This window comes from Kitasatospora sp. NPDC127121 (assembly GCF_042677305.1).
Taxonomy (GTDB): Bacteria; Actinomycetota; Actinomycetes; order Streptomycetales; family Streptomycetaceae; genus Kitasatospora.
Genome location: NZ_JBHXTQ010000022.1, coordinates 1 through 57,327 on the forward strand (window position 1 = coordinate 1; position 57,327 = coordinate 57,327).

43 protein-coding genes and 1 pseudogene (1 of these 44 only partly in view) are annotated in these 57,327 nt (G+C 74.4%); 32 read left to right on the forward strand and 12 right to left on the reverse strand.

Annotated elements, in window-relative coordinates; genetic code table 11:
- Window positions 1-124 precede the first annotated feature (124 nt).
- Entirely contained in the window at window positions 125-1,120 is a 996-nt protein-coding gene (locus ACFVHI_RS13990; RefSeq protein WP_063348996.1) for a LysR family transcriptional regulator, read from the forward strand.
- A gap of 89 nt (window positions 1,121-1,209) precedes the next feature.
- Here the strand turns inward: ACFVHI_RS13990 and ACFVHI_RS13995 are convergent, their stop codons facing one another.
- The gene (locus ACFVHI_RS13995) at window positions 1,210-1,536 is read right to left on the reverse strand and encodes a WhiB family transcriptional regulator (RefSeq protein WP_063348997.1); all 327 of its coding nucleotides are present in this window, start codon (window positions 1,534-1,536) and stop codon (window positions 1,210-1,212) included.
- A gap of 560 nt (window positions 1,537-2,096) precedes the next feature.
- On the opposite strand from ACFVHI_RS13995, the gene ACFVHI_RS14000 reads away from it, so the two are divergent.
- The 4 genes from ACFVHI_RS14000 (at window position 2,097) to ACFVHI_RS14015 (ending at window position 6,868) form a co-directional block, all read left to right on the forward strand.
- Window positions 2,097-2,708 carry a response regulator transcription factor gene (locus ACFVHI_RS14000; RefSeq protein WP_014136228.1) on the forward strand — a complete coding sequence of 204 codons (612 nt, stop codon included), beginning with the start codon at window positions 2,097-2,099 and terminating at the stop codon, window positions 2,706-2,708.
- Window positions 2,709-3,046: 338 nt separating this feature from the next.
- The gene (gene shbA / locus ACFVHI_RS14005) at window positions 3,047-3,763 is read left to right on the forward strand and encodes an RNA polymerase sigma factor ShbA (protein WP_079135824.1); all 717 of its coding nucleotides are present in this window, start codon (window positions 3,047-3,049) and stop codon (window positions 3,761-3,763) included.
- Between the two features lie 285 nt (window positions 3,764-4,048).
- Entirely contained in the window at window positions 4,049-5,551 is a 1,503-nt protein-coding gene (gene guaB, locus ACFVHI_RS14010; RefSeq protein ID WP_063348998.1) for an IMP dehydrogenase, read from the forward strand.
- Between the two features lie 189 nt (window positions 5,552-5,740).
- Entirely contained in the window at window positions 5,741-6,868 is a 1,128-nt protein-coding gene (locus ACFVHI_RS14015; RefSeq protein ID WP_063348999.1) for a GuaB3 family IMP dehydrogenase-related protein, read from the forward strand.
- Between the two features lie 65 nt (window positions 6,869-6,933).
- Here ACFVHI_RS14015 and ACFVHI_RS14020 read toward each other — a convergent pair whose 3' ends face one another.
- Window positions 6,934-7,497, reverse strand: a complete 564-nt coding sequence (locus ACFVHI_RS14020; protein ID WP_380338887.1) for a hypothetical protein — start codon at window positions 7,495-7,497, stop codon at window positions 6,934-6,936.
- 254 nt (window positions 7,498-7,751) lie between these two features.
- Here ACFVHI_RS14020 and ACFVHI_RS14025 point away from each other — a divergent pair, with 254 nt between their 5' ends.
- A complete protein-coding gene (locus ACFVHI_RS14025) occupies window positions 7,752-9,719 on the forward strand; it encodes a protein kinase (protein ID WP_380338890.1) in 1,968 nt (655 codons plus the stop codon).
- Window positions 9,720-9,729: 10 nt separating this feature from the next.
- On the opposite strand, the gene ACFVHI_RS14030 is transcribed toward ACFVHI_RS14025, so the two are convergent.
- Complete coding sequence (locus ACFVHI_RS14030; protein ID WP_380338892.1) at window positions 9,730-10,272, reverse strand: SHOCT domain-containing protein; 543 nt, start codon at window positions 10,270-10,272, stop codon at window positions 9,730-9,732.
- Window positions 10,273-10,329: 57 nt separating this feature from the next.
- Here ACFVHI_RS14030 and ACFVHI_RS14035 point away from each other — a divergent pair, with 57 nt between their 5' ends.
- The 8 genes and pseudogenes from ACFVHI_RS14035 (at window position 10,330) to ACFVHI_RS14070 (ending at window position 22,928) form a co-directional block, all read left to right on the forward strand.
- Window positions 10,330-11,454 carry a protein kinase gene (locus ACFVHI_RS14035; RefSeq protein ID WP_380338895.1) on the forward strand — a complete coding sequence of 375 codons (1,125 nt, stop codon included), beginning with the start codon at window positions 10,330-10,332 and terminating at the stop codon, window positions 11,452-11,454.
- A gap of 160 nt (window positions 11,455-11,614) precedes the next feature.
- Window positions 11,615-13,366 (forward strand): serine/threonine-protein kinase, encoded by a 1,752-nt coding sequence (locus tag ACFVHI_RS14040; protein ID WP_063349004.1) that lies wholly within the window; start codon window positions 11,615-11,617, stop codon window positions 13,364-13,366.
- Between the two features lie 86 nt (window positions 13,367-13,452).
- On the forward strand, window positions 13,453-15,084 hold the full coding sequence (locus ACFVHI_RS14045) for a succinic semialdehyde dehydrogenase (protein ID WP_063349005.1): 1,632 nt from the start codon (window positions 13,453-13,455) through the stop codon (window positions 15,082-15,084).
- Between the two features lie 142 nt (window positions 15,085-15,226).
- Entirely contained in the window at window positions 15,227-17,032 is a 1,806-nt protein-coding gene (locus ACFVHI_RS14050) for a GMC oxidoreductase (protein WP_380338898.1), read from the forward strand.
- A gap of 491 nt (window positions 17,033-17,523) precedes the next feature.
- A complete protein-coding gene (locus ACFVHI_RS14055; protein ID WP_380338900.1) occupies window positions 17,524-19,011 on the forward strand; it encodes a hypothetical protein in 1,488 nt (495 codons plus the stop codon).
- Between the two features lie 1,093 nt (window positions 19,012-20,104).
- Window positions 20,105-21,700: a glutamine-hydrolyzing GMP synthase gene (gene guaA, locus ACFVHI_RS14060; RefSeq protein WP_063349008.1), complete on the forward strand. Its 1,596-nt coding sequence runs from the start codon at window positions 20,105-20,107 to the stop codon at window positions 21,698-21,700.
- Window positions 21,701-21,890: 190 nt separating this feature from the next.
- Window positions 21,891-22,439: pseudogene (locus ACFVHI_RS14065) on the forward strand (DoxX family membrane protein); the annotation flags it as partial.
- 204 nt (window positions 22,440-22,643) lie between these two features.
- Complete coding sequence (locus ACFVHI_RS14070) at window positions 22,644-22,928, forward strand: Rieske (2Fe-2S) protein (protein WP_279634955.1); 285 nt, start codon at window positions 22,644-22,646, stop codon at window positions 22,926-22,928.
- Window positions 22,929-22,944: 16 nt separating this feature from the next.
- Here the strand turns inward: ACFVHI_RS14070 and ACFVHI_RS14075 are convergent, their stop codons facing one another.
- Both ACFVHI_RS14075 and ACFVHI_RS14080 read right to left on the reverse strand, forming a co-directional pair.
- Window positions 22,945-23,154, reverse strand: coding sequence for a hypothetical protein (locus tag ACFVHI_RS14075; RefSeq protein WP_380338903.1), 210 nt, complete (start codon window positions 23,152-23,154; stop codon window positions 22,945-22,947).
- The gene (locus ACFVHI_RS14080; protein ID WP_380338906.1) at window positions 23,151-24,587 is read right to left on the reverse strand and encodes a PspC domain-containing protein; all 1,437 of its coding nucleotides are present in this window, start codon (window positions 24,585-24,587) and stop codon (window positions 23,151-23,153) included. Before ACFVHI_RS14080 ends, ACFVHI_RS14075 begins: the two co-directional genes overlap by 4 nt.
- 179 nt (window positions 24,588-24,766) lie before the next feature.
- Between ACFVHI_RS14080 and ACFVHI_RS14085 the strand changes: the two genes are divergently transcribed.
- The 3 genes from ACFVHI_RS14085 (at window position 24,767) to pcrA (ending at window position 29,594) form a co-directional block, all read left to right on the forward strand.
- Window positions 24,767-26,179 carry an ATP-binding protein gene (locus ACFVHI_RS14085; RefSeq protein WP_063351338.1) on the forward strand — a complete coding sequence of 471 codons (1,413 nt, stop codon included), beginning with the start codon at window positions 24,767-24,769 and terminating at the stop codon, window positions 26,177-26,179.
- Complete coding sequence (locus ACFVHI_RS14090) at window positions 26,172-26,849, forward strand: response regulator transcription factor (protein WP_063349012.1); 678 nt, start codon at window positions 26,172-26,174, stop codon at window positions 26,847-26,849. Before ACFVHI_RS14085 ends, ACFVHI_RS14090 begins: the two co-directional genes overlap by 8 nt.
- Window positions 26,850-26,966: 117 nt before the next feature.
- Complete coding sequence (gene pcrA / locus ACFVHI_RS14095; protein ID WP_380338909.1) at window positions 26,967-29,594, forward strand: DNA helicase PcrA; 2,628 nt, start codon at window positions 26,967-26,969, stop codon at window positions 29,592-29,594.
- Between the two features lie 25 nt (window positions 29,595-29,619).
- Here pcrA and ACFVHI_RS14100 read toward each other — a convergent pair whose 3' ends face one another.
- Window positions 29,620-30,459, reverse strand: a complete 840-nt coding sequence (locus ACFVHI_RS14100; protein ID WP_380338911.1) for a M23 family metallopeptidase — start codon at window positions 30,457-30,459, stop codon at window positions 29,620-29,622.
- A 368-nt stretch (window positions 30,460-30,827) separates the two neighbouring features.
- Here ACFVHI_RS14100 and ACFVHI_RS14105 point away from each other — a divergent pair, with 368 nt between their 5' ends.
- Window positions 30,828-31,235 carry a cobalamin B12-binding domain-containing protein gene (locus ACFVHI_RS14105; protein WP_063351339.1) on the forward strand — a complete coding sequence of 136 codons (408 nt, stop codon included), beginning with the start codon at window positions 30,828-30,830 and terminating at the stop codon, window positions 31,233-31,235.
- An 81-nt stretch (window positions 31,236-31,316) separates the two neighbouring features.
- Here the strand turns inward: ACFVHI_RS14105 and ACFVHI_RS14110 are convergent, their stop codons facing one another.
- Both ACFVHI_RS14110 and ACFVHI_RS14115 read right to left on the reverse strand, forming a co-directional pair.
- On the reverse strand, window positions 31,317-32,918 hold the full coding sequence (locus ACFVHI_RS14110) for a DUF5691 domain-containing protein (protein WP_380338914.1): 1,602 nt from the start codon (window positions 32,916-32,918) through the stop codon (window positions 31,317-31,319).
- A gap of 52 nt (window positions 32,919-32,970) precedes the next feature.
- Window positions 32,971-34,269 carry an SWIM zinc finger family protein gene (locus tag ACFVHI_RS14115; protein WP_380338917.1) on the reverse strand — a complete coding sequence of 433 codons (1,299 nt, stop codon included), beginning with the start codon at window positions 34,267-34,269 and terminating at the stop codon, window positions 32,971-32,973.
- Between the two features lie 150 nt (window positions 34,270-34,419).
- Between ACFVHI_RS14115 and ACFVHI_RS14120 the strand changes: the two genes are divergently transcribed.
- From ACFVHI_RS14120 to sucD, 5 genes are all read left to right on the forward strand, one after another.
- Window positions 34,420-35,532 carry an AAA family ATPase gene (locus tag ACFVHI_RS14120; protein WP_063349017.1) on the forward strand — a complete coding sequence of 371 codons (1,113 nt, stop codon included), beginning with the start codon at window positions 34,420-34,422 and terminating at the stop codon, window positions 35,530-35,532.
- Window positions 35,529-37,937, forward strand: coding sequence for a DUF5682 family protein (locus ACFVHI_RS14125; RefSeq protein ID WP_380338921.1), 2,409 nt, complete (start codon window positions 35,529-35,531; stop codon window positions 37,935-37,937). Before ACFVHI_RS14120 ends, ACFVHI_RS14125 begins: the two co-directional genes overlap by 4 nt.
- A gap of 20 nt (window positions 37,938-37,957) precedes the next feature.
- Window positions 37,958-39,121, forward strand: coding sequence for a VWA domain-containing protein (locus ACFVHI_RS14130; RefSeq protein WP_063349019.1), 1,164 nt, complete (start codon window positions 37,958-37,960; stop codon window positions 39,119-39,121).
- Window positions 39,122-39,423: 302 nt separating this feature from the next.
- On the forward strand, window positions 39,424-40,596 hold the full coding sequence (gene sucC / locus ACFVHI_RS14135; RefSeq protein WP_063349020.1) for an ADP-forming succinate--CoA ligase subunit beta: 1,173 nt from the start codon (window positions 39,424-39,426) through the stop codon (window positions 40,594-40,596).
- A gap of 19 nt (window positions 40,597-40,615) precedes the next feature.
- On the forward strand, window positions 40,616-41,500 hold the full coding sequence (gene sucD, locus ACFVHI_RS14140) for a succinate--CoA ligase subunit alpha (RefSeq protein WP_063349021.1): 885 nt from the start codon (window positions 40,616-40,618) through the stop codon (window positions 41,498-41,500).
- A 70-nt stretch (window positions 41,501-41,570) separates the two neighbouring features.
- Here the strand turns inward: sucD and ACFVHI_RS14145 are convergent, their stop codons facing one another.
- Window positions 41,571-43,289 carry a LuxR C-terminal-related transcriptional regulator gene (locus ACFVHI_RS14145; protein WP_380338926.1) on the reverse strand — a complete coding sequence of 573 codons (1,719 nt, stop codon included), beginning with the start codon at window positions 43,287-43,289 and terminating at the stop codon, window positions 41,571-41,573.
- 132 nt (window positions 43,290-43,421) lie between these two features.
- Between ACFVHI_RS14145 and ACFVHI_RS14150 the strand changes: the two genes are divergently transcribed.
- Window positions 43,422-44,921: a DUF6350 family protein gene (locus tag ACFVHI_RS14150; RefSeq protein WP_380338928.1), complete on the forward strand. Its 1,500-nt coding sequence runs from the start codon at window positions 43,422-43,424 to the stop codon at window positions 44,919-44,921.
- A gap of 31 nt (window positions 44,922-44,952) precedes the next feature.
- On the opposite strand, the gene ACFVHI_RS14155 is transcribed toward ACFVHI_RS14150, so the two are convergent.
- Window positions 44,953-45,600 (reverse strand): hypothetical protein, encoded by a 648-nt coding sequence (locus ACFVHI_RS14155; RefSeq protein WP_380338931.1) that lies wholly within the window; start codon window positions 45,598-45,600, stop codon window positions 44,953-44,955.
- Between the two features lie 368 nt (window positions 45,601-45,968).
- On the opposite strand from ACFVHI_RS14155, the gene purN reads away from it, so the two are divergent.
- Both purN and purH read left to right on the forward strand, forming a co-directional pair.
- The gene (gene purN / locus ACFVHI_RS14160) at window positions 45,969-46,628 is read left to right on the forward strand and encodes a phosphoribosylglycinamide formyltransferase (protein ID WP_371518479.1); all 660 of its coding nucleotides are present in this window, start codon (window positions 45,969-45,971) and stop codon (window positions 46,626-46,628) included.
- The gene (gene purH / locus ACFVHI_RS14165; RefSeq protein WP_063349027.1) at window positions 46,625-48,202 is read left to right on the forward strand and encodes a bifunctional phosphoribosylaminoimidazolecarboxamide formyltransferase/IMP cyclohydrolase; all 1,578 of its coding nucleotides are present in this window, start codon (window positions 46,625-46,627) and stop codon (window positions 48,200-48,202) included. Before purN ends, purH begins: the two co-directional genes overlap by 4 nt.
- Before the next feature lie 131 nt (window positions 48,203-48,333).
- On the opposite strand, the gene ACFVHI_RS14170 is transcribed toward purH, so the two are convergent.
- Window positions 48,334-48,960: a hypothetical protein gene (locus tag ACFVHI_RS14170; RefSeq protein ID WP_063349028.1), complete on the reverse strand. Its 627-nt coding sequence runs from the start codon at window positions 48,958-48,960 to the stop codon at window positions 48,334-48,336.
- Between the two features lie 549 nt (window positions 48,961-49,509).
- Between ACFVHI_RS14170 and ACFVHI_RS14175 the strand changes: the two genes are divergently transcribed.
- From ACFVHI_RS14175 to ACFVHI_RS14200, 6 genes are all read left to right on the forward strand, one after another.
- Complete coding sequence (locus ACFVHI_RS14175; protein ID WP_063349029.1) at window positions 49,510-50,364, forward strand: bifunctional methylenetetrahydrofolate dehydrogenase/methenyltetrahydrofolate cyclohydrolase; 855 nt, start codon at window positions 49,510-49,512, stop codon at window positions 50,362-50,364.
- A 35-nt stretch (window positions 50,365-50,399) separates the two neighbouring features.
- Entirely contained in the window at window positions 50,400-50,825 is a 426-nt protein-coding gene (locus tag ACFVHI_RS14180; protein WP_063349030.1) for a DUF3017 domain-containing protein, read from the forward strand.
- Between the two features lie 204 nt (window positions 50,826-51,029).
- Window positions 51,030-52,022, forward strand: a complete 993-nt coding sequence (locus ACFVHI_RS14185; protein WP_063349031.1) for a malate dehydrogenase — start codon at window positions 51,030-51,032, stop codon at window positions 52,020-52,022.
- Between the two features lie 125 nt (window positions 52,023-52,147).
- Entirely contained in the window at window positions 52,148-53,473 is a 1,326-nt protein-coding gene (locus tag ACFVHI_RS14190) for a hemolysin family protein (RefSeq protein ID WP_063349032.1), read from the forward strand.
- 30 nt (window positions 53,474-53,503) lie between these two features.
- Window positions 53,504-54,544, forward strand: a complete 1,041-nt coding sequence (gene trpS / locus ACFVHI_RS14195) for a tryptophan--tRNA ligase (RefSeq protein WP_063351340.1) — start codon at window positions 53,504-53,506, stop codon at window positions 54,542-54,544.
- 62 nt (window positions 54,545-54,606) lie between these two features.
- Window positions 54,607-55,095 (forward strand): 2'-5' RNA ligase family protein, encoded by a 489-nt coding sequence (locus ACFVHI_RS14200; protein WP_347878545.1) that lies wholly within the window; start codon window positions 54,607-54,609, stop codon window positions 55,093-55,095.
- 20 nt (window positions 55,096-55,115) lie between these two features.
- Here ACFVHI_RS14200 and ACFVHI_RS14205 read toward each other — a convergent pair whose 3' ends face one another.
- Window positions 55,116-57,327, reverse strand: partial view of a CDP-glycerol glycerophosphotransferase family protein gene (locus ACFVHI_RS14205; protein WP_380338939.1) — the 3' portion only. 299 nt of this gene lie beyond the right edge of the window; 2,212 of the gene's 2,511 nt are visible here — the last part of the coding sequence; its start codon lies off the right edge, out of view — the gene reads right to left on this strand; the stop codon is at window positions 55,116-55,118.

A 57,327-nucleotide genomic window follows, 5' to 3' on the forward strand; every position in this document is an offset into this window, starting at 1 on the left:
CCGGTCGCCGGGTTGCCCGCCCGCCCCCCTCGGGGTGGGCCCGGGCCTCCGGCGTGTCCGGCGTTTGAGGCTTCAATCATCAGTGGAATTTTGCCATTGGCAAAGATTGCCTTATAACTAAGGCATGATCGAGGCCCGTCACCTGCGCGTCCTGCGTGCTGTCGCCCGCACCGGCTCCTTCTCCGCCGCCGCTCGCGAGCTGGGCTGTACGCAGCCCGCCATCAGCCAGCAGATGAAGGCCCTGGAGAAGTCGGTGGACACCCCGCTGGTGGTCCGCTGCGGCCGGGGCATGCAGCTCAGCGAGGCGGGGCGGGTGCTGCTCAAGCACGCCACCGGGATCCTGGCCGGGCTCTCCGCCGCCGAGGAGGAGATCGCCGCGATCGCCGGGCTGCGGGCCGGCCGGGTGCGACTGGTCTCCTTCCCGACCGCGAGCTCCACCCTGGTGCCGCCCGCGGTCGCCCGGCTGCGGGACAGCCATCCGGGGGTGCGCGTGTCGCTGGTCGAGGCGGAGCCGCCGGAGTCGCTGGCGATGCTGCGCGGCGGCGAGTGCGAGATCGCGCTGGCCTTCCGCTACCCGCAGTCCGACGGCGGCGCCGCGCTGCCGGCGCCCGCGCACGGGACGCCGCGCGAGGCGCGGGCCGAGGCCAACCTGGAGGCGCAGCAGCTGAGTGCCGGCTCCGACTGGTCCGATCTGGTGGTCACCCCGCTGCTGGACGACCCGCTGGTGGGCCTGCTGCCCGCCGCGCACCGGCTGGCGGGGCGCGGCAGGCCGGTGGAGCTGGCCGAGCTGGCGGGGGAGCAGTGGATCGCGGGCTGCCCGCAGTGCCGGGGGCACCTGGTGGAGCTGTGCGCGGCGGCGGGCTTCGAGCCCCGGATCGACTTCGCGACCGACGACTATCCGGCGGTGGTCGGCCTGGTGGCGGCCGGACTGGGGGTGGCGGTGCTGCCCCGGCTGGCGCTGCAGTCGGTGCGCCCGGACGGGGTGTCGACGGTGCCGGTGCGGACGGCCGCGGGGGCGCCGGCGGTGCGGCAGGTGGTCGCGCTGACCCTGCCGGATCTGGCCGAGGTGCCGGCCGTGGCGCTGATGCTGGAGCGGCTGGCGGGGTCGGCCGGGCGCTGACCTCTGGGGCCTGAGCGTTCTGGACCGGGCTTGAACAGCCCGAAACGCCGCGAGGAAACGTTTCTTCACGGCGCGCCGTGGAGGCGGGGTTAGCGCCGCGCGATCGCCGGCGGGGTCAGCGGGACCTCCACCAGCCGGTGCCGCGAACGCCCCAGCATCTCCTCGCGCTCGTCCTCGGTCATCCCGCCCCAGACGCCGTACGGCTCGCGGACCGCCAGCGCGTGCGCCGCGCACTCGGTGATCACCGGGCAGCGCATGCAGACCTCCTTGGCACTGGCCTCGCGCGAACTCCGCGCGGCCCCGCGTTCGCCCTCGGGGTGGAAGAAGAGCGAACTGTCCACGCCACGGCAGGCTGCGGAGAGCTGCCAGTCCCAGAGGTCCGCGTTGGGACCTGGGAGGCGGGAGAAATCTGCCATGGCTCATTCCCTTCAGAGGCTCGTCGGCCGTGGGCCGGCGCTCAGCGGGCTGCTGCTGGGCGGCGCGGCGGGCGTCGATGCACTGGTGTGGACACCTGGAAATATGACTTACGGCAACTCCATGGACAAGTCACCCACAGAGTGGCACAACAGTCAATGACCATACGAAAGCTATAAAAACGGGCAAAGTGGGCAAGGGGTTCGGCGGGCGCGGGCGTGGCATTCGGGTGGCCGACGGGCGCGCGACACTCCGCACCGGTGTGCGGGTCGTGCGCCCACCGCGCGCGAGCTGGGCAAAAGTGCGGCGTGTGCACCGCGATGCGGCTGATCGGTAATGGGTTGGCCACGTACAGTGGTGGAGATGGCCCCGAAGGCCGTAACTCATTCGAGTGACGGTCGTTGGAAGTGCGGAGGCGGTTAGCGGGCGCCGGACGTCGGGAACGATCGCGGGGAATTTGAGGCGATCAGCACGGACTCTGTCGCCGATCGGCCGTGTCGGAGAGGTTCGTACCAGCCAGGAGGCTCAACGTGACGCGGATCAGCTGCGGAGGACGACGGTCATGACTTCCGTTCTCGTTTGCGACGATTCCCCGCTCGCCCGCGAGGCGCTTCGCCGCGCGGTCGCGACCGTACCCGGTGTGGACCGGGTCACCACCGCGACGAACGGGGAGGAGGTCCTCCGCCGCTGGGTGGCCGACCGCTCCGATCTCGTTCTGATGGACGTCCGGATGCCCGGCCTCGGCGGGGTCGAGACGGTCCGGCGGCTGCTGTCCGCCGATCCGGGCGCGCGGATCATCATGCTCACCGTCGCCGAGGACCTCGACGGGGTCGCGCTCGCGGTGGCCGCGGGCGCCCGCGGGTACCTGCACAAGGACGCCTCGCGCGCCGAACTGCGGGCCACCGTCACCCAGGCCCTCGCCGACCCGACCTGGCGGCTCGCCCCGCGCCGGCTGCGCAGCCCCGACATGGGCGCGGCGCCCACGTTGACGGCGCGTGAGATCCAGGTGCTGGAGGGCATGAGCCACGGCCGCAGCAACGCCGAGATCGGCCGCGAGCTGTTCCTGTCCGAGGACACCGTCAAGACCCACGCCCGACGGCTGTTCAAGAAGCTCGGGGCCTCCGACCGCGCGCACGCGGTGGCGCTGGGTTTCCGCTGGGGCCTGGTCCGCTGACCGCCGGTGGCGCCGCCGGCTGCGGCGCGCCGCCGGCGGTTCCCGGGACGGACGCCGTCCGGGCGTGTGACGTTACGGTCCCGAGGTTGCACCATGGAGTAGTGGAGCACCTCGGGGACCAGCGGACAGGCACTGCGGCGAACCACACGGCCGCAGCACATTCGGCGGACGGCGCGAAGGACGGGACCACCGACGGCGGCGGGGCGGGAGGCGGCACGGTGCAGGAGGGGCCGGTGGTGCGCGGCGGCACGCCGTACGGCACCGCAGCGCATAACGTTCCGGTGCACAACTCCGGACGCGGTGCCGCGTTTTCCCGCGCGACCAGGCACCATGGACCGATGCGTGACGACGTCGCCGGTGCGGCCGGCCAGGCGGACCCGGTGGAGGCCGAGCCCTCCGGCCCGGGTGGCGATCCGTCGTACGCCGACCCCGGCGGCCCCGGCGCGGTGCCCGGCCCCGGTCGACCGCCGGTGCTCGGCGCGGGCGGCTCCCCGCTGGTGGGCGAGCTCGTCGCGGCCGCCGTCCGCGGTGAGGGCCCGGCCATCGACGCCCTGCTCGCCTACGTCCATCCGCTGGCGCTGCGCTACTGCCGCGGCCGGCTCGTGCGGCTGCCCGGCGGCGCCCGGCACCACGTGGACGACGTCGCGCAGGAGGTCTGCGTCGCGGTGCTGTGCGCGCTGCCCCGGTACAAGGACCAGGGGCGGCCGTTCGAGGCCTTCGTCTACGGCATCGCCGCACACAAGATCGCCGATCTGCAGCGGGCCGCGATGCGCGGGCCCGGCTCGACGGTCGTCCCGCAGGACGACCTGCCGGAGGTGCCGGACGAGGCGCTCGGCCCGGAGGAGCAGGCGCTGCTGAGCAGCGACGCGGCCTGGGCCAAGGAACTGCTCTCCAACCTGCCGGCCCGTCAGCGCGAACTGGTGCTGCTGCGGGTGGCCGCCGGGCTCTCGGCGGAGGAGACCGGCGAGGTGCTGGGGATGTCCCCGGGCGCCGTCCGGGTGGCGCAGCACCGGGCGCTCAGCCGGCTGCGGGCGCTCGCGGAGGAGTCCTCCTAGGTCCTGTCCGGCAAGATCCGCCGGTCAGGACCTGAGTCCTGACCGGCCGGAATGAGCCACGGGGGGCCGGTGTTGTCAAGGGCACACGAGGACACATTCGCCGTGCCAGTACCATGGGGTATCGGCGCCTGGGCGGGTTGCCAAAGTTTCGCGGGTGCGCGCGGGGTTCCCCTGGAGGTTCCTCCAAAACCACCCGGCTTCGGCGGTCTGCTGCGAGTGAGCGATGAACGCGCCCCACCCTCAGGGCGTGAGCGGAATAGGCCGGCCACGGAAGGTACCCCCCAAATGTCTTACAACGCCGCAGGCGTACCCGAGAAGTTCGCCATGCTCGGGCTCACGTTCGATGACGTCCTGCTGCTGCCCGGGGCTTCCGCGGTGCTGCCGAACCAGGTCGACACCTCCTCGCGGGTCTCCCGGAACGTGCGCGTCAACATCCCGCTGCTCTCCGCCGCGATGGACAAGGTCACCGAGGCGCGGATGGCGATCTCGATGGCCCGCCAGGGCGGCGTCGGCGTGCTGCACCGCAACCTGTCGGTCGAGGACCAGGCCAACCAGGTCGACCTGGTGAAGCGCTCCGAGTCCGGCATGGTCACCGACCCGATCACGGTCGGCCCGAACACCACGCTGGCCGAGGCCGACGCGCTGTGCGCCAAGTTCCGCATCTCCGGCGTGCCGATCGCGGACGAGGCCGGCAAGCTGCTCGGCATCGTCACCAACCGTGACATGGCCTTCGAGTCGGACCGCAGCCGCCAGGTCCGCGAGATCATGACCCCGATGCCGCTGATCACCGGCAAGGTCGGCATCTCCGGGGTGGACGCGATGGCGCTGCTGCGCCGCCACAAGATCGAGAAGCTGCCGCTGGTCGACGACGAGGGCCGGATCAAGGGCCTGATCACCGTCAAGGACTTCGTCAAGGCCGAGCAGTACCCGAACGCCGCCAAGGACGCCGAGGGTCGTCTGCTGGTCGGTGCCGCCGTCGGTGCCAGCGCCGAGGCGTTCGACCGGGCCCAGGCCCTGGTCGAGGCCGGTGCGGACTTCCTGGTCGTGGACACCTCGCACGGCCACAGCCACAACGCGCTGGCCTGGATCGGGAAGATCAAGTCGGCCGTCGGGATCGACGTGGTCGGCGGCAACGTGGCCACCCGTGACGGCGCCCAGGCGCTGATCGACGCCGGCGTGGACGGCGTCAAGGTCGGCGTCGGCCCCGGCTCCATCTGCACCACCCGCGTGGTCGCCGGCATCGGCGTCCCGCAGATCACCGCCATCTACGAGGCCGCGGTGGCCTGCCAGGCGGCCGGCGTGCCGGTCATCGGCGACGGCGGCCTGCAGTACTCCGGAGACATCGGCAAGGCGCTGGCCGCCGGCGCCGACACCGTGATGCTGGGCTCGCTGCTGGCCGGCTGCGAGGAGTCCCCGGGTGAGCTGATGTTCATCAACGGCAAGCAGTTCAAGTCCTACCGCGGTATGGGCTCGCTGGGCGCGATGCAGTCCCGCGGCCAGGGCCGCTCGTACTCCAAGGACCGCTACTTCCAGGCCGAGGTGGCCTCGGACGACAAGCTCGTCCCCGAGGGCATCGAGGGCCAGGTGCCCTACCGCGGCCCGCTGTCGGCCGTGCTGCACCAGCTGGTCGGCGGCCTGCGCCAGACCATGGGCTACGTCGGCGCCGCCACCATCGCCGAGATGGAGAGCAAGGGCCGCTTCGTCCGGATCACCTCGGCGGGCCTCAAGGAGAGCCACCCGCACGACATCCAGATGACCGTCGAGGCGCCGAACTACTCCAACCGCTGAGTCCGCGCTTCCCAAGGGCCCGTCGCCGCACCGCGGCGCCGGGCCCTTCGGCGCGCCCGGGGGCGGGGGCGGGCCGCCGGGGCGGGCCCCGCGCCCCGGAGGCGAGCGCGCGAGGCAACCGGGGTGCGGGATACTGGGGGCGGCCGGGGTGACCCGGCGGGCATGAGCAACAAACCAGAAGGGCTCGAAGTGACTGAGATCGAGATCGGGCGAGGCAAGCGCGGCCGACGGGCGTACTCCTTCGACGACATCGCCGTCGTCCCCAGCCGCCGTACCCGGGACCCGAAGGAGGTCTCGATCGCCTGGCAGATCGACGCCTACCGCTTCGAGCTGCCGTTCCTGGCCGCCCCGATGGACAGCGTGGTCTCGCCGCAGCAGGCCATCGCCATCGGCCGCCTCGGCGGCCTCGGCGTGCTGAACCTCGAAGGCCTCTGGACCCGCTACGAGGACCCGCAGCCGCTGCTCGACGAGATCGCCACGATCACCGACGAGGCCGCCGCGACCCGCCGCCTCCAGGAGATCTACGCCGCGCCGATCCGCGCCGAGCTGATCAAGCAGCGGATCCAGGAGGTCCGCGACTCCGGTGTGGTCACCGCCGCCGCGCTCTCGCCGCAGCGCACCGCCGAGTTCTCCAAGGCCGTCGTGGACGCCGGCGTCGACGTCTTCGTCATCCGCGGCACCACCGTCTCGGCCGAGCACGTGTCCAGCGGCGCGGAGCCGCTCAACCTCAAGCAGTTCATCTACGAGCTGGACGTCCCGGTGATCGTCGGCGGCTGCGCCACGTACACCGCGGCCCTGCACCTGATGCGCACCGGCGCGGCCGGCGTGCTGGTCGGCTTCGGCGGCGGCGCCGCCCACACCACCCGGGGCGTCCTCGGCATCCAGGTGCCGATGGCCACCGCCGTCGCCGACGTGGCCGCCGCCCGCCGGGACTACATGGACGAGTCCGGCGGCCGCTACGTGCACGTGATCGCGGACGGCGGCGTCGGCTACAGCGGTGACATCCCGAAGGCCGTCGCCTGCGGCGCCGACGCGGTGATGATCGGTGCCGCGCTGGCCCGCGCCACCGACGCGCCCGGCAAGGGCTTCCACTGGGGCATGGAGGCCGTCCACGAGGAGCTGCCGCGCGGCAAGCGGGTGGACCTCGGCACGGTCGGCACCACCGAGGAGATCCTGACCGGTCCCTCGCACACCCCCGACGGCACCATGAACCTGTTCGGCGCGCTGCGCCGCGCGATGGCCACCACCGGCTACACCGAGCTCAAGGAGTTCCAGCGGGTCGAGGTGACCGTCAACCCGGCGCTCAACCACCGCTGAGACGCGTCGTGGTGAAGGCCCCCGTCGGTTTCGCCGGCGGGGGCCTCGGGCTGTCCGGACCGGCGTCAGTTGCGGTTGGCGGTGCGGCGGGTGAGGAGGAAGCCGCCGACCAGGGCGATGCCGTAGAAGGCGAGGTCGAGCGCGCGCAGCTCGGCGCGCCAGTGCGCCAGGGCGTCGTGCGGCAGGCCGCGCGGGCCGGGGCCGGCCGCGTGCACCCGGCGGAGCTGGCCGGTCAGCTGGCCGAGCAGCAGCGCGCAGGCCGCGAGCAGCGCGCCGAGCAGCGGCAGCACCCGGCTGCGGCCGCCGAGCCGGCCGAGCGGTAAGGCGACCAGGGCGGCGAGGGCGATGGCCAGCCAGCCGAGGCTGTCCGCGGCCCGGGCCGGCGCGCAGCCGTAGGCCAGGCCGCCGAGCAGCATGGCGAGGACGGCGAGGGCGACCGCCAGGGCGGTGCGGCGGCGCGGGCCCGTCCGGTGGGAGCGGACGGTGGGGACGTATCCGGCCACCGGGACACCGGGCATACCGGGCGCGACGTAGCCCTCGGGGGAATCCAGGGTGGGTGTGACCGAGTAGTGCTGGGCGGTGCGCGGCCGGCCCGACTGGCCGTCAGCGCCCGGTGCGGGTGCGGTCATGGGCGTCGGATCCCCCCGGAAAGACGATGAGCTGCCGAACGGTAGCAGCGCCCCGGCCAGATCTTGGCGAGTTTTCGATCACAGATCGGGCACGGAGCGCCGCACCCGATCCGGTATGCCCCGGATCGGGTGCGGGGGTCGGGTGGTCCCGGCCCCCGGGGACAGGGGATGATGGAGACTTGGGCGTTCGGGCCTGAGGCCGGGCCGACACGCCGTCACCACGACCGCCAGCAGCACATGGGGGAACGTTCCGAATGACCCAGGCGCAGGGTTCCACCGGCCGCCTCCTGGCCGGCCGCTACCGGCTGAACGGCGTGCTCGGGCGCGGCGGCATGGGCACCGTCTGGCGCGCCGAGGACGAGATGCTGGGGCGGACCGTCGCGGTCAAGGAACTGCGGATGAACGCCAGCGTCGAGGAGGAGGAGAAGCACCGGCTGATCGTCCGGACGCTGCGCGAGGCCAAGGCCACCGCGCGGATCCGGCACAACTCGGCGGTCACCGTCTTCGACGTGGTCGACGAGGACGACCGGCCGTGGATCGTCATGGAGCTGGTCGAGTCCCGCTCGCTGGCCGACGTCATCCGGGAGGACGGGCCGCTGGCCCCCGCCCGGGCCGCCGAGATCGCGCTCGACGTGCTCGGCGTGCTGAGCGCCGCGCACGCGCTGGGCATCCTGCACCGGGACGTCAAGCCGTCCAACGTGCTGATCGGCGACGACGGCCGGGTCGTGCTCACCGACTTCGGCATCGCCAGCGTGGAGGGCGACGCCTCGGTCACCTCCACCGGCATGCTGGTCGGCGCCCCCTCGTACATATCCCCGGAGCGGGCCCGCGGGCAGAAGCCCGGGCCGCCGGCCGACCTGTGGTCGCTGGGCGGCACGCTGTACGCGATGGTCGAGGGCCGGCCGCCGTACGACCGGGGCTCGGCGCTGGCCACCCTGACCGCGGTGATGACCGAGGAGCTGACCGCCCCGGTGAACGCCGGGGCGCTGCAGCCGGTGATCGAGGGGCTGCTCGCCAAGGACCCGGCCGAGCGGCTGGACGCCTCGCAGACCCGGTCGATGCTGAAGCGGGTCGTCGCGGAGGCCACCTCGAAGGCCGAGTCGACCACCGTGCACGCGCTGCCGGTCGAGAGTCCGGCCGCCGCCGCGGAGCCCGAGGAGGCCCCGGCCGAGGCCGAGGAGGGCCGCAAGCGGTCCATCGGGGGGCTGCTGGGGACGGTCCGGGTGGGCAGCCGGGCCAAGGACGAGGAGCCCGCCGCCGTGGCGGAGCCCGTCGTGGAGCCGGTGCCCGAGCCCGCTTCGCCGTCCTCGGACGTGGCATCGGGCTCGGCGTCGGGTTCGGCTCCGGCGGCCGAGCCGATCCGGCCGGTGACCAGCGAGTGGACCCTGGGCGCCACGCAGGCGGCCGGCGCCGACCCGCGCAACGGACGGCGGCGGCTGGCCGTCGTCACCGTGGTGCTGGTCCTGCTGCTGATCGCCGGGGTGGTCGCGGTGCTCCAGGCCGTCGGCAACGGGGACGACTCGTCGGCGAACGGCGCGGGCGCCACCTCGTCGGTCTCGACCAGCTCCGAGGCCGGGCCGAGCGGGACCCCGGCCGCCTCCGTTCCGGCGGCGGAGCCGGAGCCGGGCACCGACAAGCCCGCCCCGGACAAGCCGGCCACCGACACACCGGCCCCCGACAAGCCGGCCGACACGCCCGGCCCCTCTGCGGCCAACCCGCCGGCCGCCGGCGCGCCCGCCACCACCCCCGCGCAGAGCCCGACCCCGCCGGGGGCCGCCGTCCCGGCCGGTTACCACGAGTACAAGGACCCGACCGGCTTCTCGGTCGTCCTGCCGGACTGGCTCCAGCCGGCCGGTTCGGAGGGCGTCCGCCGGATCTTCAAGGGCAACGGCAGTACCCTGACCATCGAGTGGACCACCACCCCCGGCCCCAGCGCCGTCGCCGACTGGCAGGACTCCGAGCCGGGCCTGCGTTCGAAGGTCACCAACTACCAGCGGGTCAACCTGGCCGCGATCAACTACCGGCAGTGGAGCAACGCGGCCGACTGGGAGTGGATCAGCGGCACACCGCGCACGCACTCGCTCAACCGGGGCTTCGTCACCGGGAACCCGGCCAAGTACGGCTACGCGATCTACTGGATCACCCCGGACGCGGACTGGGGTGCCCCGGCCAACTCCCAGGCCCGGGACACGGCCTTCGCCACCTTCCAGCCCGCGCCGTAGGGCGCTAGGCCTAGCCGATCAGGCGGGCCTTGGCCCGGGTGAACTCCTCGTCGGTGAGCGCGCCGGAGCCGTGCAGGGCGGCCAACCGCTCCAGCTGGCCGAGGAGTTGGTCGCCCGCGCCGAGTTCGGCGGGGGCGGTGTCGGCCGCCGGCCCGGCGGCCGACGCGACCTTGCGGGCGAGCCGGGCGGCCTCCCGGAGCTGCTCGGCGAATACGTCGGCCTTGGCCACGTCCTCGAACCGGTGCGAGCCGGTCAGTGCGACGATCGTGAGCACGTCGCCGTTGAGCTTGGTCCTGGCCACGGTCGCGTCCGTGACCGCCGTAAGCGGAACCGGGACCGGCGGTTTACCGTCCTTGAGAAAGAGCAGTCGGTGGGTGGTGAGAACGAGCACGCCCTTGCGGAAGTGGTCGGGATGGCGCCCGGCCGTCGAGGCGACCGGATTCTCGCCGTCGATGACGACCGCCTCCACCGTGCGCACGGCCTCGGCCTGATTGGCTTGGCTGTTGTTTCCCGCCACTTTGAAGGCGGTGTCGATCAGATCGGTCCAGTCCATGGGACCGAGCGTAAAGGAGCCGCTCAGTAGGCTGCTCGGCGAGCGAGAGGAACTGGCATGCGAGGCGGCCCGGAGCAGTTGCTGGCGGGGCGGTACCGGCTGACGGACCGTCCCGAACTCCTGCGGGCCCTGGCGGTGGACGACCGCACCGGGGAGTCCGTGCTGCTGCGCGCCCTGGAGCTGCCGGCGCTGCTGACCACCGGTCAGGACCTGGACGGTGAGGTGCCCGCGCACGCCGACCGGCTGGTCCGCCGGGTGGCGGCGGTCGGCTCGGCCGCGCCGACCGGGCACCCCCGGCTGCTGCGCGGGCTCGGTGCCTTCGTCGAGGGCGAACTGCTGTGGACGGTGGAGGAGCGGTCGGGCGCCATGACGCTGGCGGACCTGGCGGCGGTCGGACCGGTGCCGCCCTACCGGGCGGCGGAGCTGGCGGCGGACCTGGCCGGCGCGCTGCGGGCGCTGCACGAGGACGGACTCGTCCACGGCAACCTGACCGCCGAGTCCGTGCTGGTCTGCGAGGACGGCGCGGCGATGCTCGGCGGGCTGCTGTCCGGGGTGGCGCAGGAGGCGCTGGCCGAGGACCTCGGCGGCCCGGGCGGGCGCCGCCGGTACGAGGTGCGGGCCACCTTGGTCGGCCCGGTGGCGGAGCGCTGGCCGTTGGACGGCGGCCCGGCGGGCGACTGCTGGGCGCTCGGGGTGCTGGTGCAGCGGCTGGTCACCGGCCGCTCGCCGTTCCCGGACGGTGGCGTGCCGGAGCTGGTGTCGGCGGTCCGGGACGGGCGGCGGGAGCCTGCGGCGGCCTGCGGGCCGCTGGCGCCGCTGGTCGAGCGGCTGCTGCAGCCCGACCCCTCGCTGCGGCCGACCGCCGAGGAGGCCCGCCGGGAGTTGGCGGCGCTGCTCGCGGGCGCGCCGGAGCCGGTCGACGAGGAGTGGGCGGCGCGGGCGCTGGTGCTGAGACCGGAGGCCCCGCTGGTGCGGCGCCGGCGGGGGCGGGGTGGTGGACGAGGGCGGTCGGAGGTCGTCGTGGGCGCGAACGCCGGCGCGAACGCCGGGGCGGGCGCCGGGCGGCCGGACGAGGTGCGGCCGCCGCGGATACCTCCGGCGCTGTTCGGCCCGCTGCTGGTGGGGGGCGTGTTCCTGCTGCTGGTGCTCGGGGTGGCCGCGGTGGTGCTGTTCGCAGGCTGACGGCCCCGGAGTGTCCCGGACCGTCGGTCCGACGGGCGAGCGTGATTACCGGGGCTGGCAAGGTGCGCCTAATGTGTGCGTGGGATTTGTTCGAACAGTGGTCTGCACCAGGCCCTCCGTCGCTGTGACGGCAGACGGATGTGAGGGGGAGTGGTCGCCGATGGGCGTGCAGGACCGGCCGGAGACGGCCGAGACGGAGCGGCTGCTGGCCGGGCGGTACGAGCTGGGCGACCGGCTCGGCCGCGGCGGGATGGGGACCGTCTGGCGGGCCTGGGACCGGATGCTGAACCGCGAGGTCGCGGTGAAGGAACTGACCGTCAACCACCTGCCCGAGGACGAGCTGCAGATCCTGCACGCCCGGATGAAGCGGGAGGCCAGCGCGGCCGCCCGGATCAAGCACCCCGGCGTGATCACGGTGCACGACGTGCTGGAGCAGGACGGCCGGCCGTGGATCGTGATGGAGCTGGTGGACGGCCGCTCGCTGGCCGACGTGATCAGCCAGGACGGCACCCTGCAACCGCGCGCCGTCGCCGAGGTCGGCAGCCAGGTGCTCGCCGCACTGCACCGCGGCCACCAACTCGGCGTCCTGCACCGCGACGTGAAGCCGGCCAACGTGCTGCTGGAGCGCGGCACCGGGCGGGTGGTGCTGCTGGACTTCGGCATCGCGACGTACGAGGGCTCGGCCGAACTGACCCGGCCGGGTGACCTGGTCGGCTCGCCGGACTACCTGGCGCCGGAGCTCGCCCAGGGCGAGCGGCCCGGGCCGGCCTCCGACCTGTGGGGCCTCGGGGCGACGCTGTACGCCGCGGTGGAGGGCCAGTCGCCGTTCCGCCGGACCTCGCCGATCACCACGCTGGCCGCCGTGGTGGGCGAGCCGCTGCCGGAGCCGGTCCGGGCCGGGCCGCTGGGCCCGGTGCTGGCCGCGCTGATGGCCAAGGACCCGGCCGAGCGACCGAACGCGGACGAGGCCGCCCGGATGCTGGCCGAGGTGCAGGCCGGGCACACGATCGGCCTGAAGCCGGTCGCGCCGCTGCGCGCGCCCACCCAGTCGGTGCCGGTGGTGGACCGCAGCGAGCGCCCGGCGGCGGAGGAGGATCCCGAGGAGGAGGACGCGCCGGGGGCGACGGCGGCGGAGGCCGAGGAACCGACCGGGGCGCGCTCGGGGGCCGTTCCGGACACCACCGGGGGCGTGGCCGCCGAGGCGGCAGCGCCCACTGCCGAGGTCGCGCCGGTGGCGCACCCCGTCACGCCCGCGCGCGGGCCGGCCAAGCGCCGCAGCACCCTGAAGATCGTCGTGATCGCGGTGGCCGTCGGCCTGCTGGCGGCCGGCGCGACCTTCCTCGCCACCCGGCACACCACCACCGGGCACGTCGCCGCCCCCACGGCCGACGATCCCGTCCCGACCGCCTCCACCAGCCCGGACCCGACCAGCGACGCCAGCCCGGGACCGGCGGCGCCCAACGGCTACCACTGGGTCGACGACCCGGCCGGCTTCCGCTTCCCGCTGCCCTCGGTCAGCCCGGCCTGGCAGCGCAGTGCCACGCCCGACAACCAGGTCTACTACAGCCCCGACAACAAGGTGCACTACCTGCAGTTCGCGGTCACCGTCGGCCAGTCGGTCAAGCCGCTGGAGCACCTGCGGCAGATGGAGGCCACCGTCTCCAAGAACCTGAAGGACTACAAGCAGCACAAGATGACCGGCGTCGCGGTGAACGGCCACGAGGCGGCCGTCTGGGAGTTCAGCTACCTTGCCAAGGAGGGCGGCCGGCGCCGGGCGGTCGAGGCCGAGTTCATCGACGACGACGGCACCAGCTACGCGATCTACTCGTCCAGCCCGGACCGGGGCAACGAGTGGAACGAGGCGGAGCAGCGCTTCAACGCGGTGCTGCACTACTTCACGCCGACCCGCTGACCGGGGGCGCCCGCTCCGCCCGGCCGCGGCAGATTCTTGTTACCGACGGGTACCGGACCGGCCGCCGAGCGCCTAGGCTGCGCCGTATGTCGGACCTCACAGCAGGCGCAGCGGCCACCGAACACCCCGCGACCGGGAACCCGCCCGCCCCCGGCGGGGGCCGGACCGTCGCGGCGGCCGTCCCGCCGTCCCTGGTCGCCCGGTTGGCCGCCGGCGTCACCGCCACCGGCGAGCCCAGCCTGGTGGAGACCGTCGCCCCGTTGACCGGCGAGCGGCTGGCGAGCCTGCCGCAGTCCACCCCGGCCGACGTCGAGGTCGCCTTCGAACTGGCCCGCCGCGCCCAGCCGGCCTGGGCCGCGCTGCCGGTGCGCCGCCGCGCGGCCGTCCTGCTGCGCTTCCACGACCTGCTGCTCAAGCGGCAGGACGAGGTGCTGGACCTCGTCCAGGCCGAGACCGGCAAGGCCCGGCTGCACGCCTTCGAGGAGGTGCTGGCCACCGCCATGGCCGCCCGGCACTACGGGCGGGCCGCGCACGGCTACCTCCGGGACAAGCGGCGCGGCGGGGCGCTGCCGGTGCTCACCCACGCAGTCGAGGCCCGCCGGCCCAAGGGCGTGATCGGCCACATCTCGCCCTGGAACTATCCGCTGGAGCTGTCCGTCGGCGACGTCCTGCCCGCCTTCGCGGCCGGCAACGCCGTGGTCAACAAGCCGGACACGCAGACCGCGCTGACCGCGCTGTGGGCCCGCGAGCTGCTGATCGAGGCCGGGCTGCCGGCCGACCTGTGGCAGGTCGTGCTCGGCGACGGCCCGGTGATCGGCCCCGCCGTGGTGGAGCACGCCGACTACGTCTCGTTCACCGGCTCCACCCGCACCGGCCGCGAGGTCGCCCAGCGCGCCGCCGCCCGGCTGGTCGGCGCCTCGCTCGAACTCGGCGGCAAGAACGCCATGCTGGTCCTCGCCGACGCCGACCTCGACCGGGCCGCCGCGGGCGCCGTGCGGGCCTGCTTCTCCTCCGCCGGGCAGCTGTGCATCTCGATCGAGCGGCTGCTGGTGCACCGCTCGGTGGCCGACGACTTCCTGGAGCGCTTCGCCGCCCGCACCCGGGCGCTGCGCCTCGGCGGCGGCCTCGCCTACGGCGCCGACATGGGCTCGCTGGTCTCCGTCCGCCAGCTGGAGGCCACCACCCGGCACGTGGAGGAGGCGGTCAAGGCGGGCGCCACCGTGCTGGCCGGCGGCCGGGCCCGGCCCGACCTCGGCCCGTACTTCTTCGAGCCGACCATCCTCGACGGGGTGACCCCGGACATGGCGGTCTGCGGCGAGGAGACCTTCGGCCCGGTCGTCTCCGTCTACCGCTTCGACACCGACGACGAGGCGGTGGCCGCCGCCAACTCCACGCCGTACGGCCTGAACTCCAGCGTCTGGACCAGGGACACCCGGCGCGGCCGGGCGGTCGGGGCCCGGCTGCGCACCGGCACGGTCAACGTCAACGAGGCCTACGCGGCCGCGTACGGCTCGATCGGCTCGCCGATGGGCGGCATGGGCGACTCCGGGCTCGGCCGCCGCCACGGTGCCGAGGGCATCCTGCGCTTCACCGAGGCGCAGACCGTCGCGACCCAGCGGCTGATGCCGATCGCGCCCTCGTTCGGCCTGGACGACCGGCAGTTCGCCGCGGTGATGACCGGCGGGCTGCGGGTGCTGAAGGCGCTGCGGTTCAAGTAGCCGTCCCGGACCGGGGGTTCGCTCCCGTGGTCGGAGCCGGCCCGGCCGGTGGTCCGATCCGCCCGTCCTGTGGCCAGGTTCCGTCCTGTGGTCAGGTTCGCCCGTCCCGTAGTCAGTTCGTGTCCCGAAGGAGCAATGGCAGATGGTGGAGTCCGGCGGTGCGGCGGAGTTCGACTACGACGTGGTCGTGGTCGGCTCCGGCTTCGGTGGTTCGGTCGCCGCGCTGCGGCTGACCGAGAAGGGCTACCGGGTCGCCGTCCTGGAGGCCGGCCGGCGCTTCGAGCGGGACGAACTGCCCAGGAACTCCTGGGACCTGCCGAACTACCTGTGGGCGCCGAAGCTCGGCCTCTACGGCATCCAGCGGATCCACCTGCTGGCCAACGTGCTGATCCTGGCCGGCGCCGGGGTCGGCGGCGGCTCGCTGAACTACGCCAACACCCTGTACGTGCCGCCGAAGGCCTTCTTCGAGGACCGCCAGTGGCGCCACATCACCGACTGGCAGGAGGAGTTGGCGCCGTTCTACGACCAGGCGCAGCGGATGCTCGGGGTCCGGCTCAACCCGACCGTCACCCCCTCCGACGTGCACCTCAAGGCCGCCGCCGAGCAGATGGGGGTGGGCGACACCTTCCACATGGCGCCGGTCGGGGTCTTCTTCGGGGACGGCCAGGACGCCGGCGGCAGGGCCGAGGCGGCGCCCGGGGACGAGGTCGCCGACCCGTACTTCGGCGGCGCCGGGCCGGCCCGCAAGGCCTGCGTGGAGTGCGGCGAGTGCATGACCGGCTGCCGGCACGGGGCCAAGAACATGCTCACCGAGAACTACCTGCACCTGGCCGAGCGGGGCGGCGCCGAGATCCACCCGCTCACCACGGTGGCCCGGATCCGGGAGCTCCCCGGCGCCGACGGGAGCCGCGGCTACGCGGTGGACGTGCGCCGGACCGACTCCCGCTCCCGCACCGACCGGGTGAAGGCGGGCGCACGGACCATCACCGCCGCCCGGGTGGTGGTCGCGGCCGGGACGTACGGCACCCAGTCGCTGCTGCACCGGATGCGTGACGGGGGGCACCTGCCCCGGATCTCCGGCCGGCTCGGCGAGCTGACCCGCACCAACTCCGAGGCGCTGGTGGGCGCGCAGACCACCGACCGGCGCTACGGCAGCCGGGTGGACTTCACCAAGGGCGTGGCGATCACCTCCTCGATCCACCCGGACGCCAGCACCCACATCGAGCCGGTCCGCTACGGCAAGGGCTCCAACGCGATGGGCGCGCTGTCGATAGCCCAGGTCAAGGGCGGCGGACGGGCCCCGCGCTGGCTGCGCTACCTGGGTGGGTCGGTGCGCCACCCGGTGACCTTCGCCCGCTCGATGAACCAGCACCGCTGGTCCGAGAAGACGATCATCGGCCTGGTGATGCAGTCGCTGGACAACTCGATCACCGTCTCGCTGAAGAAGGACCTGCTCGGCAAGAGCCGGCTCACCTCCGCCCAGGGCCACGGCGCCCCCAACCCGACCTGGATCCCGGCCGCCGAACAGGGCGCCCAGGCGCTGGCCGAGCAGATCAACGGCTTCGCCGGCAGCAGCGCCGGCGAGATCTTCGACATCCCGATGACCGCCCACTTCCTTGGCGGCTGCCCGATCGGCGACGCCCCCGAGACCGGCGTGGTCGACCCCTACCACCGGCTGTACGGCCACCCGGGGATCAGCGTGGTCGACGGCGCGGCCGTCTCCGCCAACCTCGGGGTGAACCCCTCGCTGACGATCACCGCGCAGGCCGAGCGCGCCATGTCGATGTGGCCCAACAAGGGCGAGGCGGACCGCCGCCCGGCCCAGGGCGAGGCCTACCGGCGGGTCGCCCCGGTGGCGCCGGCCCGGCCGGCCGTCCCGGAGGACGCGTTCGGCGCGCTCCGACTGCCGCTGCTGCCCGTCCCGGAGGTCCCGAAGAAGCGCGGCTGAGCAGGCCCCGACGGGCCAACCCGCCCGGCTCGGTACCCGGTTGACATTCGTTCGGATCCGATGGGATAAACGGGCTTTCTGGGGGACCAGGAACTCGTCGAGCGGGGGGAAACCGGTCCATGGCCATCTGCGCAGCGTGCGGCGCGGCATCGGTGGAAGGGGCGCCCGCGTGCGTCTCGTGCGGGCGGCCGCTGACGCCGCCCCCGCCGACGGCCGCCATGCCCGCGGTACCTCCCGCGGTACCTCCCGTCGTACCTCCCGCCGTTCCGCCCGCCGTACCGCCCCCGCCGGCGTACGGTCCGCCGTCCGCCGCGCCTGGGTACCCGCCGCCGCCTCCGCCTTCGCCGCCCGGCTACGGGCCGCCGCCGCCCGCGCCCGGGTACGGCCCGCCGCCCGGCTACGGCCCGGGCCACCCGCAGCCCGCCGGGCCGCCCACGCTGGGCAGCTGGGGCGCCGGGCAGCCGTACGACCCGCGGGCCGGCCGGCCGAACGTGCTGAGCCGGCTGCTCGGCGCGGACTGGCGCCCGGCGCTCCTGGTCGCCATCGCCCCGACCGCCGTGCTGCTGCTGGCGGCGCTGATCGTGGCGGTCCCGAGCGACTACCAGTACGCCTACCTGGTCCGGGCGCCCGGGTTCGGCGAGCGCTTCGGCGCCGCCCTGTCGATGGCGCTGAGCGCGCTCGGTGCGCCGTTCAAGCTCGGGTACACCACCGCGCTGCGACGCGGCGACGCGGCGGGCATGGACGCGCTGCTCCGGGCGGTGCCGCTGACGGTCACCGTGCTGTGGGCGCTGGCGCTCTGGCTCGGCCTGCGGACCGCGGCACGCCGCCGCCGGGCCGCCGGCCTCCAGCTCACCCGGGCCCAGGCCGCGGGCGAGGCGCTGCGCACCGCGGTGGTCCTGGCCGCGGTGACCGCGCTGCTCGGGTTGGCCGGCGGGACGTCCTGGGAGCCGCAGCGCACCGGCCTCGTCGGCCGCGCCCTCGGGGTGACGTACACCGTGGACTCCGGCTGGCTGGAGGCGACCGGCTGGACGGCCCTGCTCGCCGCGCTGACGGCCTTCGCCGTCCACGGCACCGACGCGCTGCGCTGGGCCGCCTGGCGCAGCCGGGCGGTGCGCGGCTGGGCGGTCGCCGCGCTCACGGCCGGCCGGGCGCTGGCACTGTCACTGGGACTGGCCTCGGTGACGGGCTTCGTGCTGGTCGCCGTCAACAGCGACGAGGGCTGGCAGACCCCGGTCTCGGCGGCCTTCCTGCCCAACCTCGGCCTGGGCCTGCTCGGCCTGGGCTCGGGGGCGACCTTGCAGGCGTTCAACGGGGCGAGCGGCGGGGCGAGCGACGCGGCGGTCGCGATCGGCGGCGACTGGCGGGACACCCCCGACAGGGGGGAAATCTCCTTCTTCGACCTGCACGACCAGACCGCCGACTGGCGCTGGACCGGCCTGCTGGCCCTCGCCACGGCGGGCGTCCTCGGCTGGTCGGCGTACCGGCGGCGGCTGGACGCGGCCGACCGGCTCCGGCTGGCGGCCGTCCACGCCGTGGCGCTCACCGCGCTGATGGCGGTGGGCGGTGCGCTGATGACGACCTCGACGTCCTCGGCGGTCGCGGGGTGGGACACCTTCGCCAACCAGACGGAGGTGTCCCGGGACACCTCGATCAACCTGGGCTTCGCCAGCGTGCTGGTGGCCAACCTGGTCTGGGCGGCGATCGGCGCGCTGCTGGTGCCGCCGCTGCTGGCGGCCGTCCGCGGCCGGGGCGCGGTGGCCCGCGAGGACGCCTACGGCGCTCCGCCGTACGGCGCGCCCCCGTACGGCGTGGTGCCGCCGCCGGGGGCGCCGTACGAGGCCGGGCCGGAGCCGCAGCCGTACGCCCCCGGGGCGGGGGTGGGCGACGTGGTCGGCTCGGACGACGCGCCGCTGGTGCCGCCGCCCGGGGCGTCGGCCGAGGAGCCGGTCGATCCGAGCGTCTGGCGCAAGCAGCCCTGAGCCGGGCAGCCGTGGGCGGAGCGGTCTGAGCGGAGCGGCCCTGAGCCGGGCGGCCCGGACAGGGCAAAGGGCCCCGCGGGGGAACGGGGCCCTTTGTCGCTCAGCACGCGGCGTCAGGGCTGCGCCGGTGCTGGGGGTGACGGCGCCGGGGGAGGGGCGCCGTCGGGTCGGTCGGCTTCGGGGTCGCGCCGTCGCGGCCCGGCGTGGGTGGCCGGTGGCGCGGGGCGCGCACGCTCGCGGTGCGGCGGGTCGGCGCGCAGGTCTGCGCCGGGCCTTCGCTCACGGAGCGTGAGGTGGCGTACGGGGCTGCCGCCCAGTGCGGCGGCATCGGTCGGGGCCTCCACGGTGAGCCTGCCGGCCGCCGGGAGAACCGCTTCCACGCAGCATCGTGCTGGACGAAGGGCTTGCTCTGCAACCGATTCGGCACAGTTCGACCCGGCACATTTGGTGCGGGTGCCGACTCCCGGGTGTGGCTCGGGCGCGGGTGCAGGCCTCGTTCCGCCCCGTCGGGCGGTTGTGGGCAGGTGTCGACACGAGGCGTCGATGATCACGGTGCGTAGTGGTGTGGGTGGCTGCGGCGCACGGGGACGCGCGTAGCGGCGCGGGACGGGAAAGGGTGTGCGCCCGGGCGTGCCCGGCTCGCGACGGGGGTGCGACGACCGGCCCGGGCGTCCCCGGGGACCGGCCGTCCCACCTCTCGGTCCAGTCGCGGCCGGGGTCGCTGTCCCCTGCTGTCCGGCCGCGGCACCCGCGCACGGTCCCACGGCGCCGTACTCCCGGCGGGGCCGGGTCGGCGGCGCCACATGCGCCGGTGGACTGGGATGAAGCTCCACGCGTGGTCCTGCAAGTCCGTACGGCGGCGCCCCTGGCCGGGGCGAAGGCGGCGCGTCTGGCGGGCGCGGCGCGGTCGTACGGTCGTCTGAAGCAACGAAAGGCGGCCCCGTCCGGTCACGGTCGTTTGGACGGGCAGACGAGTGAAACCGGACAGCCCGGTAGAATCGGTGTCCAGACACCCCCACCCGTCGCCGCCGCGGCCCCCGCCGGGGAAGCGGTTCGGTGTGACACCTCTCGTACCGCTGCCGGAAGGCCGTCTGTGTCCTCTGCAATTCCCGTCCAGTCCGCGCCGGACAACGACACCGTCCTGGTGGTCGACTTCGGCGCCCAGTACGCCCAGCTCATCGCCCGTCGGGTGCGTGAGGCGCGGGTCTACAGCGAGATCGTGCCGAGCAGCATGCCGGTCGCCGAGATGCTCGCCAAGAACCCGAAGGCGATCATCCTCTCCGGCGGTCCGTCGTCGGTCTACGAAGAGGGCGCGCCGCAGCTCGACCGCGCGATCTTCGAGGCCGGGGTCCCGGTCTTCGGCATGTGCTACGGCTTCCAGCTGATGGCCAAGACCCTCGGCGGCACGGTCGACAACACCGGCGCCCGCGAGTACGGCCGCACCCCGCTGACCGTCAGCCGCACCGGCTCCACCCTGTTCGAGGGCGTTCCGGCGGAGCACTCGGTGTGGATGTCGCACGGCGACGCCTGCTCCGCCGCCCCGGAGGGCTTCACCGTCACCGCGTCCACCGCGGTGGTCCCGGTCGCGGCCTTCGAGAACGACGAGGCCCGCCTCTACGGCGTGCAGTACCACCCCGAGGTGCTGCACTCCGACCACGGCCAGCAGATCCTGGAGCACTTCCTCTACCGCGGCGCCGGCCTCGCCCCGACCTGGACCACCGGCAGCGTGGTCGAGGAGCAGGTCGCGCTGATCCGCGCCCAGGTCGGCGAGAAGCGCGCGATCTGCGGCCTCTCCGGCGGTGTGGACTCCGCGGTCGCGGCGGCCCTGGTCAACAAGGCCATCGGCTCCAAGCTGACCTGCGTGTACGTCGACCACGGCCTGATGCGCAAGGGCGAGACCGAGCAGGTCGAGAAGGACTTCGTGGCGGCCACCGGCGTGCAGCTGAAGGTGGTCGACGCCGCGGAGCGCTTCCTGAACGCGCTGAAGGGGGTCACCGACCCCGAGGAGAAGCGCAAGATCATCGGCCGGGAGTTCATCCGGGTCTTCGAGCAGGCGCAGGCCGAGATCGTCGCCGAGGCCGGCGAGCACGGCGAGTCGGTCGACTTCCTGGTCCAGGGCACCCTGTACCCGGACGTGGTGGAGTCCGGCGGCGGCACCGGCACCGCCAACATCAAGTCCCACCACAACGTCGGCGGCCTGCCCGAGGACCTCCAGTTCCAGCTGGTCGAGCCGCTGCGCAAGCTGTTCAAGGACGAGGTCCGGATGGTCGGCCAGGAGCTGGGCCTGCCGGAGGAGATCGTCCAGCGCCAGCCGTTCCCGGGCCCGGGCCTGGGCATCCGGATCGTCGGCGAGGTCACCCAGGAGCGGCTGGACCTGCTCCGCGACGCCGACGCGATCGCCCGCGAGGAGCTGACCGCGGCCGGCCTGGACCGCGAGATCTGGCAGTGCCCGGTCGTGCTGCTCGCCGACGTGCGCAGCGTGGGCGTGCAGGGCGACGGCCGCACCTACGGTCACCCGATCGTGCTGCGCCCGGTCTCGTCCGAGGACGCCATGACCGCCGACTGGTCGCGCCTGCCGTACGACGTGCTGGCCAAGATCTCCACCCGGATCACCAACGAGGTCCGCGACGTGAACCGCGTCGTCGTCGACGTCACCAGCAAGCCGCCGGGCACCATCGAGTGGGAGTGAGCACTCCCGCCGGCCGCTGAGCCGCTGCTGAACGGCCGTGCCGTCGTTCCCGTACCAGGGAGCGGCGGCACGGCCGTTCGCGGTGGGGCGGCCGCCCGGGTGGGGACCTCCCACCGAAAGCGATCGGGAGCGGGCAGAATGCGGACCGGACCTGTCAGGGAGTGGCGGGCCGCGAGGGAAGGTGTGAGCGATGTCGGAGGCTGGCAACTCCGTGGCGGGTGACGGGGAAGCGGGCGTCGGGGGAGCGGCCGGTCTGGCCGACCGGGCGGCGCAGTGGCGGGCGTCCGCGTCCCGGTACGCGCTGCTGCCGCTGCGGCTCTTCCTCGGCGTCACCTTCGTGTACGCCGCCCTCGACAAACTGTCCGACGCGCACTACCTGGCCGGGGCGGCCGACCCGGCGTCGTTCGTCTCGCAGGCCCAGGTGGTCAAGGGCGGCAGCCCGATCTCCTTCCTGCTCGGCGCCGCCCTGGACGCGCCCACCCTGTTCGCGCTCGCCGTCGCCTTCGGCGAGCTGGCGGTCGGCCTCGGCACCCTGCTCGGCCTCTGGGGCCGGGTCGCGGCGCTCGGCGGCGCGATGATCAACCTCAGCCTCTGGCTGTCCATCAGCTGGAGCGTCTCGCCGTACTACCTGGGCAACGACCTCGGCTACCTGATGGCCTGGACACCGCTGCTGCTGGCCGGCACCCCGGACCTGTCGGTGGACGGCTACCTCGCCCGGCGGGCCGGCCGGGATCGGGGGCGCGGGCTGGGCGAGGACCGCGTCAGGCGCCGGGCGCTGGTGGACGGCGGGATCGCCGCCGTCGCGATCGGCGGCGCCGGGCTGCTCACCGGGTCGCTCACCCGGACCTTCGGCCGGGCCAAGCACTCCGCGCCCAAGCAGTCCGCGGCCCCGGCCACCACCCCGGCGCCGTCCGGACCGGCCCCCTCGGTGGCCGCCGCGAGCGTGCCGGTCGGCGGCTCGGCCCAGGTCAAGGACCCGGCCACCGGGGACGCCGTCTACATCGTGCAGCCCAAGGCGGGCCAGTACTGCGGCCTGTCCGCGGTGTGCACCCACTCCGGCTGCGCGGTCGACGCCCCGAAGAACGGCCAGCTGTACTGCCCCTGCCACGGCTCCCGGTTCGACGCCGCCACCGGCGCGGTGGTCAACGGGCCGGCGGTCAAACCGCTGCCGAAGTACACCGTCACCCAGGCCGGCGACAAGCTGAACCTCGGGCCGCTGCAGAGCTGAGCCTGATCGGGCGCGTTCAGTCCTGGCGGTCGGTGCGGCCGCGCCGGGCGACCGCCGCGACCGCGCCGGCCAGGCCGCCGAGGCCGAGCACGATGAAGGTGACCGGGATGACGATCCGGCCGTTCACCGCCTGGTCGTTGAGCGCCGCGACCAGGTAGACCACCGCGATCGTGCTGAACAGCGCCCCCGCGATCAGCGAGAACAGGTCGAGCCGGTGCTTCCTCACTGCTGGACCACCTTGATGTTGCCGATCCCGACCGCGAGTTCGAGATCGAATGTGCCCTTGGACGGATGGCCGCTGCCCGGTGGCAGCAGGTAGGTGTGGCGGCCGGTGCCGTCGTTGCGGTCACCGGGGGCGGAGACGTCGCCGAGGCCCACCCGGGCCACCAGGTTCACCGTCACGTCCGGCGGCAGGATGACGGTCAGCTCGCCGGCGCCGAGTTCGACCTTGCTGGTGAGGGTGGTCCCGGCCGGGTCGAGCCCGCTCAGGTCCAGCCGGAGCTGGCCGGCCCCCAGGGAGTACCGGGGCTGGAGGTCGGCCGAGGCGACGACGGTGAAGTCGCGTTGGCCGACGGCGTTGCGCATGGAGTCCGGGGAGTGTCCGACGAAGACCAGCGCCAGGGTGAGCATCAGGCCCGTCACCGCGAGCTTGCGGGCCCGGCCGAACTTCGAGCCGATCAGCAGCGTCAGGCCGATCACCAGCAGCGCGGTGGCCAGCACGGTCGCACTCAGCACGGTGACGCTGGTGTGGCCGGCCGAGACGGACCAGACCGCGGCACCCGCGCCGATCGCCAGCAGCAGGCCGAAGAAGCCGAGCGCGGACCGCTCCCGGGGGTGCCGGGCGGCGGCGGGCCGGGGCCGGCAGGCCGGGCCGTCCTTGCGCAGCGGGTCGCCCGCGGGCAGGTCGACGCGCTGCCACCAGGGCTGGGCCGGGCCGCCCGCCGGCGGCACCGGGGTGCCGAACGGCGGGGTGGGGCCGGCGCCGTACGGGTTGCGCTCGGGGTGGCGCGGGTCCCACAGGTAGCCGGTCGGGCCGGGGGCCGGGGAGTCGGCGGGCACCGTTCCGGCGGCGCGCTCGGCCGCGTGCCGGGCGCGGGCGGCCTCGTCGTCCTCCGCCCCGGACCACGGGGACGGGCCGTACTGCTCCCCGTCGGGGTAGTGGCGGTCGTACGGGCCGCCGGGGCGGCGTCGGCGCGCCCGGCCGCGGCGGCGGTCCGGGTCGTAGCGCACCGCCAGGAAGACCAGTCCGGCGAGCAGCAGCAGCGGGAACAGCTGGTCGTCCTGGCCCATCGAGGAGAAGAACACCCCGGTACCGATCACGGCCAGCAGCACCGCGCCGACCGACTGGCCGTCCACCCGGCCGGTGAGCACCCGCTGGAGTTCGGTGCGCCCGTGCCGGGTGCCGCCCCGGCCGTCCGGCACCGGCTCGGTGGGGACGATCAGCCAGGCCAGGCCGTACAGGAACAGCCCGAGGCCGCCGGAGAGGCAGAGCACCACGGTGACCACCCGGAAGACCACCGGGTCGATGTCCAGGTGCCGCCCGAGGCCGCCGCAGACGCCGGCCACCACGCGGTGGTGCTCGGTCCTGGTCAGCGGGGGGCGTTCCGGTTCCGGCGGGGCGGCGGGCCCGGTCTCCTGGATGCGGTGGTCGTCGGTCATGGGCACCATCCTCCCGGCTGCCCCGGCCCGGCCCAACCGGTGCGAGCCCTGCCCGGACCCTGACTTGTCCCTGAGAAGGGGTCAGGGACACACCCTGATGCGTCCGCGTGCGCGGGCGTGGAACCATCGGTGGCGTGGCAGCACCCGGTTCCGACCCCCGATCCCTCGCCCCCGACGCCGTGCCGTCGGGCGGCACCGACCCGACCGCGCCCGACGGCGGACGGCCGCCGTACCGCCGGCTCTACCGCAGCCCGCAGGGGCGGATGCTCGGCGGCGTCGCGCAGGGGCTCGCGGTGCACCTCGGGCTCCCGGTGCGGTGGGTGCGGCTCGCGTTCGTGCTGCTGTTCTTCGCGCAGGGGATCGGCACCCTGCTGTACGCGGCGTTCTGGTTCGTGGTGCCGATCGGCATCGGCGAGCCCGCGCAGCGCGGCGCCGCCCACTGGGTGTACGTCAACGGCGCCTTCGTCCCGACCGGGTCGGGGCAGCAGCCGGGCGGCGCGCTGAACAAGGGCCGCGGCGGCTGGCTCGGCCGGCTGCGCGAACTGCTCCAGCACGCCCTCCAGGGCGAGCCGGCCGCGGCCCCCGCGGAGGGGGAGGACAGCGCGGCCGGCAAGACCGGGCAGGGCGGCCTCGGCCAGCTCGCCGCCCTGGTGATGATGGTGATCGGCATCACCGCCCTGCTCAACGCGCTCGGCCTGCAGACCGCCAAGCCGTACACCTGGCCGCTGCTGGCGATCGGCGTCGGCGTCGCGCTGGTCTGGCGGCAGGCCGACGACTCGCGCTGGCAGCGCTGGTTCGGCCTGGAGGAGGGCGACAAGCGGCGCGGCGCCTACACCCGGGTCGGCACCGGCGTGCTGCTCGTGGTGGCCGGCACCATCGCCTTCCTCGCCATGCAGGGCAGCGGCTCGACGCTCGGCTCGGTGGTCGAGGCCTCGCTCGCGGTGCTCGCCGGGGTGCTGGTGCTGCTCGGCCCGTACGGGCTGCGCCTGTGGCAGGACCTCGGTGCCGAGCGCACCGCCCGCATCCGCGCCCAGGAGCGGGCCGAGATCGCCGCGCACGTCCACGACTCGGTGCTGCACACCCTGACCCTGATCCAGCGCCGGGCCGAGGACCCCAAGGAGGTGCTGCGGCTGGCCCGTGCCCAGGAGCGCGAGCTGCGGCTGTGGCTGTACCGCCCGGAGGCCGCCGCCGAGGCCGCTCCCGACACCATGGCGGAGAGCCTGCGCGCCGTCGTCGCCGAGGTCGAGGACCGGCACGGCGTCCCGGTCGAGGTCGTGATCGTCGGCGACTGCCCGATGGACGACCGGATCGCGGCCCAGATGCAGGCCGCGAGGGAGGCGACCGTCAACGCGGCCAAGTACGGTGGCGGGGGACCGGTCCAGGTCTACGCCGAGGTGGAGGGGAAGACGGTGTCGGTGTTCGTCCGCGACCACGGTCCCGGCTTCGACCCCGACACGGTGCCCGAGGACCGGATGGGCGTACGGGAGTCGATCATCGGCCGCATGAAGCGCAACGGCGGCACCGCACGGGTGCGGCCCGCGCCGGACGGCGGGACCGAGGTCGAGCTGGAGATGGAGAGAACGAATGACTGAGGCAGCGCCGGAGCGCACCGCGAGAGTCGTCCTGGTGGACGACCACCGGATGTTCCGCACCGGGGTCCGGGCCGAGATCGGCCGCACCGAGGCGACCGGCATCGACGTGGTCGGCGAGGCCGACGACGTCGAGTCGGCGGTGCGGGTCGTCGCCGAGACCCGGCCGGACGTGGTGCTGCTCGACGTCCACCTGCCCGGCGGCGGCGGTGTCGAGGTGCTGCGCCGCTCGGCCGGGCTGATGGGCGAGCAGGGCGGGGTCAAGTTCCTCGCCCTGTCGGTGTCGGACGCCGCCGACGACGTGATCGGCGTCATCCGCGGCGGCGCGCGCGGCTACGTCACCAAGACCATCACCGGCACCGACCTGGTCAACGCGATCTTCCGGATCGCCGACGGCGACGCGGTGTTCTCGCCCCGGCTGGCCGGCTTCGTCCTGGACGCCTTCGCCGCCACCGACACCCCGCCGGTCGACGAGGACCTGGACCGCCTCACCCAGCGCGAGCGCGAGGTGCTCCGCCTGATCGCGCGCGGCTACGCGTACAAGGAGATCGCCAAGCAGCTCTTCATCTCGGTGAAGACGGTCGAGAGCCACGTCTCCGCCGTCCTGCGCAAGCTCCAGCTGAGCAACCGGCACGAACTGACCCGCTGGGCCACCGCCCGCCGGCTGGTCTGAGCCCTGGCCCGGGCGGCCGAGCCCATGTGCTGCTGAGCCCCGGTCGCGAGCCCGTCCGGTCCGGTTTTCTCCGGGCCGGGCGGGCTTGTCGGTGGGTGGCCATAGACTCGGAGTGCCATGAGTAGCCTCTTTGACGACCTCCCGCTCCCCGGTTTCGAGGCACCCGCCGCCGGGTCGAAGCAGCCCGCCGTGCCCCTCGACGAGGAGCCCCCGCCGTACGAGGACGACGCCCCGTACGAGGCCTACGAGGAGGCCATCCCGGAGGGGCTGTTCCAGACCGACCACGCCGCCGAGACCGCGCGGGACGCCTGGTACCGCAACGGCGCCGTCCGCACGGTGGTGGATCCGGCACAGCTGCTGGAGGGCATGAACGACCCGCAGCGCGAGGCGGTGCTGCACGCGGGCTCGCCGCTGCTCATCGTGGCCGGCGCCGGCTCCGGCAAGACCCGGGTGCTGACCCACCGGATCGCCCACCTGCTGGGCGCCCGCGGCGTGCAGCCGGGCGAGATCCTGGCGATCACCTTCACCAACAAGGCCGCCGGCGAGATGCGCGAGCGCGTCGAGGCGCTGGTCGGCCCGCGGGCCCGGGCGATGTGGGTGTCGACCTTCCACAGCGCGTGCGTGCGGATCCTGCGCCGCGAGTCCAAGGTCCTGGGCTTCACCTCCAGCTTCTCGATCTACGACTCGGCCGACTCGCAGCGGCTGATGTCGCTGGTCTGCCGCGACCTCGACCTGGACCCGAAGCAGTTCCCGCCGAAGTCCTTCACCGCGAAGATCAGCAACCTGAAGAACGAGCTGATCGACGAGGAGACCTTCGCCGACCAGGCCGCCAACCCGATGGAGAAGAAGCTCTCCGAGGCGTACACGCTCTACCAGCGGCGCCTGCGCGAGGCCAACGCGCTGGACTTCGACGACATCATCATGACGACGGTGAACCTGCTCCAGGCCTTCCCCGACGTCGCGGAGCACTACCGGCGCCGGTTCCGGCACATCCTGGTCGACGAGTACCAGGACACCAACCACGCGCAGTACATGCTCGTCCGCGAGCTGAGCGGCGGATCCGTCGCGGCCGCGCCGAAGCGCACCGTGGACGGGGAGTTCGTGAACCCGGCCGCCGGGCGCCTGTCCGAGGTGCCGCCGGCCGAGCTGTGCGTCGTCGGTGACGCGGACCAGTCGATCTACGCCTTCCGCGGCGCGACGATCCGCAACATCCTCCAGTTCGAGGAGGACTACCCGAACGCGACCACGATCCTGCTGGAGCAGAACTACCGCTCCACGCAGACCATCCTGAGCGCCGCCAACGCCGTCATCGAGCGCAACGCCAACCGGCGCGAGAAGAAGCTCTGGACGGCCGGCGAGCACGGCGAGAAGGTCGTCGGCTACGTCGCGGACGACGAGCACGGCGAGGCCCAGTTCATCGCCGACGAGATCGACCGGCTCACCGACGCGGGCGACGCCAAGCCCGGTGACGTCGCGATCTTCTACCGGACGAACGCCCAGTCCCGCGTGTTCGAGGAGGTGTTCATCCGGGTCGGCCTGCCGTACAAGGTGGTCGGCGGGGTGCGCTTCTACGAGCGCAAGGAGGTCCGGGACGTCCTGGCGTACCTGCGGGTGCTCTCCAACCCGGAGGACACCGTGCCGCTGCGCCGGATCCTCAACGTGCCCAAGCGCGGCATCGGCGAACGGGCCGAGGCGATGGTCGACGCGCTGGCCGCGCGGGAGCGGATCTCCTTCGCCCAGGCGCTGCTGCGGGTCGACGAGGCGTACGGGATGGCCGCGCGCTCGGCCAACGCGGTGAAGAAGTTCAACGTCCTGATGGCCGGGCTGCGGCAGGTCGTCGAGTCGGGCGCGGGCCCGGCCGCGGTGCTGGAGGCCGTCCTGGAGGAGACCGGCTACCTGGCCGAACTCCAGGCCTCCACCGACCCGCAGGACGAGACCCGGGTGGAGAACCTCCAGGAACTCGCCTCCGTCGCCCTGGAGTACGAGCAGGACCCGGGCGAGCGGCCCGACGCCGACGAGGAGGGCACCCCGCCGGTCGGCTCGCTCCCCGACTTCCTGGAACGGGTCGCGCTCGTCGCCGACTCCGACCAGATCCCGGACGACGAGGAGGGCCGGGGCGTCATCACGATGATGACCCTGCACACCGCCAAGGGCCTGGAGTTCCCGGTGGTCTTCCTGACCGGCATGGAGGACGGGATCTTCCCGCACATGCGGGCGCTCAACCAGGTCAAGGAGCTGGAGGAGGAGCGGCGGCTCGCCTACGTGGGGCTCACCCGGGCGCGGCAGCGGCTCTACCTGACCCGCTCGGTGCTGCGCAGCGCCTGGGGGCAGCCCGCGTACAACCCGGCCTCGCGGTTCCTGGAGGAGATCCCGGAGGACCTGGTGGAGTGGAAGCGGAGGGGGGCGGCGCAGGCGCCGGCCGCGCGCGGCTTCTCCTCGGGGTCGTCCTGGGGCAAGTCCTCGTCGGGGGGCGGCGGTTCGCGCTCCTCGTCGGGTTCTTCGGGCTCGTCGGCCTCGTCGAAGCCGAAGGCGGGCTGGGGGCAGTCGGCGCGACGCGGCGGCCAGGCCGTCGAACGGGACGCCGTCTCGCTCGCGGTCGGGGACCGGGTCACCCACGACACCTTCGGGCTGGGCACGGTGGTGGGCGTCACCGGCGTCGGCGACCGGGCGCAGGCCACGGTCGACTTCGGCTCGGAGGGCCGCAAGCAGCTGCTGCTGCGCTACGCGCCGGTGGAGAAGCTCTAGAGCGTTTCCCAGGCCGGACGGGGCCTCAGCGGGGGTCGAGCCCGTTCGAGAGGAACCACGGCAGCGGGTCGACCGGCCCGCTGCCGGCTGGGCGGATCTCGAAGTGCAGGTGCGGCCCGGTGCTGTTGCCACTGCTGCCGACGAAGGCGATGACGTCGCCCTGCTTCACCGGCCCCTTGCGGACCTTGTACGCCCGCAGGTGGCAGTACCAGGCCTCGGTGCCGTCGGGCATCTTCAGCACCGTCATGTAGCCGTACGACGGGTTCCACTGGGTGCGGATCGTGCCGTCGGTGACGGCCATCACCTCGGAACCGCCGTCCACCGGGAAGTCGATGCCGGTGTGGCGGTTGGCCCAGTGGGTGCCGGCCTCGCCGAACAGCTCACCGAGGCCGTGCCGGGCGACCGGCATGACCACCTTGGGCTTGACGGGCTCGGCGCTCGGCTGCGCGCCCGGGGTGCCCTGGGCGTCGGCGGGCTGGGCGCCGGCCAGCGGCTGGCGGGCGTCGCCGCGGGAGGCCTGGGCCGGGTCGCCGGCCGCGACCGCCTGCCGGGCGGCCGTCTTGGCGGCCTCGGCGCCGCCGTCGGCCGGGCTGTTCGGGCTGTTCGGGTTGCCCTGGGCGTCCGGGGCGTCGACCGCCGTCCGTGCCGTCCGGCCGGCCGCCTGGGCGTGCTGATCGGCCTCGCCCCGCACGGTGACGGCCGCCGCGGCGGCGACCCCGAGCGCGGCCACCGACGGCAGCGCGACCCGCAGCAGCGCGGTTCTGGTGGCGGCCTTGGCGGCGCCGCGGCGCTGGGTGCGGGACTCCTCGCGGGCGGCGAGGCGCAGCTCCGCACGGGTCGGGCGGGCGGCTGCGTCGGGAGCCATCGGGGGCTGCCTCCTCGGTGGGCCTGGGGCGCGTCGTCGGGCAGGGGAGCGGCGGGGAAAGCGGCAGGGAAAAGCGGTACGGGGGAAGCGGGGAGAAATCAGCCGAGACTGTAGCCGCAAGGCCGACGCCCCGGAAAAACCTCCGGTTGTCAAGAGGTCGGCCGAGGGTCTGTGCGGTGGACGGGTGGACGGGCATACCCACTGGTAGCAAGGCCGGGGGCTGTGACTTTGCCCTCCTCTTGGGAGGTGGCGCGGCCAACCGGGCCGGGTGGCGCTAACCTCCCCTCAGGTTGGTTATTGGCCGTTAACCGCACCCGTGGCCCGCGAGGTCCGGTCGGATGGTGGACGACGAGGTCCAGGAGGCAGTCATGAGTGTGTCGGGGCCGATCCGTGTGGTGGTCGCCAAGCCGGGGCTCGACGGTCACGACCGTGGCGCCAAGGTCATTGCGCGCGCCCTGCGCGACGCCGGTATGGAGGTCATCTACACCGGGCTGCACCAGACGCCCGAGCAGGTCGTCGACACCGCGATCCAGGAGGACGCGGACGGCATCGGGCTGTCGATCCTCTCCGGTGCCCACATGACGCTGTGCGCACGGGTGTTGGAGCTGTTGAAGGAGCGCGACGCGGCGGACATCAAGGTCTTCTGCGGCGGGATCATCCCGGACGACGACATCGCCGAGCTCAAGGCGATGGGCGTCGCGGACATCTTCACCCCGGGCACGTCCACCCGGGACGTCGTGGCCTGGGTCGCGGCCAACCTGCGGGCGGCCGGCTGAGGTTGACGGTGCGGGACGGGCCGGCCCCAGGCTTCGGCGGGGCCGGCCCGTTCCGTCGTTCCGTCGCTTCGGGAACGGGCGTCAGGCGTCGAGTTCGGCGAGCATCGCGGCCCGGAAGCGCAGCGTCCCGGCCAGCCGGGCGAAGGTCTCCGACCAGGCGGAGTCGGGCGCGGCCCCGGCGGCCAGCTCCTCCACGGCGGCCGCCGTCTCCGGGGCGAGCGCGCGTTCCGTCATCCCGAGTACCCCGCTGTGGCTCCACGGGTACGCGCCGGAGCCGGCGGCGCGGGCCAGGGCCGTCACCACGGCGGTGGACAGCGGCGGCGTCCACGGCGTGCCGCAGGCGCCGAGCAGTTGGAAGGCCTCGCCCAGGCCGTGCACCTCGATGAACGCGGCCGTCCAGGCGGCCCGCTCCTCGGGTGGGAGGACGGCGAGCAGCTTGGCGGGGGCGCCGGTGACGCGGGGGGCGCGGGCCCGTCCGGCGCCGCGGGCGGGCGGTGCGGGCGCCGGGCCGAGCAGCGCCCGGGCCCAGTCGGCGTCGTGCTGGCGGACGGCGGCGCGCGCCCAGGCCTCGCGCAGGTCGTCGGCCCAGCTGCTGCTGGTCTCGTCGATGCTGTCGCCGACCCGCAGGGCGAGCAGCTGTTCCGGTGTCAGGCCGGTGCTCTCGGGCCAGAGCCGCAGCGGCGCGGCGGCGATCACCTCGCCGAACCACCAGGCCCGTTCGCCGCGTCCGGTGGGGGATTTGGGCGGTATGCCGTCGCGCTGCATGGCCGCGTCGCACTCGGCGGGCGGGGTGACCAGCAGGTGCGTCCCGGCCGCGGCGAGGCGGACGGCGGCCCTCGCCCGCTCGGCCATCCGCCGGGCGAGGGCCGAGCCGGGCAGGGTGGAGAGCAGTTCGGCGGCGGTGGCGCGGACGTTCTTGCTGCGGTCGCTGAGGGCGGCCTCCAGGAAGGGTTCGTCGGCGGCGGAGAGGCCGTCCTGGAGGGCGTCCAGGAAGAGCAGGCGGTCCTCGGCGCGCTCGGTGGACCAGGTGCCGCTCAGCAGCTCCAGGCCGGCGGCCGGATCGCGGCGGCGCAGCAGGGTGAGGTGGGTGACCCGCTCGGCGAACAGGCCCTCGTGCCACAGCTGGTGGTCGACGGGCCCGCCGGGCTGCTCGGCCGGGTCGGGGGCGGCTGTGCGCAGCACGAAGCGCCAGTCGGGGTTCTGCTCGGCCAGCCAGCGGCCCAGCGGTCCGGCCAGCGCGACGGCGTCGGAGCGCAGTTCGCTGCGGGCGCGGGCGGCGTCGAGCAGGCCGGGTATCAGTGCGCCGGGCGGGCGCAGACCCCGGGCGCGGGCGGTGGCGAGCCACTGCGGGAGCAGTTCGGCGAGGTTGGCCAGGGTGGCGCCGCCGCTGCCGCCGGACCGGCCGGCCAGCAGGACGGCGAGCCGGCGGGCGGCCGCCGCGGGCAGCTCGGGGCGCCCGTCCTCGGGCGCGGGCGGGCCGGGCGGTCCGGCGGCGGGGACGGGCAGGGCGCCAGCCCGGCGGCGGACGGTGGCGAGGGCGGCCAGCTCCAGCAGCGCGGTGGCCGGGTCGGCCTGGTCGACGGTGTCGGCGAGCGGCAGGGTGGTGGCCGGGAGCGGGCGGCGGTCGGTGCCGAGCAGGGCGGTTGTGTGCAGGGTCTCCCACGGGTCCTGGGTGATCGTCATCTTCGGTGCTCCTGAGGTGTGCTCGGGCGTGTCCTGATCCACAAGGCACGCCCTAGACGGTGGTGAGGCCGATCGGGCGGTCGTGGCCGGCCCAGGCCGTGACCGGGGCGAAGCCCTGGTGGCCGTACTCGCCGAAGACCGTCAGCGGGCGGCCGGTGGAGACCGCGGCCAGCCGCCACAGGGCCGCCTCCGGGAGGGCCGAGGTGCGGACGGGCAGGGTGTGGTGGCCGTCCGTCAGGTACCAGCCGTCCGGGGTGCGGACGGGCACGGCGCCGGTGAGGACGGTCGGCCAGCTGTCCAGCCACGGGTCGTCGGCGACGGCGGTGCCGTAGCCGGCGACCGCCTCGGCGACGGTGAGGCCGTCGGGCGGGCCGGCCGGGCCGGGCTCGGGGGCGCCGTAGCGGGTGCCGAGGGCGGCGCGCAGCGGGCGGGCGCCGGGGTGGAAGGCGAGGTCGGCCTCCAGCAGGTGGCCGGTGGGCAGGGCGAGGTCGGGGGCCTGGCCGGGGCGGCCGAAGGCGAGCAGCAGGGCGGGGCGGCCGGTCTTGGCGCCGCGCAGCCAGACCCGGCGGGTGGTGAGCCGTTCGTCGGCGGAGTCGCGGCTGCCGAGCACCTGCCAGCGGTCGCGCACGGTGGGGCCGGCCAGGATCTCGGCGGTGTCGGTGGGGTAGCCGACCCGGGTGCGGACGGTGGCGGCCAGTTCGGCCGGCAGTTCGTCGACGCGGGTGGCGGCGGTGGCGAGCAGGTGCAGCATCGCGTACTCCTCCAGGAGCCGGTCCTGCGGGGCGGCGTCGAGTTCGCGGACCCGGGTGGCCAGGCCGGGGGCCTGGGCGTCGACCATTCGGGCGGCGACCTCTTCCCAGGGCCCGGCGGTGGACTGGTCGGCCAGGCCGTGCCGGATCCGGTCGGCCAGGCGCAGCCGCAGCTCGGCCGCGCCGGCCGCCACCCGGGCACCGCGCCGCTCGGCCCGGCGGCGGGCGGCGGCCGGGTCGGCGGGGGGCGCGGCGCGCTTCTCGGCGCGCTCCTCGCGGGAGGTGAGCCAGTCGGCCGCCCATGCGGCGGGTTCGGCGGCCGGGACGGCCTCCGGGGCGCCGCTCCACAGCAGGAGGAGCCCGAGCGCGTGCTTGCACGGGAACTTCCGGCTGGGGCAGCTGCACTGGTAGGCGGGCGTGGCGAGTTCGATCACGGTGCGGTACGGCGTGCTGCCGCTGCCCTTGCACTCGCCCCAGAGCGCGGTGCCGTCGGTGCCCGCCCCGGACCAGGGCGCGGGCGAGGAGAGCTTGCCGGCCGCCTTCTGCGACGCGGCGTCAGGTGCCAGGTACAGGACGTGTTCGGTGCTCCAGCGTTCCTCCATGCGACCGACGGTAGGCGGCGGCACTGACATCGGCTGACCGCCCGTCGGGAGCGCCCCGGGGTTTGTCAGTGCCGGGGTGCAGGGTGGTTCCCACAGGCCGGGACGCCGGCCCCAGCTCCCCCCGATCACCCTGCCGCCGAGGGCACCCGTGTGCCCGGCGGCCGACCCGAAGGAGCCCCCGTGACCGACGTTCTGCGGCAGCATGCCGAGGACGCCTTCGCCGGTGAACTGGCCGCGCTGGCCGCGCAGGACGACCGTCCGCGCCCGGAGCGCTGGAAGCTCTCGCCGTGGGCCGTGGCGACGTACCTGCTCGGCGGCGAACTGCCCGACGGCACCCCGATCACCCCCAAGTACATCGGCCCGCGCCGGGTGGTGGAGGTCGCCGTCACGACCCTGGCGACGGACCGCGCGCTGCTGCTGCTCGGCGTGCCCGGCACCGCGAAGACCTGGGTGTCCGAGCACCTGGCCGCGGCGATCAGCGGCGACTCCACCCTGCTGGTGCAGGGCACCGCCGGCACCCCGGAGGAGGCCGTCCGGTACGGCTGGAACTATGCCCGGCTGCTCACCGACGGCCCGAGCCGGGACGCCCTGGTGCCCTCGCCGCTGATGCGGGCGATGGCGGACGGCAAGCTCGCCCGGATCGAGGAACTGACCCGGATCCCGGCCGACGTGCAGGACAGCCTGATCACCATCCTGTCCGAGAAGACGCTGCCGGTGCCGGAGTTGGGCGGCGAGACGCAGGCGGTGCGCGGCTTCAACGTGATCGCCACCGCGAACGACCGCGACCGCGGCGTCAACGAGCTGTCCAGCGCGCTGCGCCGGCGGTTCAACACCGTCGTGCTGCCGCTGCCGGGCTCGCTGGAGGAGGAGGTCGACATCGTCACCCGCCGGGTGAACCAGCTCGGCCGCTCCCTGGAGCTGCCCGAACTGCCCGGCGGCGCCGAGGAGATCAGGCGGGTGGTCACCGTGTTCCGCGAGCTGCGGGCCGGGATCACGACGGACGGGCGGACGAAGGTCAAGAGCCCGAGCGGCACCCTCTCCACGGCGGAGGCGATCTCGGTGGTGGCCAACGGCCTCGCCCTGGCCACTCACTTCGGGGACGGCGTGCTGCGCGCCGGGGACGTGACGGCCGGCATCCTCGGCGCCGTCGTCCGGGACCCGGTGGCGGACCACGCGGTGTGGCGCGAGTACGTCGAAGGGGTGGTGCGCGAGCGCGACGGTTGGAAGGACTTCTACCGGGCCGCCCGCGAGGAGGTGCGATGACCGCGGACGTCGCGCTGCTCGGCATCCGGCACCACGGCCCGGGCTCGGCCCGGGCGGTGGCCGCCGCGCTGGAGCGGTGGCGGCCGGACGCGGTGCTGATCGAGGGCCCGCCGGAGGCCGACGGCATCGTCCACCTCGCGGCCGGGAACGGCCTGGTGCCGCCGGTCGCGCTGCTGGCCCACGCGGTGGACGACCCGGCGAGGGCCGCGTTCTGGCCGTATGCCGAGTTCTCCCCGGAGTGGGTGGCGATCCGCTACGGCGTCGAGCGGGAGCTGCCGGTCCGCTTCATCGACCTGCCCGCCGGGTACGGCCTCGGCCCCGCCGCCGAGGCCGCCGAGGCGGGGGAGGCCGGGGAGCCGGGGGAGCCCGCCGGGCCGGTCGCCGACCCGCTGGCGCTGCTCGCCGAGGCGGCCGGGTACGACGACCCGGAGCGCTGGTGGGAGGACGTGGTCGAGCACCGCGCGCCCGGTGCGGGCGGCGCGGACGACCCGGACGGACTGGCGCCGTTCGCCGCCGTCGCGGAGGCGATGGCGGCGCTGCGCGCGGAGGGCCTCGGCGAGTCCCGGCGGGACGAGCTGCGCGAGGCGTACATGCGCCAGCAGATCCGGGCCGCCCGCCGCGCCGGGCACCGCCGGATCGCCGTGGTGTGCGGGGCCTTCCACGTGCCCGCGCTGGCGGTGCTGCCGACGGTCGCGCACGACCGGGCGCTGCTCGCCGCACTGCCGCGGAAGGTGCGGACGGACATCACCTGGGTGCCGTGGACGCACCGCCGGCTCTCCCAGGCCACCGGCTACGGCGCGGGCGTGCAGTCACCGGGCTGGTACCACCACCTGTTCGGCACAGAGGGCGATCCGGTGCCGCGCTGGCTCGCCCGGGCCGCCGAACTGCTGCGCGCCGAGGACCACCCGGTCTCCTCCGCCCACGTCATCGAGGCGGTCCGGCTCGCCCGCACGCTGGCGGTGCTGCGCGGCCGCCCGCTGGCCGGCCTGACCGAGACCCTGGACGCCGTCCGGGCGGTGCTCTGCGAGGGTTCGGACGTCGCCCTGGAGCTCGTCCGGGACCGCTTGGTGGTCGGCGACGCGCTCGGCGAAGTCCCGGACGCGGCACCGGCGGTGCCGCTCCAGCGGGACCTCACCCGCTGGCAGCGCACGCTGCGGCTCAAGCCCGAGGCCGCGCCGAAGGACCTCGACCTTGACCTGCGCAAGGACACCGACGCGGCCCGCTCGCGGCTGCTGCACAGGCTGCGGCTCCTGGGTGTCGACTGGGGCGTGCCGGCCCGCTCGGCGGTCAACTCGACCGGGACGTTCCGGGAGAGCTGGCGGCTGTGCTGGCAGCCCGAGTTCGCGGTCCGGATCGCCGAGGCCGCCCAGTGGGGCACCACGGTGGAGGAGGCGGCGACCGGCAAGGCCGTCGGCACCGCCCGCGCCGCCGCCGAACTCGCCGAGCTGACCGGCCTGGTGGAGACCTGCCTGCTGGCCGGGCTGGCCGGCGCGCTGCCCGCCGTGATGCGGGTGCTCGCCGACTGCGCCGCGCTGGACACCGACGTCGCGCACCTGGCCGGGGCGCTGCCCGCGCTGGTCCGGGCGCTGCGCTACGGCGACGTGCGCGGCACCGACCACGGCGCGCTCGGCGAGGTCGCCACCGGCCTGGCCGACCGGATCTGCGTAGGGCTGCCGCCCGCCTGCGTCGGGTTGGACGCCGAGGGGGCGGCGGCGATGCGCGGCCGGCTCGACGAGGTGCACGGCGCGATCGGCCTGCTCGGCCCGGCCGCCCGTCCGGAGCCGGACGCCCCGGAAGGCCCGGACGCCCCGGACGAATCAGCGGGCCCGGGCACCCCGGCAGCCTCCCCGGGCCCGGACGGTTCCGAGGCCCTGGCCGACCGCTGGGCCGCCGCCCTGCGCTCGCTGGCCCGCCGCGAGCCGGCCGGCGGCCCGGCCACCGGCGCCCCCGGCCTGCTGCGCGGGCGCGCCGTCCGGCTGCTGCTGGACGACGGGCGGCTCGACTCCGAGGAGGCCGCCGGCCGGCTGCGGCTGGTCCTGTCCACCGCCAACGCCCCGGCGGACGCGGCCGGCTGGATCGAGGGCTTCCTCACCGGCGGCGGCGCCCTGCTGCTGCACGACCCGCGCCTGCTCGCCCTGCTCGACGAGTGGCTGACCGGCGTGCCCGGCGAGGTCTTCACCGACGTCCTGCCGCTGCTGCGCCGCACCTTCGCCGGGCTGGAGGCGGGCGTCCGCAGCACCATCGGCGGCCGGGTCGCGGCTGGCCCGCTCGGCGAGGCCCCGGCGGCCCCGACCCCGGGCGGCACCCTCGACCCGGCCCGGGCCGACGCCGCCGTCCCGGTGGTGGCCCTGCTGCTCGGCGCCCGCCCCCGGATCCCCCGGCAGGCCGCCGGCCGCAACACCTGACACCCGTGAAGGAGGACCTGATGGCGACCACGACCGACGAACGGCTGCGCCGCTGGCGGCTGGTGCTCGGCGGCGAGGCCGACGGCACCGGCTGCGCCCTGCGCGGCCGGGACGCCGCGATGGACGGCGCGCTGGCCGCGCTCTACCGCGGCGCGCCCGAGGAGGGCGGCCGGGGGGCCCGCGGCGGCCGGCGCAGCGCCGGGCTGGGCGGCTCGGCCCCGCAGGTGGCGCGCTGGCTGGGCGACATCCGCGAGTACTTCCCGTCCACCGTCGTCCAGCTGATGCAGCAGGACGCGATCGCCCGGCTCGGCCTGGAGCGGCTGCTGCTGGAACCCGAGATGCTGGAGGCCGTCGAACCGGACGTGCACCTGGTCGGCACCCTGCTGTCGCTCAAGCACGCGCTGCCCGAGACCACCCGGGAGACCGCCCGGGCCGTGGTCGGCAAGGTGGTCGCCGATCTGGAGCGCCGGCTCGCCGACCGCACCAGGGCCACCCTGGGCGGCGCCCTCGACCGCAGCGCCAAGGTCAACCGGCCCCGCCACCGCGACATCGACTGGGACCGCACCATCCGGGCCAACCTGAAGAACTACCTGCCCGAGCACGGCACCGTCGTGCCCGAGCGGCTGGTCGGCTACGCCCGCGCCCAGCGCGCGGTGAAGAAGGACGTCATCCTCTGCATCGACCAGTCCGGCTCGATGGCCCCGTCGGTGGTGCACTCGGCGGTGTTCGGCGCGGTGCTCGCCTCGATGCGCACGCTGGACACCCGGTTGGTCGTCTTCGACACCTCGGTGGTCGACCTCACCGAACAGCTCACCGACCCGGTCGACGTCCTGTTCGCCACCCAGCTCGGCGGCGGCACCGACATCAACCGCGCGCTCGCCTACTGCCAGTCGAGGATCACCCGGCCGTCCGAGACCGTGGTGGTGCTGATCAGCGACCTCTACGAGGGCGGCATCCGGGACGGCATGCTCAAGCGCGTCGCCGCGATGAAGGCGGCCGGCGTCCAGTTCATCGCCCTGCTGGCGCTCTCCGACGAAGGTGCGCCCGCCTACGACCACGCCCACGCCGCCGCCCTGGCCGCCCTGGGGGCCCCGGCCTTCGCCTGCACCCCGGACGCCTTTCCGGAGATCATGGCCGCGGCGATCGAGAAGCGCCCGCTGCCGGTGCCTGACCAGGGAGTGTGAGGATTCACCCGGACGTGCGAACCGGCCGACCGGCGGACGGGGGGTGCGCCGACCGCCCCCGTAGGCTGTCTGTGACGGTTCTCACCACGGACGGGCAGGCCCCGGGCGAAACAGTCCCGTCGTACGGGGATAACCTGCCAGACGGACGTGACGCGCGTGTTGATTGACGTGTGCGCCCGTGGCTGTGTGGGCCGCAAGGCCGTACCTCTGCGTACCCGCACCGCCCCGACGACCCGCAGCGAAGATCCTGCCGTGGCACGCTCGTAGAGACACAATCCGCGACCACGAACAAGGACAAACACGTGGACCTGTTCGAGTACCAGGCGAGGGACCTCTTCGCCAAGCACGGTGTGCCCGTGCTTGACGGTGATGTGATCGAGACCGCCGCAGACGCTGCCGCCATCGCGGAGCGCTTCGGCGGCCGCGCCGTCGTCAAGGCTCAGGTGAAGGTGGGTGGCCGAGGCAAGGCCGGTGGCGTGAAGCTCGCCTCCGACCCGGCTGACGCCGTCGCCAAGGCCGAGGCGATCCTCGGCATGGACATCAAGGGCCACACCGTCCACAAGGTGATGCTGGCCCAGACCGCGGACATCAAGGACGAGTACTACGTCTCGTTCCTGCTGGACCGCACCAACCGCACCTTCCTGGCGATGGCCAGCGTCGAGGGCGGCGTGGAGATCGAGGTCGTCGCCGAGGAGAACCCCGACGCGCTCGCCAAGATCCCGGTCGACGCCAACGAGGGCTGCACCCCGGAGAAGGCCGCCGAGATCGTCGCCGCGGCGAAGTTCCCGGCCGAGATCGCCGACCAGGTTGCCGACGTCCTGCAGAAGCTGTGGAAGGTCTTCATCGCCGAGGACGCGCTCCTCGTCGAGGTCAACCCGCTGATCAAGTCCGGCGAGGGCAAGATCATCGCGCTTGACGGCAAGGTCTCGCTGGACGAGAACGCCGAGTTCCGCCAGCCCGAGCACGAGGCCCTGGAGGACAAGGCCGCGGCCAACCCGCTGGAGGCCGCCGCCAAGGCCAAGGGCCTGAACTACGTCAAGCTCGACGGCCAGGTCGGCATCATCGGCAACGGCGCGGGCCTCGTGATGAGCACCCTCGACGTGGTCGCCTACGCCGGTGAGAACCACGGCGGCGTCAAGCCCGCCAACTTCCTCGACATCGGCGGCGGCGCCTCCGCCGAGGTCATGGCGAACGGCCTGGAGATCATCCTGGGCGACCCCGACGTCAAGTCGGTGTTCGTCAACGTCTTCGGCGGCATCACCGCCTGTGACGCGGTCGCCAACGGCATCGTGCAGGCCCTCGCGCTCCTGGAGAGCAAGGGCGAGAACGTCACCAAGCCGCTGGTCGTCCGTCTGGACGGCAACAACGCGGAGCTGGGTCGCAAGATCCTCGACGACGCCAACCACCCGCTGGTCCAGCGCGTGGACACCATGGACGGCGCCGCTGACCGCGCCGCCGAGCTGGCCAACAAGTAAGGAAGGGGACTTTCACACCATGGCTATCTTCCTTACCAAGGACAGCAAGGTCATCGTCCAGGGCATGACCGGCTCCGAGGGCATGAAGCACACCCGCCGCATGCTCGCCTCCGGCACCCAGATCGTCGGCGGTGTCAACCCGCGCAAGGCCGGCACCACGGTCGACGTCGACGGCACCGAGGTGCCCGTCTTCGGCGGCGTCGCCGAGGCCATGGAGAAGACCGGTGCCGATGTCACCGTCATCTTCGTGCCGCCGAAGTTCACCAAGGACGCCGTCGTCGAGGCCATCGACGCCGAGATCGGCCTGGCCGTCGTCATCACCGAGGGCGTTCCGGTGCACGACACCGCCGCCTTCTGGGCGTACGCCGGTTCGAAGGGCAACAAGACCCGGATCATCGGCCCGAACTGCCCCGGCCTGATCAGCCCCGGACAGTCGAACGCCGGCATCATCCCGGCCGACATCACCACCTCCGGCAAGATCGGTCTGGTCTCGAAGTCGGGCACCCTGACCTACCAGCTCATGTACGAGCTGCGGGACATCGGCTTCTCCTCGGCCGTGGGCATCGGCGGTGACCCGGTCATCGGCACCACCCACATCGACGCCCTCAAGGCGTTCCAGGAGGACCCGGAGACCGAGCTCATCGTCATGATCGGTGAGATCGGCGGCGACGCCGAGGAGCGTGCCGCGGCCTACATCGCCGAGCACGTCACCAAGCCGGTCGTCGGCTACGTCGCGGGCTTCACCGCCCCCGAGGGCAAGACCATGGGCCACGCCGGCGCCATCGTCTCCGGCTCCTCGGGTACCGCCCAGGCGAAGAAGGAGGCCCTCGAGGCCGCCGGTGTCAAGGTCGGCAAGACGCCGTCCGAGACCGCCCGCCTGGCGCGCGAGATCATCGCCGGCTGACGTCGGTCGACTGCGTAGCGAGCGCCCCTGCCCGTGAAGGGCAGGGGCGCTCGCGCGTTCGCGGACGCCGTCAGTGCGGTGTCGACCCGGTCGTGCACGGCAGCGGTGACCACAGCGGGCAGACCTCCGGGCCCTGCGGCGGCGGGGCGCCCGCCCCCCGGGCGACCGCCGGCAGCTCCCACCGCGCGGCGGCCTGCGGCGCCGACTCCATCACGACCGCCTCCACTCCCGGCGTCGGGCTGCACCACAGGCTGCGGACGACGTTCGGCGGCCCGCCCGGCAGCGCCGGCACACCCGACACAACAGGCGCGCCCGGCACGCCCGCGTTCGCCGTCGACAGGCACATCGCCGGCTCCGGCGGCTCCGGGGAGCGGAACAGCGTCACCGGCCGGATCCCCACCAGCGTCGCCAGCGCCGCCCCGCCCACCGCCGCCGTCAGCAGCGCCGCCGCCCCCGTCCGGCTCGCCGTCCACAGCCGGTGCCGGGCCAGCAGCACCGGCACCGGCGGCCGGTGCGGCTGCGGGCAGCCCCGGACCGCCGCCCGGTGCAGCAGCCCGCTCAGGCCGTCCGCGAACCCCGGTGCCGCCGGATCCGGCCCCAGCAGCTCCGGCACCCACCGGGCCAGCGCCACCCGGGCCGCCCACACCCGCCCCTCGGCCGCCGCCAGCGTCGACTCCACCTCCACCGCGACCGCCGCCGCCGGCAGGCCCAGCCCGTCGTGCAGCACCAGCGCCCGGCGCTGCGGCCGGGACAGCCGCCGCAGCGCCTTCAGCAGCGCCCGGTCCCGGTCGGTCAGCCGGTCGTGATCGGGCAGCACCGCCTGCGACTCGTCCGCCGGCCGTACCCGGATCCGCCGGTGCGGCAGCTTCCAGGCGTGCATCCGCCGGGGCCCGCCCCGGTGCCACGGGGACAGCGCCAGCTCGCACGCCCGTACCCGTACCCACCCTTCCGGATCCCCCGTCGCGGCCACCTCCGCCCAGCCCCGGCGCGCGGCCCCGAACGCCAGCCGGACGCAGTGCGCCGCCCGGTGCCGGCAGGCGGTCAGCAGGAACATCTGCTGCACCAGCCGGGTGTGCGCCTGCTCGTACAGCTCCTCGAAGCTCCCGGCCGGCCCGGCCCGCTCGTCGTCGGCCGGCGTGGCCGCGTGGGCGGGCCGCCCGGTGCCGGCGGCCGGGTCGTCGGGTCGGGCCTGCGCCGCGGGCGGGGTGTCGCGGGTGCCAGGCGGTGTCATGGTGGCGGCGGGTGTGCTGATGCTCCCTCCCGGGGCGTTCGGGGCCGCCTGGGCGCTAGCGGCGTCGGTGGCGTGGGCGTGGGCGTGCGCGGGGGCGGGGTGGGTGGCCTGGCCGGGGTGCTCTCCTCCGGTGCCGAGGACGGGCGGGCGCGGCGGCGCGGGGTCGGGGGTACGGGGGGCGGCGGCAGGGTCCGCCTGGGCGTCGCCCGGCGCGTCGGGGCCGGGTGGTGTGGGGCCGGGTGGTGCGGGGTCGGGGCTCTTCGGGCGGGCGGTGGTGAGGGCGACGGCCTCGGCCTCGGTGGCCGCGCCGAGTTTGCGCATGGCCCGCTGGACGTAGCTGCGGGCGGTGGCCGGGGTGACGCCGAGGGCGGCGGCCGCCTGCGGGAGGTCGCGACCGGCGGCGAGGTGGGCGAGCACCTGGGCCTCACGGGGCGTCAGTTTCCCTAGGGGGCGCGCCGCGTCCTGGTCGGGGCGGGTGGCCCGGGGTTTGCGGGGGCGGTTCTCGGGGGTGGGGGAGTCGGCGCCGGCGGGGTGTTCGGCGGTAGGTGGCGTGGTCATCAGACGCTCCGGGCCGGTGCGCCGGCGGCTTGGGGATCGGGTCTGAAAATGCGCATAAGCCAATAATCTGGGACACGGCGGCGGTTTGCCGCTTCACGGGGCATGGCGAGTCGCCTTGGCACCATGAGGCGCATGACGCAGCTGATGGGCCGTCCGATCCTGGAACTGCCGGGCGAATTGGGCGGACGCCCGTTGCCGGCCGACCTGTTGGCGGGGGTGCGGACGGCACTGGTCGGCCTGGCGGTGGTCGGGGTGCCGGTGCTCGGACTCTGGGTGGCGACGCCGTACGCGGACAACGGGGCGACCGGCGCCACCCGGTTGGCGGGGGCGCTGTGGCTGCTCGGGCACGGCGCGCCGGTGCTGCGGGGGGACGCGGGCGCCCCGCTGACCGTCACCCCGCTGCTGCTGGGCGTGCTGGCGGTGGCTCAGCTGTACCGGGCCGCCGCCGCGGTGGCGTCGCGGCGCGGGCCCCGGCCGCGCTGGGGCGGCCCGGCGGCGGTCTGGGCGGGCTACTGCGCGGTCGCGGTGGCGGTGGTGCTGCACTGCACGGGCGCCGGGCTGTTCCGGGCCAGGGTGCTGCCGGACGTCCTGGTGGTGGGGTTGCTGGCCGGGCTGGCGACGGCGGCGGGCGCGCGTTCGGCCCGGGCCGCCGGCCCCGACGCCCCGCCCCGCCGCCCGGCGTGGCCGCTGCTGGACCGGCTGCCCGCGCCGCTCCGACCGGCCGGCGGCGCGGCGGCGGTGCGCGGCTCGGTGCTGGCGGCCGGGGCGGGCCTGGTGGCGGCGGGCGGGGTGCTGGTGGCGGTGGCGGCGGCGCTGGACGCGGCGGTCGGGGGCGGGCACGGGATGGCGGTGCTCGGGCGCGGGCCGGCGGCCCTGGTCGGGCTGCTGCTGCTCGGGGTGGTGCTGCTGCCGAACGCGGTGCTCTGGGGGACGGCGTATGCCCTGGGCCCGGGGTTCGCGGTGGGTTCCGGGACGGTGGTGGCGCCGGGCGGCACCGTGCTGGGCCCCGTCCCGGAGTTCCCGATGTTCGCCCTGCTGCCGGCGGAGGGCCCGGGTGGCTGGCGGCTGGCGGCACTGCTGCTGCCGGTGCTGGCGGGGGTGGTGCCGGCGGTGCTGCTGGGCCGGGCGGCGGCCGGCCCGCGCGCAGCGGCCGAGGCGGGGTCCGGGACCGGCGACGGGGACGGCAACGGGGGCGGCGACGGACCGTGGCCGCTCGCGGTGACGGTGGTGGTGGTGCTGGTGGCGGCGCTGCTGACCGGCGTCGCGGTGGCGGCGGCGAGCTGGCTGGCGGGTGGCGCGCTGGCGGGCGGCCGGATGGCCCGGCTGGGGCCGGCGCCCTGGTGGACGGGACCGGCGGCGGCGGGCTGGTTCGCGCTGGTGGCCGTGCCGGGCGCGCTGCTGGTGCGCCATCGGGCGCTGTGCCCCGCGACCGTCCCGGAGGCCGACGAAGGGGTTGACGGAGAGGTTGACGGGCAGACCGCCGAGGAACTCGACGCGGACGCCGACGAGGAGGCCCTGCCCGCCGCCCGCGCCCGGTCGGCCGAGCGGCTGCGCCGGGGGGTGCTGCTGCTGCGGGCCCGCGGGTACGCCGCGGTGCTGCGCCTGGGCGGGCGGGGCCCCGGAAGTGATTAGGGCGTGTCCGGCAAGATCGGCCGGACCGGGCCTAGCCGGCGTTCCCGGTGAAGTCGACGTACCACTTGGGCGCGAACCGGTCGCAGTTGTCGGCGCCGACGGAGGTCAGCGAGTCCCGGACGCAGGTGACGTAGTCGTTGTAGTACATCCCGAGGCCGATCACCGAGGTCGCGACCACGACGGTCATCGCGCCGGTGAGGATTCCGGCGAGCGCGGCCGGGGTGAGCGGGTTCGGGGTGGCGGGCTGGCGGGCGGCGGTCTGGGGGGCGGCGCCGGTGACGGCGGCGGCCGGGGCGGGCTTGGGGGTCCGCAGCGCGCTGATGCCCCACACGATGCCGAGCGCGCCGACGAACAGGGCGGCCCAGTGGAAGCCGGCGAACAGGCAGACCAGCGCGAGCGGCCCGGCCAGTGCGGCGTTGCGGGCCCGGCGCTGGGCGGGGTCGGCGGGGTCGAGCTTGGGCGGCTGCGGGGCCGGTGGGGTGGGGCGGCCGTCCTCGGGCCGGCCGGGGCCCCAGGGGTGCGGCGGCGGGAGCTGCGGGCGTTCGCCGGCGCCCTGGCCGCCGGTGCCGTCCGGGCCCTCGCCGGGCCAGGGGTTGCGCGGCTGCCACGGCTGGTCCGGGGCATCCGCCGGCGGCGGCGCGAAGGGGTTGCGCTCGCCGGTGTCGTCACCGCTGCTCATGGTTCAGCCATTCCTTCTCGGTCGGGGCGGCGGTCTCCCGCCTTCCCTATGATCCCGCAGCCGTTCGCCGGTCCTCAGGCGGCCTGCCCGCTGCGCGGGTGCCGGGAGGGCCCGTGCCCGGGGCGACTCCGCTGTGCGGGCCGGAGGAGATCCCCGTCTCAACTACGCGCGTAGCGCCGCCGGGAGGGTGCGGAGGCCGTCCGACCAGCCGTTATCGTGGTGACGGTCAGCAGCTCGCAGAGGTTCCCGGGTGCCCGCGTCGCGGTGGGTTCTCCTGGTGTTCCCCCTCGCTCGACCTGCCGTTCGTAGTGGCCCCACCACCGGTGGACGTACCAGCGGGCGGCGCCCGACCTACGGAGAATCGCGCAGTGGCCGCCGCCCCCGCCCAGCTCTTCCCGCCCCGTACGCCCGGACCGGCCCGCCTGGTGGTGCTGGTCTCCGGTTCCGGCACCAATCTGCAGGCGCTGCTCGACGCCGCAGCCGATCCGGCGTACGGCGCCGAGATCCTCGCCGTGGGTGCGGACCGCGACGGCATCGCGGGCCTGGAGCGGGCCGAGAAGGCGGGCCTGCCGGTCTTCGTCCACCGGGTGAAGGACTTCGCCGACCGGGCCGACTGGGACCGCGCGCTGACCGCCGCCGTCGCCGCCCACGAGCCGGACCTGGTGGTCACGGCCGGGTTCATGAAGATCCTCGGCCCCGAGTTCATCGCGGCCTTCGCCGGGCGGATCGTCAACACCCATCCCGCACTGCTGCCCTCCTTCCCCGGCGCCCACGGCGTCACCGACGCGCTCGCGTACGGGGTGAGGGTCACCGGCTGCACCGTCCACCTGGTCGACGCCGGGGTGGACACCGGGCCGATCATCGCGCAGGGCGTCGTCGAGGTTGTCGACGCCGACCACGCCGATGGCGGCGAAGCGCTGCACGAGCGCATCAAGACTGTCGAGCGCAAGCTGCTCGTCGACGTCGTGGGCCGGCTGGCCCGCGAGGGCCACCGCATCGAGGACCGAAAGGTATGGATCCCGGCATGAGTGCCAGCTCCACCACCCCCCCTGTCTCCGAGAACATCCGTCCGATCCGTCGTGCGCTGATCAGCGTGTACGACAAGACCGGTCTGGAGGAGCTGGCCCAGGGCCTGCACGCCGCCGGGGTCGCCATCGTCTCCACCGGCTCCACCGCCGGCCGGATCGCCGCCGCCGGCGTCCCGGTGACCGAGGTCTCCGAGCTGACCGGCTTCCCGGAGTGCCTGGACGGGCGCGTGAAGACGCTGCACCCCCGCGTGCACGCCGGCGTGCTCGCCGACCTGCGGCTGGAGTCGCACCGCGCGCAGCTGGCCGAGCTGGGCGTCGAGCCCTTCGACCTGGTCGTGGTGAACCTCTACCCGTTCAAGGCCACCGTCGCCTCGGGCGCCACCCCGGACGAGTGCGTCGAGCAGATCGACATCGGCGGCCCGAGCATGGTCCGCGCCGCCGCCAAGAACCACCCGTCGGTGGCCGTGGTGGTCGACCCGGCCCGTTACGTCGACGTGCTGCGGGCCGCCCAGGAGGGCGGCTTCGACCTGGCCACCCGCAAGCGCCTGGCCGGTGCGGCGTTCGCGCACACCGCCGCGTACGACGTCGCGGTCGCCTCCTGGTTCGAGGCCGGCTACGCGCCGAGCGACGAGCGGTTCCCGGAGTTCCTGGGCGCCACCTGGGAGCGGCAGAACGTGCTGCGCTACGGCGAGAACCCGCACCAGGGCGCCGCGCTGTACAGCGACGGCAGCGGCGGCCTGGCCGGCGCGGAGCAGCTGCACGGCAAGGAGATGTCGTACAACAACTACGTCGACACCGATGCTGCCCGCCGCGCCGCGTACGACCACGCCGAGCCGGCCGTCGCGATCATCAAGCACGCCAACCCGTGCGGCATCGCGACCGGCGCGGACGTCGCCGAGGCGCACCGCAAGGCGCACGAGTGCGACCCGGTCTCGGCGTACGGCGGCGTGATCGCGGTCAACCGCCCGGTCACCGTCGAGCTGGCCGAGCAGATCGCCCCGATCTTCACCGAGGTCGTGGTGGCCCCCGGTTACGAGGACGGCGCCGTCGAGGTGCTGGCCCGGAAGAAGAACCTGCGGGTGCTGCTGGCCCCCGAGGCGCCGGCCAACCGCCAGGAGCTGCGCCCGGTCTCCGGCGGCGTGCTGCTCCAGGACGCCGACCGGGTGCAGGCCGAGGGCGACGACCCGGCGAACTGGCGGCTGGCCACCGGTGAGGCGCTGTCCGAGGCCGAGCTGGCCGAGCTGGCCTTCGCCTGGCGGGCCTGTCGGGCCGTCAAGTCCAACGCGATCCTGCTGGCCAAGGACGGCGCCTCGGTGGGCGTCGGCATGGGCCAGGTCAACCGGGTCGACTCCTGCAAGCTCGCGGTCGAGCGGGCCGGGGAGCGGGCCAAGGGCGCGTACGCGGCCTCGGACGCGTTCTTCCCGTTCGCGGACGGCCCTGCCATCCTGATCGCGGCCGGCGTCAAGGCGATCGTCCAGCCGGGCGGTTCGATCCGGGACGAGGAGGTCGTCGCGGCGGCCGCCGAGGCCGGGGTGACGATGTACTTCACCGGTGCGCGGCACTTCTTCCACTGATCGCGTTCCACCGCTCGCCCGGCGCACCGCCCGGGTGACGGCATGACAGAGCGGCCCGGCTCCTCCGGAAGGGGAGCCGGGCCGCTCGTCGTCCGATCGGCTCGGACCGGGCCGGTCAGTGGTGCGGCCGGTCAGTAGCGCGGCCGGGCGAACCAGGCGACGCCGTCCTTGACGCTCATCCCGACGATCATCGTGATCGAGACCGCGAGCCACATCAGCGTGAAGACGATGCCGACCGGGTTGGCGTTGTTGGCGAACGAGCCGGCCAGTCCCAGCAGGCCGAGCAGCGCGCCGAACGATCCGTACACCAGGGTGGTGATGCGGACCGCGGGCCCGCCCTTGCCGAACTTCACGCCCAGCGTGATGGAGAAGGCCGCGAACAGCGCGCACACGATGCCGACGACCACCAGCACGCCGGCCGCCGCGTTGCCGAAGCCGTTGAACGGGTCGCTCCCGTCGATCTGCTGGGCCCGGTTGGTGACCTCCTTGGCCGCCGCGGCGGCTATCAGGTAGATGCCGCCACCGATGATCTGCACGGCGCCGATGATGAACAGCAGCACCCGAGTGGTGACCACCAGGCCCGGCATGTTCTGCGGGACGGCCGGCGGGTAGCCGTAGCCCGGTCCGCCGTAGCCCGGCGCGGGCGGCGGGTAGCCGTACCCGGCCGGCGGGGCCTGCTGGGGGTAGCCGTAGCCGGGAGCCTGCGGCGGCTGGCCGTACGGGTTGTTCGGGTTGTTCGGGTCGGGCGGGTAACTCATCGATGCCTCCGGGCAGTTGCGGGGACGTGGGGACGGGACGGAGGGCCCGGTTCCGGTTGGCGAGTCGGGTCGCCGGTGGAACGGGACGCTAACGGAGGGGAGTGACAGCCCGGAGCGGATCCGGGCGCGGCCGGCTCAGGCGCGCGGTGAGAGCGCTGAGAGCGGTGAGAGCAGTGCGAGCGGAGTCGTCGACGGGCCCGTTGCGGGCAGGACGGCGCCGCAGTGGTCGGGCGGCTCGGTCTGAAGTGGTCGGCTCACGTGCTCTTTCCCCCGGGTACGCCCCCGCCGGGTGTCCGTCGGCCCGTCACCGGGCCGGGTCGCGGCAGGGAATGCCCGCATATCGTCAACCGGACGGCGGGGCCGTGTCCAGCCGGTTCCGCGCGCCGGACCGAGACTGTGGCGCAACCGCAACGTGGTCCGGGCCTTCCGTACCCGTCCGAACCCGTCCGACCGCAGGACGGGAGGACGACGGGGGCCGGCGGGAGGACGACGGGGGTTCGAAGACGGGCCCTGGTACGGCGGCTTGCCGCGATCCGGGAGAATGGGGTCATGACTGCCCAGATTCTCGATGGCAAGGCCACCGCCGCCGCGATCAAGTCCGAACTCGCCGCCCGCGTGGCGGTCCTCAAGGCGAAGGGCGTCACGCCCGGCCTCGGCACCGTCCTGGTCGGCGACGACCCGGGCAGCCGCTGGTACGTCAACGGCAAGCACAAGGACTGCGCCGAGGTCGGCATCGCCTCGATCCAGCGCGAGCTGCCCGCGACCGCCACCCAGGAGGACGTCGAGAACGTCGTCCGCGAGCTCAACGCCGACCCCTCCTGCACCGGCTACATCGTCCAGCTGCCGCTGCCCAAGGGCCTGGACCAGAACCCGGTCCTGGAGCTGATGGACCCGGACAAGGACGCCGACGGCCTGCACCCGACCTCGCTCGGCCGGCTCGCCCTGGGCATCGAGGGGCCGCTGCCGTGCACCCCGCTGGGCATCGTCGAGCTGCTGCGCCGGCACGACGTCGAGATCAACGGCGCCGAGGTGGTCGTGGTCGGCCGCGGCGTCACCGTCGGCCGCTCGATCGGCCTGCTGCTGACCCGCCGCAGCGAGAACGCCACCGTGACCCTGTGCCACACCGGCACCCGGGACCTCGGCTACCACCTGCGCAAGGCCGACATCATCGTGGCCGCCGCGGGCGTGCCGCACCTGGTCAAGCCGGAGGACGTCAAGCCGGGCGCGGCGGTGCTGGACGTGGGCGTCAGCCGCAGCGAGGGCAAGATCGTCGGCGACGTGCACCCGGGCGTGGCCGAGGTGGCCGCCTGGATCTCCCCGAACCCCGGCGGCGTGGGCCCGATGACCCGCGCGATGCTGCTCAACAACATCGTCGTGGCGGCCGAGCGCCGCGCCGGCGTCTGACCCCGCGACCGACACCACCACGAGGGACGGCGAGCATGACGGAACCGCGACCGGCGCGGACCCCGCGCAGGCCGGTCAAGACCACCGGCACCCTGCCGCCCGAGGGCGCGGCCGCAGCCCTCGGACGCGACCACACCCTGCCGGTCCGGCAGTGGCCGATAACGCTGGTCCTGCTGGTGGTCGGGGCCGGCCTCGCGGTCACCTGGTTCGCCGACTTCAAGGACGGCTTCAAGTACGGGCTGCTGATCCTCGGCTGCGGGGTGCTGCTCGGGGCCGTCCTGCGGCTGGTGCTGCCCGAGGTCGGGATGCTGGCGGTGCGCAGCCGCTTCACCGACGTGATCGTGCTGACCTTCCTGGGAGCGTCGATCGTGCTGCTGACCCTGGTGGCGCAGCCGAACCCGTGGCTGGAGATCCCGTTGCTCGACAACATCGGCAAGTTGATCGGCCGGCCCAAGCACTGACGCCGGGGTGACCGTGACGGCCCCCGCCCTGCGAGCCAGGGCGGGGGCCGCCGTCCGTTGTGACGCATCAGCCAGGCCCGCACCCGCGGCGTACGCTTCCCTTTGCGATAACCTGACGCCGGTCTCTCGATGTCGAGAGACCATCCTCGGCTCCAGCGCGCCGGTGTGCCTGGGGCACCTGGCGATCTGCTGGAGAAGGTAGAAATGACCCGCACCCCCGTCAACGTCACCATCACCGGAGCGGCCGGCCAGATCGGCTACGCGCTGCTCTTCCGCATCGCCTCGGGCCACCTGCTCGGTGCCGACGTCCCGGTGAACCTGCGCCTCCTGGAGATCCCGCAGGGCCTCAAGGCCGCCGAGGGCACCGCCATGGAGCTCGTCGACTGCGCGTTCCCGCTGCTGCGTGACATCACGATCACCGCCAACCCGAACGAGGCCTTCGACGGCGCCAACGTCGCGCTGCTGGTCGGCGCCCGTCCGCGCACCGCCGGCATGGAGCGCGGCGACCTGCTGCAGGCCAACGGCGGCATCTTCGGCCCGCAGGGCAAGGCCATCAACGACCACGCCGCGGACGACATCAAGGTCCTGGTCGTCGGCAACCCGGCCAACACCAACGCCCTGATCGCCCAGCGCAACGCCCCGGACGTCCCGGCCGAGCGCTTCACCGCGATGACCCGCCTGGACCACAACCGCGCGGTCGGCCAGCTCTCCGTCAAGACCGGTGCGCCCGTCTCCGACATCAAGCGCGTCACCATCTGGGGCAACCACTCCGCCACCCAGTACCCGGACATCTTCCAGGCCGAGATCGCCGGCAAGCCGGCCTTCGAGGCCATCGGCAGCGACCAGGCCTGGCTGGACGAGACCTTCATCCCGACCGTCGCCAAGCGCGGCGCGGCCATCATCGAGGCCCGTGGCGCCTCCTCGGCCGCCTCGGCCGCCAACGCCGCCATCGACCACGTGTACACCTGGGTCAACGGCACCGCCGAGGGCGACTGGACCTCCATGGGCGTCGTCTCGGACGGCTCCTACGGCGTCCCGCAGGGCCTGATCTCCTCCTTCCCGGTCACCACCAAGGCCGGCAAGTTCGAGATCGTCCAGGGCCTGGAGATCTCCGACTTCTCGCGCGCCCGCATCGACGCCTCGGTCAAGGAGCTGACCGAGGAGCGCGACGCGGTCCAGGAGCTGGGCCTCATCTGAGCCCCGCAGCACAGCTTTTCCCGACGGCCCGCCGTCTCCTTCCCGGAGGCGGCGGGCCGCCGTGTGACCGGCCGCCGCCCCTTCTTCCACTCCCCGGGTGCCGGCCGGTCCTACACTGACCCGCTGTGAACGAAACCCTCGGGGACGCTCTGCTCGTCCTCGTCTTCATCCTGCTGGGCGGGCTGTTCAACGTCGCCGAGATCTCGCTGATCTCGCTGCGCGAGGGCCAGATCCGGACGCTGGAGGCGCTCGGCACCCGGCGGTCCGCCCGGGCCGCGCACCTGGCCGCCGACCCCAACCGCTTCCTGGCCGCCGTCCAGGTCGGCGTGACCTGCATGGGCTTCCTGTCCGCCGCCTTCGGCGCGGACACCCTGGCCGGCAAGGTCGCCCCGCTGTTCGTCCGGGCCGGGCTCACCGAGGGCGTCGCCGACGCGATCGCCCTGGTCGGCCTCACCCTGGTGATCAGCTACGTCTCGCTGGTGCTCGGCGAACTCACCCCCAAGCGGATCGGCCTGCAGCGGGCCGAGTCGATCGCGGTGATCGCGGCCCCGGTGGTGGACGTGATGTCGGTGGCGCTGCGCCCGGTGATCTGGCTGCTCGGCCACTCCACCAACCTGATGGTCCGCCTGCTGGGCGGCGACCCGGCCGCCGGCCGTGGCTCGATGAGCTCCGAGGAGCTGCGCGGCCTGGTCGCCGCCAACACCGAACTCGGAAGCGACGAACGGGCGTTGATCGCGGACGTGTTCTCCGCCGGGGAGCGGCAGCTGCGCGAGGTGATGGTCCCGCGCACCGAGGTGACCTTCCTGGACGCCGAGCGCCCGCTGGCCGCCGTCCGGCACCAGGCGGACACCTCGCCGCACTCGCGCTACCCGGTGGTCGAGGGCAGCGCCGACGCCGTGGTCGGCTTCGTGCACGTCCGCGACCTGTACGGCGCGCGCGGCGAGCAGGCCGCCAAGGTCCGCGACCTGGCCCGCCCGGTGAAGCTGCTGCCCGGCACCAAGCGGGTGCTGGAGGCGATGGGCGAGATGCGCCGCGAGGGCCACCACCTGGCCATCGTGGTGGACGAGTACGGCGGCACCGCCGGGATCGTCACCCTTGAGGACCTGGTCGAGGAGGTGATCGGCGAGATCCGGGACGAGTACGACCGGCCGGAGACCGCCGCCACCCGCCGGCTGGTCGGCGGCGGTATGGAGCTGGACGGCCTGCTCAACCTCGGCGACTTCACCGAGGAGACCGGCGCCACCCTGCCCGAGGGCCCGTACGAGACGGTGGCGGGCTGCCTGGTCGCCTCGCTCGGCCGGCTGCCCCGGGAGGGCGACCAGGTGCGCGTCCCGGTCGAGGGCGGTGGAGGGGTGCTGCTGACGGTGGCCAAGTTGGAGGGCCGGCGGATCGCCCGGGTGAGGGTGAGTGCGGTCACACTGGCGGAACCTCCTGGGGCGGACGTTTCCTGAGCGCCCGGTGGAACTGGAACAATGGCCCGCATGGTCAACGCAGCGGTCACTGGTCCGGTCAAGGACCGTCCCCGGGTTCTCTCCGGCATCCAGCCCACCTCCGGCTCGTTCCACCTCGGCAACTACCTGGGCGCGGTGCGCCAGTGGGTGGACCTGCAGAAGGAGAACGACGCCTTCTACATGGTCGTCGACCTGCACGCGATCACCGTCTCGCAGGACCCGAAGGAACTGCGCGAGAACACCCGGGTCTCCGCCGCCCAGCTGCTCGGCGCCGGCCTGGACCCGGAGCACTGCACCCTGTTCGTCCAGTCGCACGTGCCCGAGCACGCGCAGCTCGCCTGGGTGATGAACTGCCTCACCGGCTTCGGCGAGGCCTCCCGGATGACCCAGTTCAAGGACAAGTCCGTCCGGCACGGCGCGGACAGCACCACGGTCGGCCTGTTCACCTACCCGGTGCTCATGGTCGCGGACGTCCTGCTCTACCAGGCGGACGCCGTCCCGGTCGGCGAGGACCAGCGCCAGCACCTGGAGCTCACCCGCGACCTCGCCGACCGCTTCAACACCCGCTACAGCCCGACCTTCACGGTGCCGAAGCCGTACATCCTCAAGGAGACGGCGAAGATCCAGGACCTCCAGGACCCGGGCGCCAAGATGAGCAAGTCCGCCTCCTCGGACAAGGGCCTGGTCAACCTGCTGGACGAGGCGAAGGTCAGCGCCAAGAAGTTCAAGAGCGCCGTCACCGACACCGGCACCGTCGTCTCCTACGACGAGGACGGGAAGCCCGGCGTCTCCAACCTGCTGCGCATCCACTCCGCGCTCAGCGGCCAGTCGATCGACCAGCTGGTCGCGCACTTCGAGGGCAAGATGTACGGCGCCCTGAAGACCGAGCTGGCCGAGCTGTTCACCGAGTGGGTCACCCCCTTCCAGGAGCGCACCCGCACGTTCCTGGACGACCCGGCGGAGCTGGACAGGGTGCTGGCGATCGGCGCCGAGAAGGCCCGCGAGGTGGCCGCGCAGACGCTGGAGACGGTGTACGACCGGGTCGGCTTCCTCCCGGCCGCCAAGCGGTGACTCCCCTCACACGCCTGCCCGATGGTGACGGTCTCCCCGAGGCCGTCACCATCGGCGTGTCCGTGAGCGTTCCGGATCCGTACGGTGCGCAGATCCAGGACGCCCGGGCCGGGCACGGCGATCCGCTGGCCCGGTCGATACCGACGCACGTCACCCTGCTGCCGCCGACCGAGGTGCCCGCCGAGGCGCTGCCGAAGATCGAGGAGCACCTGGCGGCGGTGGCGGCCGCGCACCGGCCGTTCCGGATGCTGCTGCGCGGCGCCGGCACCTTCCGCCCGGTCTCCCCGGTGGTGTTCGTCCGGGTCGAGGAGGGCGCGCAGGAGTGCCGGCTGCTGGAGGCGGATGTCCGCTCCGGCCCGCTGGCCCGCGAGCTGGCGTTCCCGTACCACCCGCACGTGACGGTCGCGCACGGCCTGCCGGACGACGCGCTGGACCAGGCGTACGCGCAGGCGCGCGGCTTCCGGGCGGCCTTCCCGGTGCCGGGCTTCGGCCTCTCCCGCTTCGACGCGGACGAGGTCTGGCGGCCCTGGCGGAGCTACCTGTTCTCCTGAACTACCGCCCTGATCTTCAACTACCGTACTGACCTTCCGAGTTCGAGCATCCGGTCGACCACCCGGCGGGACGCGCCGCCGTCGTCCAGGACGCAGTGCTCGGCCCGGAAGCGCCGGTGGCGCTCCGCGTACCCGGGCGGCAGGGCCGCGCCGGTGTCGGCGAGTTCGCGCAGCGCGCCGAGCAGTCCGGCCGAGGTGGGGACGAGCGGGCCGGGGGCCTGCGGTTCGAAGTCGAAGTAGAAGCCGCGCAGGGTGTCGCGGTAGTGCTCCAGGTCGTAGGTGAAGAAGAGCACCGGGCGGCCGGTGACGGCGAAGTCGAACATGATCGACGAGTAGTCGGTCACCAGGACGTCCGCGACCAGCAGCAGTTCCTGCGGGTCGGGATAGTCCCCGCAGTCGTACAGGAAGCCGTCCCCGGCACCCGGCAGCGGCTCGCGGACGTGCGCGTGCGGGCGGATCAGCAGCACGTGGTCCCGGCCGAGCAGGCGCCGGGCGTGGTCGAGGTCCAGCCGCAGGCCGAGCCGGAAGCCGTCGCCGTCACCGCGCTGCTGATCCTCGCGCCAGGTCGGCGCGTACAGCACGATCCGCTTGCCGTCCGGGATGCCGAGCCGACGGCGGACGGCCGCTGCGGCGGCCTCGTCGGGGCGGGCGAGCACGTCGTTGCGCGGGTAGCCGGCCTCCAGGATCTCGCCGTCGTAGCGGAACGCGCGGCGCAGGATCGGGGTGGCGAACGGGCTGGGGGAGAGCAGCAGGCTCCACTGCGGGGTCTCCCGGTCGAGCGCCTCCAGGTAGCCGTGGTCGGCCAGCCAGGGGTTGTCGACGTCGTGGGCGATCCGCTTCAGCAGCGAGCCGTGCCAGGTCTGGAGCACCACCTGGCCGGGGCGGCGCTCCAGGAAGTCCGGGAAGTGCGTGTTGCCGACCAGGTACCGGCAGGTGGCCAGCGCGCGGTACCACTCCGGGCTCCAGATCCGGACGGCCCGGACCCCGGGCGGCAGTTCGGCCTGGGCGTCGTCGACCACCCAGAGGTGCTCCAACGGCGCGCCGCGGCGGGCCAGTTCGGCGTGCACCGCGCGCGGCGAGTCGGCGTAGCCGCGGCCGCCGAACACGTCGTACAGCACGGCCTCGCGCAGCGGTTCGCGGCGGGCGGCGGGGTAGTGGACGGCGCGCTGGCGGCTCTGCGTCCAGGCGCTGCGCTCGGTGGGGGTGAGCACCGGGGTGGAGTCCACCAGCAGGGTGTCGTGCCAGCGGCGCTGGAGCAGGATCCGCTTGCCGCCGGCCGTGGTGGCGGCGGGCAGCGTGGGAAGGGCGGCGGGTGCGGCGAGCAGCGGGCGGCTCGGGCCGGGCCGCCCGGCGGGCGTCAGCGCGGCCTCCCAGATGCCTTTGCGCAGGGGCAGCGCGGTGCCGTCGGCGCCGGTGCGGGCGGCGGGCAGCAGGACCTTGAAGCGGCCGTCCTGGTCGGCCTCGACGGGGGAGCGGACCTCGCTCGCGGTGCCGGTGTGCCGCAGGACGAGTTCCAGCCGGTCCGCGGCGCGGTCCGGGCAGCGGCCGGTGAGCTCGAAGCCGCCGGCCCGGACGGCGATCCGCTCGACCAGGCCGGCCGCGGGCTGGACGCACAGTTGGAGCCGGCCGTCGGCGAGGTGCTTGAGGTAGAGGGCGCGGTCCGGGGTGTCGGGCAGCCGGTGCTGGCCGGCGACCGGGCCGCCGCGCTCGTCCGGGCAGAGCTGCTCGGTGCTGCCGTCGGGGTGCAGGAACTCGGTGTCCCAGTGCTCCAGTTCGCCGCTGCCGCGGCCGTCGGCGGTGAACGGCCGGTACGGCAGGTGGACGGCGAAGGTGTTGCCGGTGCGGGCGACCGGCCGTTCGATCACGGCGTCGCTCTGCCGGTGGCGCAGCCGCAGCACGGTGCCGGCCGGGCAGGAGTCCGCGCTGCCGCGCAGGTCGAGGCCGTCGGCGGTGGGGGTGGCGTGGGTGAGCCGGATGCCGGGGCGTTCGAGCAGCAGCCGCAGTCGCCCGTCGGCGAAGTACGGCTGGAGGCGGACGTCGTGGTCCACCCAGTGGGCCGGCGGGTACTCGCCGGAGCCGCACCAGTGCGGGGCGAGGGCGCCGTACCGGCGGCGCAGCCGGGTGGGGCGCGGGCGGGTGAACAGGGTGGTCTCGATCTGCCAGTCGCCGAGCAGCCAGTCGGTGCCGTGGCGCAGCCGGCCGGGCTCGATCAGGGCGGTGAAGCCGGACCAG

What these genes read in the sequence shown, in the direction of transcription:
- ACFVHI_RS13990 (WP_063348996.1), top strand. Translation starts at nt 125, where the DNA reads ATGATCGAGGCCCGTCACCTGCGCGTCCTGCGTGCTGTCGCCCGCACC.
- ACFVHI_RS13995 (WP_063348997.1), bottom strand. Translation starts at nt 1,536, where the DNA reads ATGGCAGATTTCTCCCGCCTCCCAGGTCCCAACGCGGACCTCTGGGAC.
- ACFVHI_RS14000 (WP_014136228.1), top strand. Translation starts at nt 2,097, where the DNA reads ATGACTTCCGTTCTCGTTTGCGACGATTCCCCGCTCGCCCGCGAGGCG.
- shbA (WP_079135824.1), top strand. Translation starts at nt 3,047, where the DNA reads ATGCGTGACGACGTCGCCGGTGCGGCCGGCCAGGCGGACCCGGTGGAG.
- guaB (WP_063348998.1), top strand. Translation starts at nt 4,049, where the DNA reads ATGTCTTACAACGCCGCAGGCGTACCCGAGAAGTTCGCCATGCTCGGG.
- ACFVHI_RS14020 (WP_380338887.1), bottom strand. Translation starts at nt 7,497, where the DNA reads ATGACCGCACCCGCACCGGGCGCTGACGGCCAGTCGGGCCGGCCGCGC.
- ACFVHI_RS14025 (WP_380338890.1), top strand. Translation starts at nt 7,752, where the DNA reads ATGACCCAGGCGCAGGGTTCCACCGGCCGCCTCCTGGCCGGCCGCTAC.
- ACFVHI_RS14030 (WP_380338892.1), bottom strand. Translation starts at nt 10,272, where the DNA reads ATGGACTGGACCGATCTGATCGACACCGCCTTCAAAGTGGCGGGAAAC.
- ACFVHI_RS14035 (WP_380338895.1), top strand. Translation starts at nt 10,330, where the DNA reads ATGCGAGGCGGCCCGGAGCAGTTGCTGGCGGGGCGGTACCGGCTGACG.
- ACFVHI_RS14040 (WP_063349004.1), top strand. Translation starts at nt 11,615, where the DNA reads ATGGGCGTGCAGGACCGGCCGGAGACGGCCGAGACGGAGCGGCTGCTG.
- ACFVHI_RS14045 (WP_063349005.1), top strand. Translation starts at nt 13,453, where the DNA reads ATGTCGGACCTCACAGCAGGCGCAGCGGCCACCGAACACCCCGCGACC.
- ACFVHI_RS14050 (WP_380338898.1), top strand. Translation starts at nt 15,227, where the DNA reads ATGGTGGAGTCCGGCGGTGCGGCGGAGTTCGACTACGACGTGGTCGTG.
- ACFVHI_RS14080 (WP_380338906.1), bottom strand. Translation starts at nt 24,587, where the DNA reads ATGACCGACGACCACCGCATCCAGGAGACCGGGCCCGCCGCCCCGCCG.
- ACFVHI_RS14090 (WP_063349012.1), top strand. Translation starts at nt 26,172, where the DNA reads ATGACTGAGGCAGCGCCGGAGCGCACCGCGAGAGTCGTCCTGGTGGAC.
- pcrA (WP_380338909.1), top strand. Translation starts at nt 26,967, where the DNA reads ATGAGTAGCCTCTTTGACGACCTCCCGCTCCCCGGTTTCGAGGCACCC.
- ACFVHI_RS14100 (WP_380338911.1), bottom strand. Translation starts at nt 30,459, where the DNA reads ATGGCTCCCGACGCAGCCGCCCGCCCGACCCGTGCGGAGCTGCGCCTC.
- ACFVHI_RS14105 (WP_063351339.1), top strand. Translation starts at nt 30,828, where the DNA reads ATGAGTGTGTCGGGGCCGATCCGTGTGGTGGTCGCCAAGCCGGGGCTC.
- ACFVHI_RS14110 (WP_380338914.1), bottom strand. Translation starts at nt 32,918, where the DNA reads ATGACGATCACCCAGGACCCGTGGGAGACCCTGCACACAACCGCCCTG.
- ACFVHI_RS14115 (WP_380338917.1), bottom strand. Translation starts at nt 34,269, where the DNA reads ATGGAGGAACGCTGGAGCACCGAACACGTCCTGTACCTGGCACCTGAC.
- ACFVHI_RS14125 (WP_380338921.1), top strand. Translation starts at nt 35,529, where the DNA reads ATGACCGCGGACGTCGCGCTGCTCGGCATCCGGCACCACGGCCCGGGC.
- ACFVHI_RS14130 (WP_063349019.1), top strand. Translation starts at nt 37,958, where the DNA reads ATGGCGACCACGACCGACGAACGGCTGCGCCGCTGGCGGCTGGTGCTC.
- sucD (WP_063349021.1), top strand. Translation starts at nt 40,616, where the DNA reads ATGGCTATCTTCCTTACCAAGGACAGCAAGGTCATCGTCCAGGGCATG.
- ACFVHI_RS14145 (WP_380338926.1), bottom strand. Translation starts at nt 43,289, where the DNA reads ATGACCACGCCACCTACCGCCGAACACCCCGCCGGCGCCGACTCCCCC.
- ACFVHI_RS14150 (WP_380338928.1), top strand. Translation starts at nt 43,422, where the DNA reads ATGACGCAGCTGATGGGCCGTCCGATCCTGGAACTGCCGGGCGAATTG.
- ACFVHI_RS14155 (WP_380338931.1), bottom strand. Translation starts at nt 45,600, where the DNA reads ATGAGCAGCGGTGACGACACCGGCGAGCGCAACCCCTTCGCGCCGCCG.
- purH (WP_063349027.1), top strand. Translation starts at nt 46,625, where the DNA reads ATGAGTGCCAGCTCCACCACCCCCCCTGTCTCCGAGAACATCCGTCCG.
- ACFVHI_RS14170 (WP_063349028.1), bottom strand. Translation starts at nt 48,960, where the DNA reads ATGAGTTACCCGCCCGACCCGAACAACCCGAACAACCCGTACGGCCAG.
- ACFVHI_RS14175 (WP_063349029.1), top strand. Translation starts at nt 49,510, where the DNA reads ATGACTGCCCAGATTCTCGATGGCAAGGCCACCGCCGCCGCGATCAAG.
- ACFVHI_RS14180 (WP_063349030.1), top strand. Translation starts at nt 50,400, where the DNA reads ATGACGGAACCGCGACCGGCGCGGACCCCGCGCAGGCCGGTCAAGACC.
- ACFVHI_RS14185 (WP_063349031.1), top strand. Translation starts at nt 51,030, where the DNA reads ATGACCCGCACCCCCGTCAACGTCACCATCACCGGAGCGGCCGGCCAG.
- trpS (WP_063351340.1), top strand. Translation starts at nt 53,504, where the DNA reads ATGGTCAACGCAGCGGTCACTGGTCCGGTCAAGGACCGTCCCCGGGTT.